Raw genomic sequence first — 43,494 nt, forward strand, 5'->3', positions numbered from 1 at the left:
TACATCAGTGACCCGTCGTGGGAAAACCACCGCGCGTTGTTCGAATCGGCCGGCTTCAAGGTCGAGAACTACCCGTACTACGATGCCACCACCCGTGGCGTGAACTTCGCCGGCATGAAGGCCGCGCTGCTGTCGTACGCGCCGGGCTCGGTCATCGTGCTGCACGCCTGCTGCCACAACCCCACCGGTGCCGATCTCTCCGACGCGCAATGGGCCGAAGTGGTCGAAGCCTGCCGCGAGCGTGGCCTGGTGCCGTTCCTCGACATGGCGTATCAGGGCTTTGCCGAAGGCATCGAAGCCGACGCCGTGGCCGTGCGCGCCTTCGCCGCATCGGGCCTGCAATTCTTCATCTCCAGCTCGTTCTCCAAGAGCTTCTCGCTGTACGGCGAGCGCGTTGGCGCGCTGACCATCATCACCAGCGGCAAGGAAGAATCGGGCCGCGTGCTGTCGCAACTGAAGCGCGTGATCCGCACCAACTATTCCAACCCGCCGATCCATGGCGGCGCCATCGTTGCGGCCGTGCTGTCGGATGCCGGCCTGCGCGCCCAGTGGGAAGACGAACTGGCCGGCATGCGCGATCGCATCCGCGCCATGCGTACCGGCCTGGTCGAAAAACTGAAGGCCCGCAATGTGGCTCAGGACTTCAGCTTTGTCGTAGGGCAGCGCGGTATGTTCTCCTACACCGGCCTCACCGCCGCCCAGGTTGAAAAGCTGAAGGACGAGTACGGCATCTACGCCGTGTCCACCGGCCGTATCTGCCTGGCCGCGCTGAACAACCAGAACATCGATTACGTTGCCGATGCCATCGCCAAGGTGGTCTGACCGATTGCCGGTTGTGCTCTGAAAACCCCGCTTCGGCGGGGTTTTTTGTTGCGCGCGGGGCCGGGCGCGCGGTCTGGATGGGGCGTGTGCTGGTGGTGATATCTGGTGGTTTGATGTCGGCAAAATTCGGTTTGCGCCTCTAAGCTCAAACAGACCCCAGCCGCCAAGGTCCGCCATGCCACCCGCCCTGCAAAACGTGCGCTACCCGCTGCATATCCATATCGCGTGGTTGTTCCTCGCGCTGATCGTCACTTTTTCGTCGATCAGCATCATTTATCACGACCGGCAGGCCAGCCGGATGATCCTGGCCGATTCCAGGGTGCTGTTCTCGCGCATCGGCGAGCAGACCGAGCAGCGCGTCAGCGCGCTGTACGGGGGTAGTGGTACGGTGGTCCGCCTGCTGGCGCGCCACGATTTCGCCCGTGCCACCACGCTGGAACAACGGCTGCAAAGCCTGCCCTATCTGACGCAGGCGCTGGCCAGCCAGCCCGCGCAATCGGCGATCTACGCCGGTAACGACCAGGGCGATTTCTTCCTGCTGCGCCGTTATGATCCGGCCACCATGGACGACCGCTTCAAGGCTCCGCCGCAAACGGGCTTCGTGGTGCAGAGCGTGGAGCGTGGCAGCGGTACGGTACGTGGGCGTTACCTGTTCTTCGACGCCGCGCTGCGCCGCTTGGGCGAGCGCGACGAGGCGCAATATCTTTTCGACCCCCGCCAGCGCCCCTGGTATGCCGCTGCGCTCAGGATGGACGACGTGGCCGCCACCGCGCCCTACGTGTTCTTCACCACGCGCGAAGTGGGCACCACGCTGGCGCGGCGCACGCCGGATGGGCGGGCGGTGGTGGCGGTGGACATCACGCTGGATGCGCTCTCCGACGCCCTGGCGCGCGACAAGGTGACGCCAGGGGCGGCGCTGGCGTTGATCGATGCGGAATCGCAGGTGGTCGCCTATGGCGACCCGACCAAGGTGGTACGCCGCAACCCCGACGGCGGCTTCTCGCTCAGCCAGGTCGGCGGCCTGGGCGTGCCGGTGCTGGCGCAGTTGGCCAGTGCCCGCCCCGGAACGCAACGCCTGACGGCGGCCGGCCGCTCCTGGCAGGGGTACGTCGGACTGCTGCCGGTATCCGGCGGCGCCAACTTGCGGCTGGTGCTGGCCGCGCCGGAGGATGAACTGCTGGCCGACGCCCGTCGGCTGCGACGCCAGACCATGCTGATCGCGGTGGCACTGGCGGCGGTGATGGTGCCGCTGGCAATCCTGCTGTCGCGGCTGGCATCGCGACCCATCGTCGCTCTGACCGACGAGGCGCGCGAAATCCAGGCATTGCGCTTTGCCTCACCGTTGAAGGTGCGCTCCTTCGTCTCCGAGATCGACGAACTGGCGCAGTCGATGGGCGGGATGAAATCGACCATCCACCAGTTTCTGCACATCGGTTCGGCCTTGGCGTCGGAACACAATTTCGAACGCCTGCTGGCGCGCATCCTGCGCGAGACGGTGGGGCTGGCCGGGGCCGAGGGTGGCGTGGTCTATCTGCGCGAACCGGATGGTCGCCTGACCCCGGCGCACGCGCGCTGGCACGATCGCACGCTGGAAACATCGTTGCCGGTGCTTGCGCCGGACGAAGACCACCCGGTGGCGCAGGCCGTGCGCGACGGCCACAGCGTGCATGTCACCCATGGGCTGGCCAACCTGGCGGAATGGTACGGCCCGCTGGCGGACTTCGAGGCGGCGATGACGCTGATCGCGATTCCACTGACCGATCGCCATGGCGTGGCGGTGGGGGTGCTGCTGTTACTGGAGGACGATCGCGACGGTCAGGGCATCAAGCGCAAGGTCGGGCGGGAACTGGTGGCGCTGGTGGAGGCGGTGTCCGGCTCCGCCGCCGCCGCGTTGCAGACGCAGCGCCTGCTGGCCGAACAGAAGGCGCTGCTGGAAGCGTTCATCCAGTTGGTGGCGGGCGCCATCGACGCCAAGAGCCCGTATACCGGCGGCCACTGCCAGCGCGTACCGGTGCTGACCAAGATGCTGGCCGAGGCGGGGGTCAGGGCGGACCACGGCCCGCTGCGCGATTTCACGCTGAACGAAGAACAGTGGGAAGCGCTGCACATCGCGGCGTGGCTGCACGATTGCGGCAAGGTCACCACGCCCGAATACGTGGTGGACAAGGCCACCAAGCTGGAAACGCTGTACGACCGCATCCACGAGGTACGGATGCGTTTCGAGCTGCTGAAGCGGGACGCCGAACTCAACTACTGGCGCGCGGTGGCGGGCGGCGCCGATGACGCCGCGTTGCGGCCGGCGCTGGATGCCGAACTGGCGGCACTGGACGACGACTTCGCCTTCGTCGCCGCCTGCAACGAAGGCGGCGAGGCGATGGCGCCGGAGAATGTGGATCGCCTGCGGGCCATTGCCGCGCGTACCTGGCGCCGCACGCTGTCGGACCGGATCGGCATCTCGCACGAAGAACGCCAGCGCAAGGCGGCCACGCCTGAACCGGCATTACCGGTCTACGAACCGCTGCTCGCCGACCGCCCGGAGCACCTGTTCGCACGCGGCCCGCGCGATCACCTGCCGGAAGGCCATGGCTTCGACATGGCGGTGCCGGAACACCTCTACAACCGTGGCGAACTGTACAACCTGAGCGTGCGACGCGGCACGCTCACCGCCGAGGAACGCTACAAGATCAACGAACACATCGTGCAGACCATCGTGATGCTGGAAAAGCTGCCGTTCCCGCGCCACCTGATGCAGGTGCCGGAACTGGCGGGCGGGCATCACGAGAAAATGGATGGCACCGGTTACCCACGTCGCCTGACGCGGGCGCAGATGAGCATCCCCGCGCGGATGATGGCGATTGCCGACATTTTCGAAGCACTGACGGCGATCGACCGCCCATACAAGGAAGGCAAGAAGTTATCCGAAGCGGTGGCGATCATGGCGCGGATGGCACGCGAAGCGCACGTCGATCCCGACCTGTTCCGCCTGTTCATCGAATCGGGCGTCTACCGCGATTACGCCGTGGCCTATCTGCAACCGGGGCAGATCGACGAGGTGGACGAAACGGCGGCGCTGGCGGGGGTGGGGGAAGGGTTGAACGGGGGCTAGGGCGTGTCGTCACCTGTTTCGCGGCAGCCCTGCGGGTTCGGTGAATTTCGGGCGCCGCGCGGCGTCGCCGGCCGCTTGCGGTATCCATACCGCCGCGCGTCCAGCGCCTGGCACGGCATTCCGAACTGCACCGAACGCTGTCGTGAAACAGGTGACGACACGCCCTAAACCCCCGGCCAAGGTTTGAAGCCCCGTCAGCTCACCCCACCGCCCTGCGGGAAAAATCCCTGGGGCGGAAGCCCAGCAGGGCCAGGGCACCGAAATAGGCGGCGATGCCGGCGGTGACCAGCAGCCCCAGCATCGCCAGCCGCAGCGGCATGCGGCCGCTGTCGAAGGCGGGCAGCAGCCACATGGTGAGCAGCAGCGCCCCGGCCATGGCCAGTACCGCGATCACGAGCTTGCCGAAGAACACCTTCCAGCCCGGCTGCGGGGTGAAGATGCCGTGGTGGCGCAACTGGCGGTAGAGCAGGCCGGCGTTCAGGCAGGCCGCCAGGCCGATCGACAGCGCCAGCCCCGCGTGATGCAACTGCCAGACGAAGGCCAGGTTCATCAGTTGGGTGGCGGTCAGCGTCACCAGCGCAATCTTCACCGGCGTCTTGATGTTCTGCCGTGCGTAGAAGCCGGGAGCCAGGATTTTTACCAGGATCAGCCCCACCAGCCCGACGGTATAGGCCACCAGCGCCTGTTGCGTCATCAGCGCATCGTGCGCGGTGAACGCCTTGTACTGGAACAGTGCCACGGTCAGCGGGCCCGAAATCACCGCCATCCCCACGGCGGAGGGCAACGCCAGCAGCAGCGACAGGCGCAGGCCCCAGTCGAGCAGGCGCGAGTATTCGGCGCTGTCGTTACTGGCGTGGCTCTTGGAAAGCGAGGGCAGCAGGATGGTCCCCAGCGCCACGCCGAGCACCCCGGTGGGAAACTCCATCAGCCGGTCGGCGTAATACATCCACGACACCGAACCGGACACCAGGAACGACGCGAAGATGGTGTTGATGATCAGCGACACCTGACTGACCGACACCCCCAGGATGGCCGGGCCCATCTGCCGCATCACGCGCCAGACGCCGGCATCCTTGAGGTCGAGGCGCGGCAGCACCAGCATGCCGATGCGCTTGAGCGTGGGAAACTGCCACACCAGTTGCAACACGCCGCCCACCACCACGCCCCAGGCCAGCGCCAGGATCGGCGGATTGAAATAAGGCGCGAACAGCAGCGCGAACGCGATCATCGACACATTGAGCAGCGTGGGCACGAACGCCGGCACCGAGAAGCGGTTCCAGGTGTTGAGTACCGCGCCAACGAGCGACGACAGCGAGATGAGCAGGATGTAGGGAAAGGTGATGCGCAGCATGTCCACGGTCAGCGCGAACTTCTGCGGCTCGTTGCTGAAGCCCGGCGCCGAAATCCACACCACCACCGGCGCGGCGATCATGCCGACCACGGTCACCAGCGCCAGCACCAGCGTCAGCGTGCCCGCCACGTGGGCGAAGAATGCCCGGCTGGCCTCTTCGCCACGCTGGTTCTTGTATTCGGCCAGGATCGGTACGAAAGCCTGGGAGAAGGCGCCTTCGGCGAAAATGCGGCGCAGCATGTTGGGCAGCTTCTGGGCCACGAAGAAGGCATCGGTGGCCAGGCCGGCGCCGAAGATCCGGGCGATCAGCACATCCCGGACAAAACCCAGCACGCGGGATATCATCGTCATCGAACTGACTGCGGCCAGCGACTTGAGCAGATTCATGTACGCCACTTCGTTTGCGCGAAAGCGGCATGTTAACCAGTTTCGCCGGTGCACGCAGAGCTTGCATCGGCCAGGCCGATTGCTGTACCATCCGCCGTTTCCGAATTGACTTGCCCGGCGCCTAAGGCTTCGGGTGTTCAGACCCCACAGCTTCAGGAGTTTTATAAATGGCTAACAGCGCACAAGCTCGCAAGCGTGCTCGTCAGGCAGAAGTAACCCGCCAGCACAATGCCAGCCAGCGTTCGGCTTTCCGTACCGCGGTCAAGAAGGTGCTGAAGGCAATTGAAGGTGGCGACAAGACCGCTGCCCAAACCGTATACCAGGAATCGGTCAGCATCATCGACCGCATCGCCGACAAGAAGATCTTCCACAAGAACAAGGCCGCTCGCCACAAGAGCCGCCTGTCCGCCGCCATCAAGTCGATGGCTGCCTAAGCAGTTCGGAAGCTTCAATGAAAAACCCCGGTTCGCCGGGGTTTTTTTGTTGCCTGTGGCAACCGTTTCATTCAACCCGTTTCATCCAGGACTGGGCGCTTGCGTCACTGCATGAACGATCGATCGGCGTGCCGCCGGATCGAAGGCCGGCCGCAGGTCCGCCGCCTGTCGTTCATACCCTGCGTCGTGTCGTCAGGCGGAACGACGACATGATGCGGCGATAGTCCTCTTCCTCCAGGCACCACCACATTTCGTCTTCCTCGCCTTCCTGCCAGTTGGCGGTGATGCGCGTATACCGACCCAGTTCGTTCCAGATGCCGGCCGCCAGGCGCTCCAGGCACCAGACCGGGCTTTCGCTGCGCATGGAGCGCTCTGCCTCGATGGCGGCCAGGCACATGCCTCCACCCAACGGTTGCCGGATCAGGCGGATCACACGTGTCCCCAGCGCCGATACCGCCTGGGCGGCCGCGCCTGCCTCGTGCTGCGACAATGGGGCGATGCTGAGATAGATCTGGGCTTGGCTCATGGGGTGGACCTGTGCTCAGGGAAACGGGCGCGGCGGGCAGGCGCGAAGCCTGGGCGAAGGGGAGGGCGCGATTTCACGATGTCCGCCTTGCTGCCTGCATTCCGGTTTTCATGTGCTGCACCGCCGGCTATGACTGAGTAGGCGATAGTGTATCCGCCTCTGCGTTGCCGTGGTATGGCCCGAATATCCGGTGGCCGGCCGGCCATTCCCGGCGTCGCCCTGAGCACGCGGCTGTGTTAGATTTGCCCAACCTCCGTAAGCAAAGGCCGCCTGACCATGCAAGTCGCCAACGAGCTAGCGCCACTGCCCCGCATCCTGGTCGTGGACGATTCCCGCATCGTCCGGGCCACGGTGAAGAAACACCTTGGCGATCAGTTCGACGTGGTGGAGGCGGCGGATGGCGAGGCCGGCTGGCAGAAGCTGCTGGCCGATGCCGACATCCAGCTGCTGCTGTCCGACCTGACCATGCCGGAACTGGATGGCCTGGGCCTGCTGGCGCGCGTGCGTGCGGCCGGAGAGCCGCGCCTGCGGCAACTGCCCATCATCATCATTTCCGGTGAAGAAGACGAAGCCACACGCCTGCACTGCGTCGAATGCGGTGCCAGCGATTTCGTCACCAAATCCACCGACCGTGCCGAGATGCTGGCGCGCGTACGCGCCAACATCGAGCGCGCCGCCAATCTCCAGGCGCTGGAGAGCAGCCGCACCGAGGCGGCCCGCTCCGCCACGCATCATCCGGCCACCGGCGCCGGCACGCAGCACCTGCTCACCCTCCAGACCGAACAGGCGCTGGCCTTCGCCCGTCGCCACCAGAGCGATGTAACGGTGGTGCTGATCGAGATCGATCATTTCCAGGCATTGTCCGACAAGCTGGGTGCACGCGTGGTCGAGCAGATGCTCGGCTTGCTCACCAAGCACCTGGCGGTCAAGTTGCGGCGCGAAGATACCCTGGCGCTGGTGGAAGGCGCTCGCTTCGCCGTGGTGTCGCCCGGCACCACGCTGACCGAGGCCCGGGTGCTGGCGGAACGGTTGCGCCAGACCATCGCCAACGCGCGGATCAACTTCCGGGGCGAGCAGTTGCAGGTGACGGCCAGCCTGGCCGTGGCCAATTCCCGCGAGGACGCCAACGAGGATGCCGCCGCGCTGATCACCAGCGCCAGTGATCGGCTCTACGCCACCCCGGGCGAGAATCGGGTGGTGGCCCCGGACGATATGCCGATCGCTCCCGCGCCCACCCTGGGCGAAGCCCTGCTGATGCTGCACAACGGGCAGATCGACGCCCTGCGTCCGCATCTGCCGGGGCTGATGGCCGTGCTGGCGCCCCTGATCACGCTGGCCAACGACGAACTGCAACTGGGCTGGTCGCTGGATAGCCTGCCTCGGCAGCATTGACGGGCTGTGTGTTTTGCGCCCACCGGGCGCTTTCCTCGAACTAATACCAGTGCCCCCGCTGCCGGGATGTCAGGCAGCGCGCCTCGGTTTGCCCTGAATAGAGTGCATCACCGCAATGGGATGCACATTTGTAAGCCGGCACGCATCGCCGCCACGGAACAGGTATTCCGGGCGGCGTTTTCATTTCGGGCATCGATCGGATTTTGCGCAAACTGGCATGCCCTGATGCGCGCGCCGCGCGCAAGGATGCGGCCTGCGGCACTTTTCGGCACAGCTTGTCGCAATGCGCCCAAGGGCTGGCGCCGGCATCAAATTACTGTGATTCTCATCACTTATTGTGCGATAACTCTTCATTGTTCAGTATGGATGGATAAAAATTGAACTTTGAGAATGTTTGTAATGTTTACGTATCCATTACAGATATTCATATTGCATACTTGCAGGGCCGTTACCTGAGCCAGGCGAAACGACGGGTTTTCGGGCCGTTGAAAGGTCATACCGCAATGGGCGCAAAGACGCCTTTCGTGAAGATAATGCTTTTAAAAACAAACGTTCCAGTCCGTATGTGCGGCATCAATTTGCCATGGTTGCGGGGGATAACGAAACGTTATAGCCTGACGCCCGTCAGGTAGAATTCATGTCATGGCTACACAATCCGAACGTTCATTCCTTACTCAGAATCGCCTGGTCAAGGCCACCATCGACATCCTGGTCGAGCAGGGGTATGCCGCTTTGGGCGAGCAACGCATCTGCATGCGCGCCGGCGTCAGCCGGGGTGCGTTGCGTCATCATTACCCGCAGGGTCGTTACGACCTGCTGCCCAACGTGGTGGAAAGCCTGCTGGACGACGAAGCCACCCGCATGGCTTCGCTGGGGCCGCTTAGTGCCAAGGAGCGGTTGTATCTCATGCTCTATGGCCTGATGGCCATGCCGCACCGGCAGGTTTCGGTGGCGATCCTGGAGATCTGGATGGCGGCGCGCGGCGATGCCAAGCTCGCCCGTTGCACCAAGTCGATCTTCGACGACGTGCTGACCCGGCTCTTCGGACACGCACCCGGCCAGCCGGCCGATGCCGAAGAACTGGCGCTGCGCTGCCTGTTGCATGGCGCGACACTGCATCGCTTCTCTTCGGACTACAACAGCGAAACCCTGCAACAGTCGGTGCGCTGGATGCTCGATCGACTCGATCCGCCGCCCAAGGTGGACGAGTTGCTCGCGGCGTGGCTTGAAAGCGCCGTCAAGGCTGAGCCCGCCCTGGCCTGAGGCACGGTGGACTGCCCGCATGAAAAACGGCGCCCTTTCGGCGCCGTTTTTTGTCCGCAGGGCGGGCAGGGAGATCAGGAAGCCCAGCGATTGGTGATCGGCATGCGCCAGTCGCGGCCGAATGCGCGGTGCGTCACCCGTGGCCCGACCGGCGCCTGCCGCCGCTTGTATTCGTTCACCTTCAGCAGCCACACCACGCGGTTCACGTCCGCCTCGCTATAGCCGCGCGCGACGATCTCGGCCCGGGAAACGTTTTCCTCCACGTAGGCGGCGAGGATGGCGTCGAGGATCTCGTACGGCGGCAGACTGTCCTGGTCCACCTGGTCCGGCCGCAGTTCGGCAGAGGGCGGGCGGGTGATGATACGTTCCGGGATGACCGCGCCACCGGGAAAGGCATGGCTGCGGTTGCGCCATTCGGAAAGCTGGTAGACCAGCGTCTTGGCCACGTCCTTCAGCACCGCGTAGCCGCCCGCCATGTCGCCGTAGAGTGTGGCGTAGCCGGTGGTCATCTCGCTCTTGTTGCCGGTGGTGAGCACCAGCCGCCCGCTCTTGTTCGACATCGCCATCAGCAGCGTGCCCCGAATGCGGCTTTGCAGGTTCTCCTCGCTGGTATCGGGCGCGGTGCCGGCGAAGGCGGGCGCCAGCCCGGCCATGAAGGCCTCGTAGATCGGCCAGATTTCGATCTCCGAGTACTGGCACCCCAGCAGCCCGATCATCTCGCGCGAATCGTCCACGCTGATGTCGGCGGTGTAGCGCGACGGCATCATCACCGCGTGCACCTTGTTGGCGCCAAGCGCATCGCAGGCGATGGCCAGCGTCAGGCCGCTGTCGATCCCGCCCGACAGCCCCAGCAGCACGCCGGGGAAGCCGTTCTTGCCGATATAGTCGCGCACGCCCAGCACCAGCGCGCGGTAGATGCTTTCCAGCTCATCGGGCGCGGGTGCCTGCTTGCCAGGCAGCAGGTCGCCGCCGGAGAACTCGACCAGCTCGAGCGCCGGCTCGAACGCGGGCAGTTCGGCCACCACGCGGCAATCGCGGTTCATGGCGAACGAATGCCCATCGAACACCAGTTCGTCCTGGCCGCCCACCATGTTCACGTAGATCGCCGGCACGCCGGTTTCCTCCACGCGCTGCGCCAGTACCTGGTGCCGCGTCGATTGCTTGGCCTTGTGATAGGGCGAAGCATTGAGCACCAGCAACAGCTCGGCGCCATCGTCGTGCGCGGCGGCGGCCGGGTCCACTTCCCAGATGTCCTCGCAGATCAGCACGCCCACGCGGCAGCCATCCTGCTCGAACACCAGCGGCGCGGCGCCCGGCGTGAAATAGCGCACCTCGTCGAACACCGCGTCGTTGGGCAGCAGCATCTTTTCGTAGCGGCCCAGCACATTGCCGTCCCGGATTACCGTGGCGGCATTGAAACGCTCGTCGCCCGCTGCGTAGGGATGGCCGACCACCAGCGTGATGTCGTCCACCTCGTCGATCAGGCGGCCGATCGCGGTGGCGCAGTCCTTGAGGAAGGCCGGCCGCAGCAACAGATCCTCGGGCGGGTAGCCGGTCAGTGCCAGCTCGGGTGTGACCAGGATATCCGCGCCGCGCGCGCGCGCATCGCGGGCGGCGGCGAGGATCAGGTCGAGATTGCCGGCGAGGTCGCCGACCAGGGGGTTGAACTGGGCGAGGGCGATGCGCATGGAAAGGGCCGATCTACGGAAAACCTCGATTTTAGCAGCGCGCACCCACGCGTAGCGCCACAAGGTGGGCCGGCCCCGGCGGGACGGAAACCGCAGCCGGGGCCGGGGGCGTCAACCGGCCAGGCACTTGTTCCGGGCCTGGTCGGGATCGAGGTTGCGGATGGTGATGTAGAACTGCTGGCAGACCTGGGGGCCGGTCGCCGGCCAGCGTAGCTGGCAGTTGTTCAGCGCGGCGTCCGGATCACCCAGCGGCTGCGCCGCCATGGCGACCTGCCAGCAGGCGGCGGTCAGATCCTGTCCCATCACGCGGATACCGGCGGCGTCCGCCTGCTTCTGGTCGCCGCCGTATTGCTTGGGATCGGCGGCGTACCAGATGTAACTGGGGTGGTTGGCGCCGATGGCCTGCACCGTACGGCCGGCAACGGGCGAGAACCGGGTCAGCCCCAGCACCTTGATCGCGGGTAGCTGGTACTGCTGCGCCAGCCATTGCCGCGCCGGGCCGCCGAACGCCACCAGCGGGCGCGCCACGCCGTCGGCGCCGGCGGTCCACTGCCCGAGCAGCGATACGGTGTAGTCGCTGAAGTCGTCGTACACCCCTTCGAGCGAGCCACCGGCGCTGGCGGGCGCGGCAATGGGCGCGATATCGACGATGGTCTGGTATGGGTCGGTTGCGCTGGACGACACCCCGTTGCTCACCAGCAGGCTGGCCCAGCGTCGGGTCGTGGCGGCCAGCAGATAGTCCTGCGTCTGCGTCATCACCGTATCGGGTGGGAAATGCAGAAGCTGCACGCTGGGGTTGTTGCGCATCGCGAAGCCCAGCGGCAGGAAGAAATGCCAGTCGGCGTGCCATTGACCGGCCTGCTGCAACCGTTGTGCGTCGGTGTAGCCGATCTGGCCGGCGGCGAGGAAATCCGTGATGGTCTGGCCGTAGTTGGCCGGCACGCCGCTCAGCCGCGCGACGATCTGCCCCTGTTCCTCCACCACGCTGACCTCGGCATTCGGGTAGCCGTCGCGCGCCACACTCAGCGCCAGCCAGTGCCGCACCGTGTCGGTCAGCGTCGGCGCAGGCGTGGGGCACTGGTTCAGACAGTTGGGATACGAGAACAATGCTGTCACTCGCGCGGTGTCGCCCAGCGGGACGGTGGCGGATGGACGATACGGGGTGGCGCAGGCGCCGAGCAACAACAGGGCAAGGATGGACAGACGCGACAGGCGGACGAGCATGCGGGTTCTCCTTCTTGGGGGCTGGAAGCGTGGGCGCGAGGCCCGGAGTACTGCAAAACCTGGGGCGAAGCAGCCTTCAGCACGGGGGCCTGGGGCCGGCTCTGGAGCCATGACGATGAACGAATCGCCTGCTTGCCTGGCCGACGACAGCACCCGCCGAGCGCGCTGCGCGCCTGGTGACACGTCCTAGGAACCGGCGGTGTCCCGTTCCTGGAAATAGCGATTCAGCGACGCGATGACTTCATCCAGCGCCACGCACAGGGTCTCGACTTCCTGTGCGCATCGGCCCCGGTAGGCGACGTTTTCCAGCGTGGCGGCGGCGTCGGCCAGCCGGTTCGCGCAGATGTGCCGTCCCACGGCCTTGAGCGAATGCGCGGTGCGGGCCAGATCGTCCAGCCGCTCTTCGTCCAGCGCGCCGCGCAGTTGGGCGGGTGTTGCGGCATGGTGGCCGGCCATGTTGCGCAGGACCGCCAGGTAGCGGTCGGTGGCCAGTCCTACCTGGATGCGTCCGGCTTCCAGGTCGATGCCCGGCAGCACCGGTAACGGGGCCGCGTCCGCCGAAACGGCGATGCGCGTCGGCGCGCGTTCGATCCAGCGGCCCAGCACCGTGTACAGGGTGTCGGCCTTGAAGGGCTTGGTGATGTGATCGTTCATGCCCGCTTCCAGGCTGCGGTCGCGATCGCCGTTCAGCGCGTGCGCGGTCATGGCAATGATGGGCAGGCTGGCCAGGCGGCTGGTGTGCCGGATTTCGCGGGTGGCGGCCAGGCCGTCGAGTTCGGGCATCTGGATATCCATCAGTACCGCGTTGTAGGGCCTGGCGTGCACTTTGGCGATGGCTTCCCGGCCGTTTTCCGCGGTTTCCACGGCAACGCCCACGGCGTCCAGCAGTTCCTCGGCGATCTGGCGATTGATCGGGTTGTCCTCGACCAGCAGCACCCGTGCGCCACGTAATTGCTGCTCGGTCTGCTGTGCCAGCGGCAGCAGGTCTGAGGGGCGCCGGCTGGGGCGATCGGCGTCGGGGTCCGTCAGGATGGTTTCCAGGCTGTCGAGCAGCACCGGTTCCAGCACCGGCTTGAGCAGCACCGCGCAGGGCTGGAGATGGGCGGGATATTGCTGGATGGCGTCGCAGCCGGCGGCATCCGTCATGAACAGCACCGGCAGGCTTTGCAGGGGGGGATGGTCGCGCAGCCGTTCCAGCAGGGCCTGGCCTTTCAGATCGGGCAGGGCATGGTCGGACAAGACCAGCGTGTAGGGGCGCTTTTCCTCGAGTGCGTCATACGCCGCCGTCACCGCCGCGTTGCCACTGGCCGCCTGGTCGACCAGCGCGCCCAGCCTTTCCAGCAGGCTGGCGACAGTGGCGCGCACCATCGCATTGTCGTCGGCCAGCAGCACGCGCTTGCCGTGCAGGGTATCGGGACGTGGCGGCGCGCTGTCCACCGGCACCACGTCGAAGGTCAGCATGAAGTCGAAGCAGCTGCCGCTGCCGGGCACGCTTTCCAGGCGGATGGTGCCGCCCATCGCCTCCACCAGTTGCCGGCAGATCGCCAGTCCCAGGCCCGTACCGCCGTAGCGGCGGGTGATCGATTCGTCGGCCTGGGCGAAGGCATCGAACAACGTTGCCTTGCGCTCGGGCGCCACGCCGATGCCCGAATCGGCCACCGCGAACAGCAGTCGCGCCTGCGTGGGCGTCTGTTCGGCGACGCTGATCAGCACCAGCACCTCGCCCTGCTCGGTGAACTTGACCGCGTTGTTGACCAGGTTAAGCAGCACCTGACCCAGGCGCAGCGGATCGCCGTACAGCAGCTTGGGGACATCCGGCGCCACGTCGAAGATCAGTTCCACCGGCTTGTCGCTGGTTTTGTAGAGCACCAGGCTGGCCAGGTTGCCCAGCACCTTGTCGAGCGAGAACACCACGTGCTCCAGCTGGAGCTTGGCGGCCTCCAGCTTGGAGAGATCGAGCACATCGTTGATCAGGCCCAGCAGGGTATCGGCGGAATAGCGGATCTTGTCCAGGTAGTCGCGTTGCTTGCGGGTCAGCGTGGTTTGCAGCGCCAGGTTGCTCATGCCGAGGATGGCATTCATCGGTGTGCGGATCTCATGGCTCATCCGCGCGAGGAAATCCGATTTGGCGCGGTCCGCCTGTTGCGCACGATGCGCGGCCTCGCGCAGCGAATGCATCCAGTAGTTGACGAAGCGATAGCCGATGAAGGCCATCGCGATGAACATGATCCCCAGCACCCAGTACACCGCCGAGGCGGAATCCTGCACCAGTGCCATCGCCTGCCGCAGCCCGTTGGGATCGGGCCCGGTGGCCAGGCCGGCGGCGGCGCGGCGGCTCAGCGCGAACGACAGTGACAGGAACAGGAACACCGCGATCACCAGGATGCAGGCGGCCGGCAGCATCCAGCGGTTGCTGCCGGTCGTGGCCGGCTTGACGCTGGCGGGGTGATAGCGCACCCGCCAGCGCACCAGCGCGGGGGCGACGGCAATCAGCAGCGGCGCGGTGATCAGCACGTTCTGAAGAAAATTGCCCAACCACCAGCCCTGCCAGATGGCGAAGGTCTGCAACGTGGTGGCGGTATTGGCGTGGGTCCAGATGAAGGCGCCGCTGGCACTGAACACCGCGCCGAAGAAGGCCAGCAGCACGAAGAACAGCCAGGCATCGAGCGAACGCAGGTCCACCCGCACCGGCAACGCGCGGTAGCACACGGCGAACACCGCCAGCCCCAGCGGGTTGGACAACGCGAACAGCGCGGCCCAGTCGGGCGACATGCCGGCGGCCAGTGACAGGCTCAGGGTAGCGAAATAGGCGGGGATCGCACCCCACCAGTAACCGAAGCAACAGGTCCAGATCACGCACAGTGTGAGCGGTGGGTAGATCGAAACGAAGGCTTCGCTACCGCCGAAGCGCAGCGGAAGGCCGGACCAGTCGGCCTGGATGGAGATCAGGCCCAGCGCGATGCACGCCACCAGCGTGAGCAGCCAGGCACCCAGCAGGAGGGTACCGCCAGGCACGGCGAAAGGATGGAGCAGATGCCGGAGGGAAAGTGGAAAGTGCGCTGCCTCGTTCTGGCCGACGGCGGAGGAGGGCGGGGCGTCTCGCATCATGAAGCGGGGGCGATGTCCTGTCTGGTCGATCGGGAACCCCGCCGCGCGGACGGGTGTGCGTACATGATTGTTCGAAGCGGGCGTTCCGGCCAGTGGATACGACGATCGGAGGGCTCAGGTGTGACGTGGACGTCAGCAATTGTGCAGTTCGGCCTGTCCAGCGCCGTGCCGATAGGCGCAAACGCGGTTGCGGCCACCCTTTTTGGCCTCGTACATCGCCGAGTCGGCGTCGTGGATCAATTGATCCAGATTCTGGGTGGCATTCAGGGTTGCCACGCCGAAACTGGCGGTGAAAGGGATGCCGGCACTGTCCGGCAATCGCAGCGGGCATGCTTCCAGCGCCGCGCGCAGGCGCTCGGCCTGGGCTGTTGCGTCGGCCAGGCTGCACGGCTGGCTCAGGATCAGGAACTCCTCGCCGCCGTGGCGGCCGATCAGATCGCTCTGGCGCACCTGTTCCTTGCAGAGCGCCGCCACCAGCGCCAGCACCTGATCGCCGACGGCGTGGCCGTACTGGTCGTTGATCTGCTTGAAATTGTCGATGTCGAACAGGATCAGGCTCAGGTCGCCAGTGCCCCGGCGCGCGGCGGCCAGCATCTGGCGTCCCACGCGCTGGGTCGCCTGGCGGTTGGCCAGGCCGGTGAGGAAATCGGTTTCCGCCTGCTGGCGCAGTTGGGAGATCAGGCGCTCGCGATCCTCCTGCAGGCTGAGCCGTTCCAGGTTGTTGGCGCGCAGCACCGCCAGCGCGTGCAGGGTTTCGCCGATCTCGTCGTGATGGTGGCGGTCGGGCAACGGCACGTTGAAATGCCCGCGCGCAAAGGCCTTGAGGGTTTCGTTGGTGTCCGCCAGGGCATTGAGCACCCGGTGGCGGAAGAAAAAGCCCACCAATAGCAGCAGCCCCAGCGTCGCCATGCTGGCGGCGACGGCGGTGTAGAACATGATCAGCGCCTGGTGCGATTGCCGCTGGATCTGCTGCCGGGCCAGTTGGAGCATGACGCTGCGCATGTTGCCCAGCGGGCCCAATCCCTGGTTGTAGACGCGCTGGAACCGTTCCTTGTCGACGATGGTGTCGCGATGCGAGATGAGCAGATCATCGACTTCGCTGAGCGCTTCGTTGAAATAACGCGTTTCGGCGCTCAGGTAGGCCTGTTCCAGCGCGGGCTGGTCGCGATACGGTCGCAGGCGCTGTACCAGCGCCTTGTGATGTTCCTCGATCTGTCCGCGCAGCCGCAGCAGTGCATCGGTCTCCGCATGCGTGATCGGACAGCCCGTGGTGAGCGCGGGGATCAACTGCATGCGTAGCTGGCGGGCGTAATGGCTGATCAGCGAAAGCTGGTTGGCGCCGGTGAGCAGTTCATAGACGCCGGGAGTGACCTGGGTGATCTGCGCCGCCTGGTCGATCATCGGCGGTTGCAGCGTGTCGATCACGGCGGTGAAGTACTGCAACGGGCCTTGCGTATCGCCGTCTTCGCAGTGTTCCTTGCCCATCGCCAGCGAATCGATGTCGGTTCTCGCCTCGTCCAGCGCGCGGCGCGTCGTGGCCAGCGACAACCTGTCGCTGCCACTCGCGTCCTGCACCGGGTCGAGCAGGATGGTCAATCGTCGCAAGGCACTATCGGTGGTTTGCCGTGCCCGGGAGAGTGCGTTGCGATGGGCGGGGGTGTCGTGGACCAGCACCATCCCGGTGGGTTCGTACTCGGCCATCACCTGGTCCGTCAAAGCGGTGGCGACCTCGTAGCGATCCAGGGCTTGCCCGGCGGTGGTGCAGGCGCGCCAGTCCTGCCACTGTGTCCTGAGGATGTAGGCCTGGGGCAGGCAGACCAGCAGCCCCATGGCGTACAGAAAACAGTTGGAAAAACTGGAAAGTTTCATGGATGCGCCGCGTGACCCCTGGGCTCAGCGCCTGGCCTGCTGCACCTGCGATTCGGCGGGGCGTTCCCGGTGGCTCAGCAGCACGGCTTCGGGCAACGATGCCGCGCTCAGCAGCAGCCGCTGACGCCATTTGTAGTAAAGGCCATCGGAGATGCCGATCATGCGCGCCGCGCGCGAAACGGTTTCGCCCAGCGCCACGGCATCCTCGATGCGTTGCAGCATGACCCGGATTTGTTCGTCGGTATATCGGCGGGGACGGCTCATGTTGATACTCCTGGAAGGGGCTGCGCCTTGGCGAGGATCGGGGTGCCGAGGGGGCGCAGCAGTTGCTTGAATTGGTCAACCGGCATGGGCCGGCCGTAGAAATAGCCTTGGGCCTCGATGCAGCCGTGGCTGGCGAGGAAATCACTCTGGACCTGCTCTTCCACGCCCTCGGCGATCACGCGCATGCGCAGGCTGGTGGCCATGGCGACGATGGCGCCGACGATGGCGCGGCCGTCCTCCGTATCGATGCGATTGACGAAAGAGCGGTCGATCTTCAGCTTGTGCACCGGGTAGCGGTACAGGTAGCTCAGGCTGGAATAGCCGGTGCCGAAGTCATCGATGGCCAGCTTGATACCCAGCGCTTTCAGGCTGTGCATCAGCGCGATGACCGATTCCGGTTGCTGGATGATCGAGCTTTCGGTCATTTCCATTTCCAGTTGACCGGCCGGGATGCGATAGCGATGCATGGTGGCGGCCACGGCGTCCAGCCATTGCGGCTCCTGGAACTGCGCGGCGGAAATATTGATGGCGATCGGCACGGGCGACTGCCCCTGGTCGCGCCAGCCGGCCCAGATCCGACAGGCTTCTTCCAGCACCCAATGCGTGATGCGGCCGATGAGGCCGTTCTTCTCGGCGATGGGAATGAAGCGGTCGGGCGGGACAAAGCCCAGTTGCGGATGCTGCCAGCGCAATAGCGCTTCGCAGCCGATCAGGCGCGGCTGTTCCTGCATCAGGACCTGCGGTTGCAGGAACAGGCTGAGTTCGCCGCGTTCGAGCGCGCCTTCGAGCGCCTGGCCGAGTGCCAGGATGTCCTGTGCTGCCTGGTCCATGCCGGCTTCGTACAGGCGGTAGGTGTTACCACCTTGTTCCTTGGCCACCCGCATCGCATTGTGGGCGCGCTGGAGCAGGATATCGGCGGTGTCGCCATGCTCGGGGTAGGTCACGATGCCCATGCTGGCGGTGACGCGTAGCGGTCGTCCATCGACCGCCAGCGGCTTGCAGATACTGTCCAGCAGTGCCCTGATCTTTGCCTCCTGGTTGCAATGGCCGTCGCAGGGCGCGATCAGGACGAATTCGTCGCCGCCGAAGCGGAACAACTGCGTGCTCGGGTCTTGCAGGCTTTCCTTCAGGCGGCTGCCCACCGCGTTGAGCAGGCTGTCGCCGCTGGCGAGGCCCATCGACTGATTGATCAGGTTGAAGCGATCCAGGCCGATCAGCGCCACATTCAGTGCCTGTGATTGATCCGAGCGCAGGGCCTTGCGCAGTGCGTCGTTCAGGCTGGCGCGGTTGGGCAGCGATGTGAGCGGGTCGTAGCGGGTCAGGTAGTCCAGCCTGGTATGGGTTTCCTTCAGGCTGCTGATATCGCTCAGGATGTGGATATAGGCGGCGATGTTCTGGTCGGTGTCCACCACGGTGGATACCGTATGCCACGTCGCGCGGATGCTGCCGTCGGCATGCCGCACGTAACGTTCGCCCTGCCAGCGGCGGTGCTCGGCGCAATGCGCCAGGATCGTGTCGTAATCGACGACGTTCAGGTTCTCGTAGGCCAGCAGGGGGCCCAGGGCATGGCCCAGCACCTGTTCCGGCCTGTGGCCGGTCAGCGCGTAGTAGGCGGCGTTGGCCTGGGTGGCGATACCGGCGAAATCGCAGGCGACGATGGCCTGGTCGGTTTCGCGATAGATATTGGCGGCAACACGCAGTTGATCCTCGGCCGAGCGGCGGGCGGTGATGTCGCGGATCAGTACGTGGACCAACGGTTGGTTTTGCAACCGTACTTCGGAAAAATTGGTTTCCGCGATGAAGCTGCTGCCGTCCTGGCGCTGGTGCAGCGCTTCGGCACAAGGCGAGGCTGCCAGCCAGTGCACGAAATCCGGGGTGTCGTTCTGTTGCTGGCATTCGGCCCGCCGTGGGCACTGCACCGCGCCGCGCGCGCTGTGTACGCTCTGGCCGGAACACAATTGGCGGAAGCGTAGCCCCAGCATGTCCTCCCGCGGGCGGCCATAGCCATGGCAGATCGCGTGGTTGACGTCGATCACCCGGCCATGGATATCGGCCAGCAGCATCATTTCCCGCGAGTTCTGGAAGATCTGCTCGAAGTTGCTGCGCAGCGTGTTCTCGCGCTGCAACGCCCGGTAGCGCTGCCCGCGCCACCAGTTGGCACCCCAGGCGGCGAGCAGGAGCAGCACCCCGACCGCGCCGATCACGCCATTGCGCACCTGGGTGTGCAGATCGGCGTAGACCTCCGAGGTGGGCAACGAGGTGGTGATGAACCAGTCGGTACTGCTGAAGCGCCGGCTGTAGCTCAGCACCTGCTCGCCGTTCAGACTGGTGCCTTCGATCAGGCGGTTGCTGCGCGATTCATCGTGGGTCAGGGCGGCCAGCCAGCGTTCGACATCCGGCGAGGTATGGGTCAGCCGGATGCGTTGGCCGCTGGGATTGACGCACTCGTATTGCGTGCCGATGCGCCGGATCAGCCAGGTGCTGCCTTTCCAGGTGGGCAGCGTATCGTGGTGCATCAACGGGAACGCGGAACGGGTGGGGTCCAGCTCGAAGCGCAGTTCGAGATCGGAGCCGCCCGAGTATTCGGTCCCCGGCAACAGGCGCCGGATCAGCCAGCGTACCGGCTCGGCACCGGATTTATGCGACATCAGCACCGGCGGGGCGGCGACCGACGTGCCGTTGCCCAGCTCGGGCAGGTTATCGGTATGGGAAAGATCGATGACTTCCATGTCGCCGTACGGCGAGCGCGGGCTATCCCTGCCCGAGACGGAAAGCAGTACCTGGTCCGTGGCGGCCGAAAGCACCAGGATGTCCTGGTAGCCATAGAACGCCTTGATGCGCTCCAGGTAGTTGCGCAACTGGCTGCGCTGGATATCGTTGGGACGGCCCTGTTGCAGCCAGTTACGCAGCGCCTGCACGAAATAGTCGTCGCCGGCCACCACGTCCAGATCGGCCTGCCGGTCCGCAAACCACGTTTCCATGCTGTGGCTGGTCAGCCCGTTGACCGCGTTCAACAGCGACTGCGCCTCATCGCGCACCGCACGCTGGGCATCGCGATACAGCACCGACGCCACCGCGCCACAGGCGATGAGGGCGGCGATGCCACTGAACAGCACCAGTGGCGTGGGGCGGCCCCAATGCGCCAGCCCCAGGCGCTCGCGGATATCCGCCCAGAGCCACCGTGGCCGACGCCTGGTCCATTGCACGGGCAGCGTCAGTGCCTGAGCAAGAACGGCGCCGCGCTGACGGAGAAAGCGATGGAGGAGCCGGCCAGGGGGCATCGATTACACCTTGTAGCGGTCGATGACCTGCTGCATTTCGCGCGCCAGGCTGTGAAGGTCGTTGCTGGCCTCGGAGGTGCGCAGCGCGGCGGCGCTGGTCTGCTCGGACATCTGCGCCACCTTCTCGATTTCCTGCGCCATCATGTTGCTGGCGCTGCTCTGCTCGCGCATCGCGGACGAAATCTGGCCCACCTCGGCCACCACGGACTCGGTGCTCTGGCGGATCTGCTGGATCGCCTGGCTGGCCTGACCCGCGTGCTCCACGCCTTCCTCCACTTCCTGCACCGCACGGCGCATCGCATCCACTGTCTGGTTGGCTTCGTGCTGGATGGCGCCGACGGTATCGGTGATCTCGGCGGTGGACGACGCGGTGCGCTCGGCCAGCTTGCGTACCTCATCGGCCACCACGGCAAAGCCACGGCCCATCTCACCGGCACGCGCGGCCTCGATGGCGGCGTTCAATGCCAGCAGGTTGGTCTGGTCGGCGATTTCCTTGATGGTGTTGACCACGCTGCTGATGTTGGCGGTACGGTCCACCAGCGAACTGATATAGGACGACGAATCCTGCACCCGGCCGGCAATGTGGTTGATGCGTTCGATGGTCTCGCCGATCACCGTGCCGCCATTGGTGGCGAACTGGCCGGCGGAGCGGGCGATCTCATCGGTGCTTTCGGCGCGATCGGCCACGTGGTTGACGCTGACGGTCACCTGTTCCACGCCGGCCGCCATGCTGGTGGTCGATTCGCTCACCATGTGCGAGGCGGAGGACAGCTCGGTGGAGGCATTGGCCACTTCGCCGGCATGGGCGCCCACCTTCTGGCCGATGCTGGACAGATCGCGCAGGCTGCTCTGCATGGTGTCGAGCAGCTGGTCGAAGGCGCGGCTGGTTTCCGCCACCTCATCGTGACCCACGTCGCCCAGGCGCTGGGTGAATTCATAGTTGCGCGCCACGTTGGCCACGAAATCGCGCAGACGGAACAATGGCGTCACCACCGAACGGGTGATGAACTCGCTGGTCAGCAGCAGCAACAGCGCGGCGGCGACGCACACCCCCAGCAGCACCGACAGCAGCGTGTTGAAACCGCTATTGATGGCGGTGTTGCAGCGCGCGGTGAGCTGGGCGTAATAGTTGGACATCACGGTCAACTGATCGAACACCTTGGTGGCCTGCGGGGCCGTCAGGCGCTTGACCATATCGGCCGCCTCGTCCTTGCGATGCTCGGCGGAGGCCTTGAGCACTTCGTCCGCAATTGCGTAGTAGGCGGTCATCTCCTTACGCGCGGCCTGCGCATACTTGCCGTCCTGCTCGTCGTAGAGCAGCTTGTCGTACTGATCCATGCCCTGGAACAACTGGTTGCGGCTGGCTTCGAACCCATCCTTGAGGGTCTTCATGCCGGCATCGTCCTTTTCCAGGATGTGCAGCAGCAGGTCGCGGCGGGTGGCGGCGAACGTGGTATTGAGATTACTCAGGATGGCCAGCGTGGGAACGATATTGGCGGTCAGATCCTGAACGGGCGTCTTGGCCCTTTCGATGTAAAACCAGGCAATGGTCGTTGTCAGCATCACCACCAACAATCCCGCTACGCCAAGCAGGCGCACCCGCATTCCTATTTTCATTTTGTTTGCCTCAAATATAAAAAGCACTGAATGAAAAACCACGTCCGTTCGTTCCGCAATTGACGCGGATTACATGCCAAAATGGGCACGAAACGCCGGAAAGGATTAATACCGGTTCGTTTCGCGTCTTTTTAGAAGGGGCACTACAGGAGCGGGTATTCGTGTCAACACGCAGTTGGATCATTCGTCGCATCTACCGAAACCTGGCTTTCAACCGGGGTGTGGCATTGCCTGCAACCGCTGGATGAACGAGGACCGTTGCATCGGCAAGGTTAAACAGGGCGAGTACCGTTAATCCCGGCAAGCGTTGTTTTCGATTTATTCCGGCTACACCAGAATATTCCTATGAGCGGCTTCCAATAAGCGAATTGACTCAATTCGGAGCATATGGAAGACGCATGAGGCGGTCAAACATTAGAAGAAGGTAATATGTAATACCACCCGTTCGGGTGGGGTCGCCCTGAAATTGCCTATTGGGTGAGGGCGATTTGCCTTAATTCGGATTAATCCGATAAAAATTTCGGCACTTAATCCAATTTAATTTGATACACATCAATTCCTTCCGATTTTTGTCGATGTTTATTTTATGTTTGGTAAGTTTTTAGTTAGGATTTGACAGCGTTTCAGTTGAGTGTGTGCTCGATAGAGCACTTTTTCTCTGGGGTAGCCCTTCCTTTTTGAAGATTACTTACGGAATTTTCTGAAAGATGAAGATGGGGTTTTCGAAAATTCGGTAGAAGGGCCATCCAAAAGTACAAGGGCTCCCATCCTGCGAAAACCAGACCCATCCCGGGAACTCGTCGCATGCCGACAACGGCGAGGGGCGCTTGCGGGGGCCGGCAGCCAGGGCACCACCGATGTCGTACCCCGGCCTGGGGCAGAGCCGGCCTTCCCCCCGCGGGTGCAGGTCGATCCGGCCCCGGGGTAGCGATGTCGCCTACACCTGATAGCGGTCGATCACCTGCTGCATCTTGCGCGCCAGGCCGTGCAGGTCGTTGCTGGCCTCGGAGGTGCGTAGCGCGGCGGCGCTGGTCTGCTCGGACATCTGCGCCACCTTCTCGATCTCCTGCGCCATCATGTTGCTGGCGGTGCTCTGCTCGCGCATCGCGGACGAAATCTGCCCCACCTCGTCGACCACCGACGCGGTGCTGTCGCGGATATGCTGGATTGCCTCGCTGGCCTGGCTGGCGTGGTTCACACCTTGCTCTACCTCGGTCACGGCCAGTTGCATGGCATCGACGGTCTGGTCGGCCTCATGCTGGATCGCATCAACCGTCTGGGTGATTTCGGCGGTGGATGACGCGGTACGTTCCGCCAGCTTGCGCACCTCGTCCGCCACCACGGCAAAGCCGCGCCCGGCTTCGCCGGCTCGCGCGGCCTCGATGGCGGCGTTCAATGCCAGCAGGTTGGTCTGGTCGGCGATTTCCCGGATGGTGTTGACCACGCTGCCGATGGTGGCGGTGCGATCGGCCAGCGACCGGATATAGCTGGACGAATCCTGCACCCGGCCGGCGATATGATTGATGCGCTCGATGGTCTCGCCGATCACCGTGCCGCCATTGGCCGCGAACTGGCCGGCGGTACGCGCGATTTCGTCGGTACTCTGGGCGCGGTCGGCCACATGGTTGACGCTGACGGTCACCTGCTGCACGCCGGCGGCCATGCTGGTGGTCGATTCGCTCACCAGGTGCGAGGCGGAGGACAGCTCGGTGGAGGCATTGGCCACTTCCCCGGCATGGGCGCCCACCTTCTGGCCGATGCTGGACAGATCGCGCAGGCTGCTCTGCATGGTATCGAGCAGCGAATCGAAGGCGCGGCTGGTTTCCGCCACTTCGTCGTGGCCGGAATCGTTCAGGCGCTGGGTGAACTGGTAGTCGCCGGCCACGTTGACCACGAAATCGCGCAGTTGGCCCAACGGCTTCACCACCGAACGGGTGATCAGCTCGCCGATCAGCAGCAACAGCAGCATCGCCGATACACAGGCAATGGTCTGGATGGTGAGCAGCGTGCCGAATTGCTCATCGATCGTGTCACCGGATTGCTGGGTGAGCTTGCCGTAGTACTGCACGATGGCGGTGCGGCGCTCGAACACCTTGTTGGCTTGCGGCGCCGTGATCGTGCGCACTTCGCGGATCGCCTCTTCCTTCTGGTGAGCGGCCGACGCGGCGATCACCTTGTGCGCCAGGTTGAAATAGGTGTCCAGCTCCTGGCGGGCCGCTTCATAGTTGGCGCGGTCGGTGTCATCGCGCACCACCTTGCCGTAGGCATCCAGCAGCTGGTAGAGCTGGGTACGCGCTTTTTCGAAGTTTTGCTGGATCTGCTTCATGCCCGCGTCGTCCGGTTCCAGGATGTGCAGCAGCAGCTCGCGACGGGAATCGGCGAAGTTCATGTCCAGTTCGCTCAGCTTGCCCAGGGTGGGGACGATGTGGTCCGACAGGGTCTGCACGGGTTCGTTGGCGCGTTCCACATATACCCAGGTCAGCAACGACGTCAGCAGGACAACCAGCAGGCCGGTGGCGCCCAGCAGGCGCACTCGCATTCCGATTTTCATCTCATACCTCGCAATCATTTTCGATTCATTTGCCCAATTTCTTTCCATTTACTGTTTTTAGCGCGCCGGGTTTGGGGGTTCGATAGGAATCATCGGGTTCGGCAATCCGGCGGCACCGAACGGACGGGCGTGGCAGCGGTGGCGTGCGCAGGTGGGGGAGGGCGCGTGGCACGCTGCCGGCCGCGGCGGTGCGGGCGATAGCCAAAGTATGGCGATCAATAATGGATGGGCATGTGCAAGATGGCCGTCCCCCCAATTGGAGGGGCGGTATGTGGATTGCACCAATGTGGGGCGCTGGGGGCTGTGCGCCAAGTGGGTTGGCACCTGACGCCGCTGCGAAGCAAACCGCTGGCGCGGACCCGGCGAACCGGGATACCCGGGAAGGCGACGGATGGTGTGGCAGGGGCGCGAGTGGCCGGGTGTCATCTTCGCGCGCGCCGGGGAACACGGGATCGCACCGACAGCGGCGGCGCGCTTCCCGTTTATCGTCGATCCCGCGTTCGTTCTAGACGCGATAGCGGTCGATCACCTGCTGCATCTCGCGCGCCAGGTTGTGAAGGTCGTTGCTGGCCTCGGAAGTGCGCAGCGCGGCGGCACTGGTCTGTTCGGACATCTGGGCCACTTTTTCGATCTCCTGCGCCATCGCCGTGCTGGCGGTGCTCTGTTCGCGCATCGCGGATGAAATCTGCCCGACTTCATCGACCACCGACTCGGTGTTCTGGCGAATCTGCTGGATGGCGCTATTGGCCTGGCCGGCATGACCCACGCCTTCCTCCACTTCCCGCACCGCGCGCTGCATGGCATCGACAGTCTGGTTGGCTTCGTGCTGGATCGCGCTTACCGTACTGGTGATTTCGGCGGTGGACGAGGCGGTGCGTTCGGCCAGCTTGCGTACCTCATCGGCCACCACGGCAAAGCCACGGCCCATCTCGCCGGCGCGTGCGGCCTCGATGGCGGCGTTCAGCGCCAGCAGGTTGGTCTGGTCGGCGATTTCCTTGATGGTATTGACCACGCTGCCGATGTTGGCGGTGCGTTCCACCAGCGAGCTGATATAGGTGGACGAATCCTGCACCCGGCCCGCGATCTGGTTGATGCGTTCGATGGTTTCGCCGATCACCGCGCCGCCGTCGCTGGCGGAGCGGCCGGCGGAGCGGGCGATCTCGTCGGTGTTCTCGGCGCGATCGGCCACATGGTTGATGCTGACCGTGACCTCTTCGATGGCGGCGGCCATGCTGGTGGTCGATTCGCTCACCCGCTGCGACGCCGTCGACAGCTCCGTGGAGGCCGTCGCCACCTCGCCGGCATTCGCGCCCACCTTGCCACCGATGCTGGACAGATCGCGCAGGCTGCTCTGCATGGTATCGAGCAACTGGTCGAAAGCGCGGCTGGTTTCGCCGACCTCGTCGTGCGCGGCCACGCCCAGGCGCCGCGTGAATTCGTACTGGTGCGCCACATGCGTGACGAAATCGCGCAGTCGCAGCAGCGGCCCGACCACCGAACGCGTGATCAACTCACTGGTGAGCAGCAGCCCGATGGCCGCCACCAGGAACACCCCCGCCAGCGTGGCGAGCAGGGTGCTGAAACTGCTGTTGATGGTCTGCTGCGAGCGATTGGTCAGCACGGTGTAGTAATCGCCCATGGCGTCCAGGCTCTCGAACACCTTGTTGGCCTGTGCGGCCCCCGGTCCCAGCGCCTGCTGCATCGCCGCCTCCTTCTGCTGGCCGCTGGAGGCCTGGATCACCTGGTGTGCGAGCACGAAATACTGGTCCAGCTCCCGGCGGAAGTTATCCGAGTTGCGCTGGTCCGTATCGTCGGAAAGGCTCTTGTTGTAAAGCGCCAAGTGCTCGTGCAGCACCTTTTCGGATTGATTGAAGCTTTGCTCGACCCGCTGCATCGCGGCGGCATCCTGGCTGAGCACGTGGACCAGCAGTTCTCGCCGCGTATTGGCGAATTCGACATTCAGTTGGGTCACCAGCTCCAGCGTGGGGATGACGTTATCGGTGAGGTTGGCCACCGGCACCCTGGCTCTTTCGATGAACAGCCATGCCGTTGCGGCGGTGATCGCCACGGCAAGCAAACCTGCGACGCCCAATGAACGTACTCGTGTGCCGATCTTCATGCTGCTCACCTTCGAGAAAGGGGCTACCGCGCCGGGATGGCGGATCGATGGCCGATTGCGGGCTGGATGCTCAACCACCGACGACGGCCATGGTCTGCGGCGCGCGATCATCCAGGTTGCGCGCGCCGGACCCATCGGTTTCCGGCGGGTGGGGCCATCGAGCCATCGTGTGTGCGAGGGCTACGTGTTCGTTGTATAGCGAGGCGTTCGAAAAAAAGCGATGCGGGACGAAGTGTTCTTGGTCGGCGGGGCACGGGCTTGCGGGATACGGCTCCCCCGCCATGAAGGGCGTGAGCGCCTGGAGCCCGAGATTCGTACCCGTACGGTGCATCGGGTGATCTGCTCCGGCGCTTCATCGCACGGCGGCTGAAGCGCCGGAGCAGGGTGGAAAAAACCGGAGCGCCAGCGTGGCGCAAACGTCGCAGAAGGGGGAGTCACGACGTGGTCCGGCGAAAGGGAGCCTGAACCGGGCGTAGCCGGGCGGCGGATGCTGTGACAGGAGGAGACGATCGCGCGTCGGGCGCGCGATCGCCCCACCGATCAGACCTTGTAGCGCTCGATCACCTGCTGCATGTCACGCGCCAGCGCATGGAGATCGTTGCTGGCCTCGGAGGTGCGCAGCGCGGCGGCACTGGTTTCCTCGGACATCTGGGCCACCTTCTCGATTTCCTGCGCCATCGCCGTGCTGGCGGTGCTTTGCTCGCGCATCGCGGACGAAATCTGCCCCACCTCGCTGACCACCGACTGCGTGCTCTGGCGAATCTGCTGGATCGCCTCGCCGGCCTGTCCGGCGTGCGCGACGCCTTCCTCCACCTCCTGCACCGCGCGTTGCATGGCATCGACGGTCTGGTTGGCTTCGTGCTGGATGGCGCTGACGGTATCAGTGATCTCGGCGGTGGACGATGCGGTGCGCTCGGCCAGCTTGCGTACTTCATCGGCCACCACGGCAAACCCACGGCCCATCTCGCCGGCACGCGCGGCCTCGATGGCGGCGTTCAATGCCAGCAGGTTGGTCTGGTCGGCGATTTCCTTGATGGTGTTGACCACGCTGCTGATGTTGGCGGTACGGTCCACCAGCGAACTGATATAGGACGACGAATCCTGCACCCGGCCGGCAATGTGGTTGATGCGCTCGATGGTTTCGCCGATCACGGTACCGCCCTCGGCAGCGGATTGCCCCGCCGAGCGGGCGATCTCATCGGTGCTTTCGGCGCGATCGGCCACGTGGTTGACGCTGACGGTCACCTGTTCCACCCCGGCCGCCATGCTGGTGGTCGATTCACTCACTTTTTGCGAAGCGGTGGACAGCTCGTTGGAGGCCGTTGCCACCTCGCCGGCATGGGCGCCCACCTTCTCGCCAATGCTCGACAGCTCGCGCAGACTGCCCTGCAAGGTATCGAGCAGCTTGTCGAAGGCACGGCTGGTCTCGGCCACTTCGTCGTGGCCGATATCGGACATCCGCCCGGTGAATTCATAGTTGCTGGCCACGTTGCCGACAAAGTTGCGCAGCCGGAACAGCGGGCCCACCACGGAGCGCGTCACCAGTTCGCCGGTGATGATCAGGATCAGCGCGGCGGCGATACAGACGCCGATCAGCGAGTACATCAACGTGGCGAAACCGCTGGTGACGTCGGCCTTGGATTGCTCGGTCAGCGTATCGTAGTGGCTGCCCATCGTATCCAGCGCCTCGAACACCTTGTTCGCCTGCGGCGTCAGTGTATTCACGGCTTGGACGGCCTCGTCCTGCCGCAGCTCGTTGGAGAGCTGGAGGATGGCGGGAATCCTGGCAAAGTAACTGTCCAGCTCCAGGCGGAGGTGATCGGAATTCTTCCGGTCCGTTTCATCGGAAAGCGTCTTGTTGTATTCGGCGATGCGCTGGATGATGGTATCGCGCAGCTTGTTCAGATTCTGCTCGTAGTTCGTCATTGCCTGCGGATCGCGGGACAGCACATGCAGCAGGATGTCCCGGCGCGCTTCGGCGTAATCCTTGTTCATGTCTCCCAGCAGATTCAAGGTGGGAATGACGTTGTCGCTCATGTTCTGCACCGGCACCCTGGCTTTTTCGATAAAGCTCCAGGTCAGGAGCAGCGCCAGCAACACCACGATCAGGCCCACCGCGCTCAGCAAGCGCACTCGTGTTCCGATTTTCATCCTGTATTTCCCCTGAAATAAATTCAAGCAATGGCTTGCAATGGTTGATCTTGCGAATATATTCGTAATTCGCTGTTTGAATGAAAAGTGCGGGAATTGAATTAAAAAGGTGCGTGGCATGGGCTGTCGCAGCCAATGCGTAGGGTATGCAAAATGAGATGGTGCCGTTAAACCACGGCCGGCCTCAAAGGCGACGCGGCTATCCGGCCCGGCGCCAGGGAATGCGCAATGGCGATCCGGCCCGGAGAGCGAATAGGCGAGGCCGGGACAACGCATCCAGGCCGCTTGCGGATACAGCCTGACTCGTCATCTGTTGGGGCGTCATCGGTTTGCAATGCATGATGCCCTCCTTGAAATCAGCCCTCTGTCAGGGCCAAAGCATCCTTATCCATTGGTGCCAAGATAATCACGTTCCCAATTTAGGGTCAATTGGCGCGCATTGCCGTTGTCGAGCGTTGCCAATGCGTTTTTTCTTCATTTGCCCAATTGGGTTGATGTGGAATAAACACTTACGCCAACGGTAGAAAGCAAATGGTTTTCAGTGGCTCGGCATGGCTCGGCGATCGACTGGATCGTGCCGCCACCGGAACCCGCGTTCCAAACAACGGATTCAACGCTTTGGGCATGAGCGGCCGAGTGTGGAAAGCCCGCCACGCCTTGTGTAACTGGCATTTCGCGTGACCTGCCCCGCGCCGTACCGGATGGTGTCGGCCACCGGTGTTCGCTATGTGCCTGCCGGCGGCATCCCCCTCATGCGGTGCCACATGAAAACCACATGATTTCACGTGTATTGAAACGAACTCATTTCTCACCCGGCGGACGGCCCGCTGCCTGGTAGGCATGACGCCCCTGGTGATCCCGACGCACGGTATCCGGCATGTCTCTGCCAGAGTCATTTTTGCTCCGTGGCTGGCCCGCGCAGTGGTGGGCCGGCCGGATGGCGCTGCGCCGCATTGTCAAATTTTGTCCGCACTTCCCCCGGCGCCACGCCGCTGGACAAGAATCCGCTCGCACTCCAATGGCATGAGCCCGGACACCGGTCAGAAAGGGCTCTATCGGGGCAAGACCGTTCGTCGCGGTTAAATGGCTAGTAAGAAAATCGTTTGCCCGGCGTCAAGTTTTGCTTGCTTTGTGCAACGCAATATTCGTGCAAATGCATTTGTGCATACCTCCGTATTTCGAGTAAATCCAATGAAACCGATCACGGCATTCGGGCTGTTCCGGCCCAGGGCGAAGGGCGCGGCTTGCCGCGGGATTCTGGCGCGGGCGGGCCTGTTGCTGGCGGGGCTGCTGCTGTCGGGGCAGGGCTGGGCCCTGTCCAACGTCCAGGTCACCTCATTCAGCGATGCGCCCGATCCGGTCAGCGCGACCGCCGAACTGACCTACACGATCACCGTGGAAAACGGTGGTGACATGCTGGCCAGCGATGTGGTGGTGACCACCGACGTCCCGACCGGCACGTCGTTCCTGTCCGTATCCGACGCGCGCTGCGCGCAGCAGGGCGCCCAGGTGAAGTGCCTGTTCGGCGCGCTGGTCGATACCGGCGGTGGTGGTGGCAGCTCGATCAGCTACTCGATCCGCCTGCGCGTCACCGCCAGCGGCGGCAGCGTGCTGAACAGCACCACCACCATCACCAGCGCCTCGCCGGACGCCAACCCTGGCAACAACAGCGCGCTTCAGGTCACCACCGTCACCAGCGGCACCGACCTCGCGATCTCCGGCGGCGGCAGCGCCACCGCGGTCGGCGGTGGCCCGGTGCAATACACGGTGAACGTGGTCAACAACGGTCCGGATGCCGCCAGCGGCGTGAGGGTGCGCTACACCCTGCCGGCCGGGGTCAGCTACGCCAGCGCCAGTGGTGGCGGCTGGAGTTGCAGCGCCGCCGGCCAGTTGATCACCTGCACCCGCGGCGGCACCGCCGCGCCGGGCGCACTGCCGCAGATCACCCTCAACGGTACCGTCACCGGCTCCACCAGCGGCACCGTCACCGCCTCGATGACCGTGGATGCCACCACACCCGATGGCCTGCCCGACAACAACACCGACACCTTCGATACCGCCATCAGCAGCGGCACCGATCTGGCGATCACCAAGAGCGCCACCAGCCCGCAGATCGGCGGCGAAGCGGTGACCTTCACCCTGCGGCCGCGCAACAACGGCCCCATTGCCGCCAGCACCGTGACGGTGACCGACAGCGTGCCTGTTGGCTATGCCATCCAGTCGGCCAGCGGGACAGGGTGGACCTGCGGCATCGCCAGCCAGGTGGTCACCTGCACCCGCGCCAGCTACGCCGTGGGCGCGACCAACGATATTGCGATCGTTGCCACCGCGCCGGCCAGCGGCAGCTACACCAATACCGCCACCATCGGTAGTGCCACCACCGACCCGGTGCCGGCCAACAACAGCGGCTCGGTCAGCGCCGCCATCGCCCAGCAGCAGTCCGACCTGGGCCTGACCAAGACCAAGACCCCCAACCCGGTGGCGGTCGGCAGCAACATGATCTCCACCATCGTGGTCAGCAATGCCGGCCCGGCGGCACGCATGGCGCCCATTGTCGTCACCGATGTGCTGGGTGCCAGCGAAACCTACGTCAGTGGCAGTGGTAGCAACTGGTCGTGTGTGCTCACGGTGGCCGTGGCGCCGCAGACGGTGACGTGTACCTACAGCCAGAACATCGCAAACGGCGGATCGGCCCCGGCGCTGACCGTCGTTACCCGCGCCAATGCGGCGGGCAGCCTGACCAACAACGCCACGGTGCTGCCGTCCGGCCTGTGCGCCACCGACGCCAGCCAGTGCGACCTGAACCTGGTGAACGACAGCGGCGCGGTCAGCGTGACCGGCACCGCGCAGATCGCCGATCTGGTGCTGGCAAAAACGATTCCGGACCCCGCCGACAACCCGCTGGTCGCGACCGACAACACCCTGACCTATCGCCTGACCGTCACCAACGAAGGCCCCGACGACAGTACCGGCATTGCGTTGCGCGACACGCTGTCGGCCTACCACGGCAGCGGTACCGGCGTGGTCGTGAGCGCCAACACCATTCCCGGCATGACCTGCGGCATTGCCGGCGCGCTGGTGTCCTGCAACAACGGCGCGTTGGCCAAGGATGCCAGCGGCTATGTCGACATCACGCTGACGCGCCCGCTGAAGGATGGCGCCATCGAGAACGTCGCCACGGTGAACTCCACCGATATCGGCGACCCCAACCGCCTGAACAACCGCGCCACGGTTTCCTCCGATATCGAACCGGTGGCGGATATCGAAGTGGTGTCCAAGACCGTCAACCCGGCCACGGTGAAGGCGGGCGTCGAGGCCACCTACGTCATCACGGTACGCAACAACGGCCCGTCTGCCGCAGCCGGCGTGGCCGCCAGCGACACCTTCAGCGTGCCCGGTGGCGATAGCGGCTTCACCTTCGTTTCCGCCGTCGCCTCCAACGGCGGCAGTTGCAGCGGCCTCACCGCCGGCGGCAGCTATGTCGGCAACCCCGCGCTGAACTGCACCTGGTCGGGCAGCGTGGCGTCCGGCGCCACCCGCACCGTCACCGTGGTGGTGCGCCCCAACTGGATGGCCGGCAGCGCGCAGCGTCAGCTTGGCAATCAGGCTGTCGCCAGCACCACCACCCACGACGCGCAGCCCGCCAACGACAGCAAGAGCGCCACGCTGCTGATCGATCCGGCCCAGGTGGACATGCTGGTGAACGTCACCGACGCGACCGCGGTCGGTGCCGGGCCGGACCCGCTCGGCTACAACCCGGTCGATCTCGGCGAGAACGTGATCGTCTATCGCGTCACCGCCACCAACAACGGCCCGTCCTACGCCAGCGGCATCACGCTGACCAATGTATTCACCCCGCCGGCCGGCAAGCGCTACACCTTCCTGTGCGACCACGACACCGCCGCCGGTGCGCGCCAGTGCTCCCCGGCGCCGGCGCAGTGCGACAACGTCGGTGGCAGCTACAACGGTGTCGCCGCCACCATCACCTGCAATGCGCCCGACGGCTTGAGCAGCGGCGAAGGCCACGTACGCTTTCTGGCGTTCCGCATCGAAACCCCACCCGGTGTCGGCGGCGATGTATATCGCCTGCAAAGCACCGTCGGCCGTAACGAAACCGATAGCAACGCCGGCAACGACAGCGCCGACGAAACCACCACCGTGCGCATTCGCGCCGACCTGGCGCTGACCAAGGTGGCATCCGCCGCGCGCGTCAGCCTGTTCGAGCCGTTTACCTGGACCATGACGGTGCACAACAAGGGCCCGGGCGACAGCCTGGCCACCACGCTGACCGACACCCTGCCGGCCGGCATGGAGTTCACCGGCGCCAACCCGGTGACGCCGTCGCAAGGCAGTTGCACCGTGACCGGCACCCAGTTCAGTTGCGACCTGGGTACTGTCGCCAACGGCGACGATGCCACCGCGACGGCGCGGGTGCGCCATACCATCTGGCCGTCCGGCGGCACCGTCACCAACACCGCACGGGTGACCACCAGCGAAGTGGACCCGACCGCGCTCGACAACACCGCCACCGGCACCGTCACCCTGATGCGTTCCTCGCTGGCCGGGCTGGTGTACTTCGACCGTGCTGGCAATGGCGTGCCCGACACCGGCACTGATCCCGGCATTGCTGGCGTGACGCTGCAACTGAGCGGTGCCGATGCCTGGGGCAACCCGGTGACGCGCAGCGCCACCACCGACGTGGACGGCAACTACCGCTTCACCGATCTGCCACCGGCCGGTGCTTCTGGCTACACCGTGACGCAGACCCAGCCGGTGGGTTACCACAGCGTGCGCAACGCAGCCGGCAGCGCGGGCGGCACCGTGGCTGGCGACACCATCACCGGCATCGTGCTGGCGGCCGAAACCGACGCCGCCGACTACCTGTTCGGCGAAACCCAGGCCACCGGCCTGTCCGGCGCGGTGTACGTCGATGGCAACGCCAACGGCCAGCGCGATCCCGGCGAGGGGGGCATTCCCGGCGTGACCATCACGCTGTCGGGCACCAGCAACAGCGGTACTCCCGTACAGTGCGCCACCGTTACCGACAGCGCCGGCAACTACGTCTTTCCCGCCGCTGGGGCCACCGGCGTGTGCGCCGCAATCCCGCCCGGCACCTACGCGGTGATCGAAACCCAGCCTGCCGGCTTCAACGACGGCGGTGCCATCGCTGGCGACGCGGGGGGCGACACCAGCGTGCCCAACGTGATCGGCAACGTAGTGCTGGCGGCCAACACCGCGGCCAGTGGCTACCTGTTCGGCGAAGTGGGCACCGGTCTGTCCGGCCAGGTGTATGTCGATCTCAACGACAACGGCCAGCGCGATGCGGGCGAGCCGCCCATCGCCGACGTGACCATCGTGCTGGAAGGCACCGACGTGCTTGGCGAGCCGGTGCGGCGCACCGCCATCACCGATGCCGCCGGCCAGTATGCCTTCCTCAACGTGCCGGGCGCCGACGCGGCCGGCTACACCCTGCGCGAAACCCAGCCCGCTGCCTGGGGCAACGGCAAGACCCGTGCCGGCAACATCGGCGGCACGGTGAATGGCGACGTCGTCAGCGCGATCCCGCTCGGCGCATCGCAATACGCCAGCGGCTACGACTTCGGCGAAGTGGGCGGCTCGCTGTCCGGCACGGTCTACCTGGATCGCAACGACAACGGCGTGCGCGACAACGGCGAAGCGCCGCTGCCCGGCGTGGTGGTCACACTGTCCGGCACCGGCGCGGACGGCAGCACCGTCAACATCACCGCCATCACGGATGCCGACGGCCGTTATGTCTTCGTCAACCTGCCCAAGGCCGGCGCGGGCGGCTACACGCTCAGCGAAACCCAGCCGGTGAACTACGGCGATGGCAAGGCCAGCGCCGGCTCGGCGGGCGGCTCGGCCAGCGTCAACAGCACGGTGGGCATTGCGCTGGCGGCCGGCGCTCACGGCACCGGCTACGACTTCGGCGACACCGTCGCGGCCACAGCCACCCTGGCCGGCAAGGTATGGATCGACTACGACCATAGCCGCGACCAGGACGGCGCGCGCACCGGCAGCGGCCAGCCCGGCTGGATGGTGGAGCTGCTGCGCGGCGACAGCGTGGTCGCCGTGACGCAGACCGACGCGCAGGGCAACTACCTGTTCGGCGATGTACTGCCCAGCGTCCACGTGCAGGACCACTATCGCCTGCGCTTCACCAGCCCCAAAGGCTATGTCTACGGTGCGCCGGTTTCGCCGCCGCCGCCGGGGCAGAGTGCATTCACGCAGTTCTCCGCGCCGCGCGAGCAGCGCGAACAGCAGGACGGCATCGTCGGCCTCTACCTGGGCGCAGGCGCCAACGTCACGCTGCAAAGCCTGCCGCTCGACCCCTCCGGCGTGGTGTACGACAGCGTGCGCCGCGTGCCGGTGGCCGGCGCCACCGTACGCCTGGACGGCCCGACCGGCTTCGATCCGGCCACGCATCTGGTCGGCGGCATCACCGCGCAGCACCAGAGCACCGACGCCAGCGGCATCTATCAGTTCCTGCTGCGGCCGGGCGCGCCAGCCGGCATCTACACACTGGCGGTCACCTCGCCCGCCGGCTACGCGCCGGGCGCCTCCACCATGATCCCCGCCTGCGCCAGCACGCTGACAGTGCTGTCCACGCCCAACCCGGCGCTGGTGCAGGACAGCATGGCGCCGCCGCAGAGCGCCGCGCCGCTGCATGCCGCCAATGCCTGCCCGGCCACGTCGCCAGGGCTGGCAAGCGGCCGTGGCGGCACGCAGTACTTCCTCTCCTTCGTGCTCACGCCAGGGCAATCGGCCAACCTGGTGAACAACCATATCCCGGTGGACCCGATCCTCAGCGGCGCACTGCTGGTGCGCAAGAGCACCCCGCTGACCAATGTGCAGATCGGCGACCTGGTGCCGTACACCATCGTGGCGCAGAACACGCTGGCGGCACGCCTGACCGACGTGGACCTGCGCGACCAGTTGCCGCCTGGTTTCAAGTACCGCGCCAACAGCGCCAGCGTGGATGGCGTACGGCATGAGCCCACGGCGGCCGGCCGCGCGTTGACGTGGTCCGGCCTGGACTTCGACGCCGGGCAGACACGTACCGTCAAGCTGCTGCTGGTGGTCGGCACCGGCGTGAACGAAGGCCAGTATGTCAACCAGGCCTGGGCGATCAACCCCCTGGTGGGCACGCAGATCTCCAACGTCGGCAGCGCCACCGTGCGCGTGGTGCCCGATCCGCTGTTCGATTGCCCCGACGTGATCGGCAAAGTGTTCGACGACCGCAACGCCAACGGCTACCAGGACGACGGCGAGCCCGGCATCCCCGCCGTGCGCGTGGCCACGCCGCGCGGCCTGCTGGTGACCACCGACGCGCAAGGCCGCTTCCACGTGCCGTGCCCGGACATCCCGAACCGCGATATCGGCAGCAACTTTGTGATGAAGCTGGACGAACGCACTCTGCCGTCGGGCTACCGGCTCACCACCGAGAACCCGCGCGACGTGCGGCTCACGCGCGGCAAGCTGGTCAAGCTGAACTTCGGCGCCACCATCCACCGCGTGGTGCGGGTGGAACTGACCGACGACGCCTTCGCCGCTGGCGACATCGCGCTGGCCCCGGCCTGGCAGGGCCAGTGGCAGGCGCTGGTGTCGCAACTTCAACCGCATCCATCGATCCTGCGTCTGGCCTATCGCCACGGCGGCGCCTCGCCCGAACTGGTCCGCCAGCGGCTGGACGCGCTGCGCCGCGACATCGTGGCCCGCTGGCACGCGCTGGGGGACGCCTACCCGCTGCGGATCGAGGAAGAACAACTGGAGGTGGTGCAATGAGCATCGCCCGCGCCATGAGCCAACCCACCCGTATTGCCACGCTGATCGGCCTGCTGTTCAGCACCGCGCCCGCCTGGGCGCTGGAGATCAACCCCACACCCGCCTGCGGCGTGGACGAACGTCCCTGCATCCGTGGCAACACCTTGCAGGATGCGTCCGTCGTCGGCCGTAACGGCGACAACCCGCCCAACAGCGAACGCGACGAGCCCGTACCCGGCATGGCCGCCAGCACGGTACGGCGGATGCTGGCGCAACCCGCGCCGGCCAGCGCCCCGGTGCTGGAGCGCGAAGTGCGCGAAGAAACGCGCAGCGACACCTCGCGCTCGCGTTTCGATTCCGGCATGGCCGAATTGCTGGATGACGACCGGGCACAACTCGATGCCCTGATCGCCGACGTGCGTGCGCAGCACAACCTGCGCTTCCTGGTGATCGGCCACACCGACAGCCAGCGCCTGTCGCCACGAGCCCGGGCGCGCTACCGCGACAACCAGGGCCTGTCCGAAGCCCGTGCACTGATGGTGGCGGATTACCTGCAACGGCAGCTCGACCTGCCGGTCGAGCGCTTCAGCGTCGAAGGCCGTGCCGAACGCGAGCCAGTGGCCAGCAACGCCACGCCCGAAGGCATGGCCCGGAACCGCCGCGTCGAAATCCGCGTGTGGTACGACGTCCAGCCTGTCGTTCCCAGCCAGCCGGCCCCGGCGGCCGCAGCCGACGCGTGCCCGGCGGTGGGCGACAGCGCTGCCCCGTTCCGCGTCACCATCGACGGCATGCCGCAGCAGGCCGGCGAGCCGGTGAACGAAGCCGACGCCCGCCGTTGCACCGACGTCGCATTGGCCAGCGCCGACCTCCAGGTCAAATACGATGACCTGGCCGCCACTCCGTCGCTCAACGGCTGGACCGACCGCCAGCGGATACCTGCTGGCGAAATGGTGCGCTTCCACAGCTACAGCAACTACGTGCGCTACCTGGACCGCGCCGAAATCCGCGTCTACCCGCGCCAGCGCGGCACCCAGGGCCAACCGCTGTGGACCCTGCCGATCCCGGTCGGTGGCGACATCGAATGGACCCCACCGGCCGACGCCCCGGCCGAACTGCTGTACGTCCTGCGGGTGTACGACACGCGTGGCCGCTACGACGAAACGGTGGCCAAACCGCTGCTGCTGGCCGGCCTGCCGATGGCCCCGGCCGCCGACGCCGACGACCCCGCGCGCGAAGCGCTGACCGGCTGGGGCGAAAACGCCCGCCAGCTCGCCGGCATCCCGGTGAACGGCGGCACGATCAGCGTCAGCGGCACCCGCCTCAGCCCCGGCCAGACCGTCACCGTCCTGGGCGCGCCGGTTCCGGTGGATCGCAACGGCCGCTTCGCCGTCCGCCAGATCGTCCCGGTTGGCGCGCAGACGGTGGACCTCACCGTCCGCGACCCCGACGGCACCGGCATCCACTACCGCCGCAACCTCACCATCCCCGACCGTGACTGGTTCCTGGTGGCGATGGGCGACCTCACCGTCGGCCAACAGCGCGTCAGCGGCCCATCGCTGCTGGCCGTCGAAGACAACCGCCGCAACGACGACGGCGCCACCTACGTCGACGGCCGGGGCGCCTTCTACCTCAAAGGCCGCCTCCACGACGACTACCTCATCACCGCCTCGCTCGACACCGGCGAACAACCGCTGGAAGACATGTTCAGCAACTTCGCCAGCAAAGACCCGCGCTACCTACTGCGCCGGCTCGACCCGGACCGCTACTACCCCACCTATGGCGACGACAGCACCCTCGTGGACGACGCCCCCACCCAGGGCAAGTTCTACGTCAAGGTCGAACAGGGCGACTCCAGCGTCATGTGGGGCGATTTCCGCACCGCCTGGACCGGCACCGAACTGACCCAATACAGCCGGGGCCTGTACGGCGCCAACCTGCAATGGTACGGCGACGACCAGTCGCCCACCGGCGGACGCACCAGCGCCGTCAACGCCTTCGCCGCGCAACCGGGCACCATGAACTCCCGCGAAGCGTTCCAGGGCACCGGCGGCTCACTGTACTACCTGCGCCACTTCGACATCACCAATGGCTCCGAACGGGTGTGGCTGGAAGTCCGCGACCGCGATAGCGGCATGGTGCTGGATCGCAAACAACTGATTGCCGGACAGGACTACGACGTCAACTACCTGCAAGGGCGCCTCACCCTGGCGCGCCCGCTGGCCTCGCACACCGACGCCGGCAGCCTGGTGCGCGCCGGCTCCCAGGCCGGCAACCCCGCCTGGCTGATCGTCAACTACGAATACACCCCCGGCCTGGATGCACTGGACGGCGACACCTACGGCCTGCGCGCCAGCCAATGGCTGGGCGAACACATCCGCCTCGGCGTCACCGGCTACCGCCAGGGCGACCCCGGCGCAGAACAACGCCTCAAAGGCGCCGACCTGTTGTTGCGCCACAGCGACGGCACCTACCTCCAGGGCGAACTGGCCGAATCCAACGGCAGCGGCAGCGGCACCCTGACCTCCATCGACGGCGGCTTCAGCTTCGGCACCCTGCGCGGCGATGGCCGCAAAGCCCAGGCCCAACGCCTGGAGGGTGCGCTCGACCTCGCCGACGTGATCGACGGCGGCGAAGGCCGCCTCAGCGCCTACTACCAGCATCGCGACCAAGGCTACTCCGGCCCCGGGCTGGACACCCTGGACGGCCAAGCCGTCACCGAACAGGGCCTCAGCGCCAGCGTACCGCTGGGCAGCGCCACCACCGTCGAGGTCAAGGCCGACCAGCGCAACGCCGACACCCAGGACTACCGCGCCGCCGAAGTGGACGTCCACCAGCAGCTCAACGCCGAATGGCGCGTCTCGGCCGGCGCCAGGCATGACCGGCGCGACGTCACCACCGCCAACGCCAGCGCCACGCTATCCGCGCCGGGCCAGCGCACCGACGCCATCGTCCGCGCCGACTACACCCCCACGGACGAAGGCCCCGATGGCGAAACGGTACCCGCCGACTGGAGCGTCTACGGCTACGGCCAGGGCACGCTGGAACGCGACGACGGCCGCGAAGCCAACAACCGCATTGGCGTCGGCGGCAGCTACCAGCTCACCGAACGCCTGCGCGCCGACGGCGAAGTCTCCGAAGGCAACGGCGGCGCCGGCGGCAAACTGGGCCTGGACTACCGCATCGCCGACCGCAGCAACGCCTACCTCCAGTTCGTCCAGGACACCGAACGCCCCGACCTCGGCTATCGCGGCCGCAGCAACAGCCTGGTCACCGGCGGCCGCTACCAGGCCTCCGAACAGATCAACGTCTATGCCGAAAACCGCGCCTCCCGCAACAGCGGCCAGGACAGCGTCACCCAGGCCTTCGGCATCGACCTCGCGCCCAACGACCGCTGGACCATCGGCGGCCAGCTCGAAGTGGGCACCGTCAGCGACGAACTCGCGGGCGACCTCGAACGCCACGCCATCAGCGGCACCGTCGCCTACAAAAAAGACCGCGAAAAATTCGCCAGCACCCTCGAATACCGCACCGAGCGCGGCGACCAGGCGGGCAAGCGCGAAACCTGGCTGACCCAGAACAGCTACGGCAACCAGCTCACCGCCGCCTGGCGGGTGATGGGCAAAGTCAATGCCTCCTACAGCCAGGCCAGCCAGGGCGCGTACTTCGACGGCAACTACGTCGAAACCGAACTGGCGGCCGCCTACCGCCCGGTGGACAACGACCGCTGGAACACCCTGCTGCGCTACCAGTTCCTGTACAGCCTGCCCTCACCGGGCCAGGTGACCGACCACGGCGGCATCGCCGACTACGCCCAGCGCAGCCACGTCGTCAGCGTGGACACCCTGTACGACCTGTGGCCGTGGCTCACGGTCGGCGGCAAATACGCCATGCGCCTGGGCGAACTCAAAGAAACGCGGGTGGATGGCGAATGGTTCAGCAGCAGCGCCAACCTGATGGTGGCGCGGGCCGACTGGCACTTCGTGCACCAGTGGGATGCCCTGCTGGAATGGCGCCGGCTGGCGGCGCGCGAAGCGGACGATGTGCGGCAAGGCGCGCTGGTGGCGGTGTACCGGCACCTGGGCAACAACGTGAAGGCGGGGGTGGGTTACAACTTCACCGACTTCTCGGATGACCTGACCGATCTGTCGTACCGCAGCCGGGGCTGGTTCATCAACGTGCTGGCGGTGTATTGAGTGTTCGACCGGCTTGCCGGCAAGCCGGTCGAACGATGTGGTGTGGTTTGCCGTACCAGCCGGCGGCCTGCCGTCGCCGCCGATCACTCGGCACTGGCCGGATCAGGGCGGGAAATTAGCGTGATGGGAAGGCAAACCGACAACCACAACAGGGAGCCGACAGATTGATTCTTCATTCTCGAAAGGACTTCACATGAAACGCTTCCTGTGCGCAATCACCCTCGGGTGCACCCCGTTCCTGGCCCACGCCACCGTGCTCGACTTGCAGGGAATGCTGCGGATCGAGCTGGATGGCAATCTGGGCATCGATGTTTCGCAGGCCAATGTGGTCCGGGATCACTACTCGTTCCTGGAAACCACGATCACGCTTCATCCGTCGGAGAACTGGACCGAGATCCTTCCCCAGGGCGACGCCGGCTTTTTCGAGATGTTGGCGTACAACGTCAACGGGTATGCCATCAGCGGCATCCATGCCACGGCCACGGGGTACAGCCTCAGCACCTATCACTATGTCCCCGCCGAACTGCATGGCTTGATCACGCACGACCGCAACGGCAGCAGGCTGCTGGAGGATTGGGGACACCTGGAATCGGAGTGGTCTCCCGATCCCTACGAGCACATCGCGTTCGGCGGCATCGCCCCCTATGACTTCACCGAACTGATCGGGTCGGCGGCGCCAGCGTCTCACCAGTTTGGCCTGACGTATTCCTATGAAGAACAGGGGTGGGCGCCACCGAATGGATGGGGCTATGCAAACGTAGCGCCTCCCACCTTGACCTTTACCTTGTATGACCCGCGCAGCCTGGTGCTTTCGCCAGTGCCCGAGCCGACCAGTTATGCACTGTTCGGCGTTGGCCTGCTGGCGCTGTGGGGCCGCCGCGCGCGTCGGAAAAAATGAGCGGCCACGTTCAGCGCCGGATGCCTCCGCACCCTGGCGCCAGGGCCGCGCGGTGAAGGCGTGGGGAGCCGCTTTGCCCGTGGGTCGGCGATCTGAGCGGCTTGTCGCACCGCAACCGGGCGGGTTCGGCCCCCCCGGCGATGATCGAAGGCACGAAATCAAAGCCCGCGATTAGCGGGCTTTTTTCAATTCGCCACATTCCCGGCAAATATCATCGAACCCTGATTTTCTTGAATTGCCGTTTCGGGTGTTTGTAAAGAAGTGTCAGCGCCATTGAATGGCGCGGTGCGCTAATTCAATTTCCGTCTGGGCGCCTATCGAGGGATGGCCACCCAAAAGTAATGGGTCTCCGAAGGTGAGGGCGACTCGCTTATACTGGCGGCCGTCGCGCCAGCCCAACCCAGGCTGGCGGCGTGTCGGCGGGCCGGACCCCACCTCGCCAGGTCGCCAGCCCCGTAACCCGGGGGCCAGATGTCGTCGCGATCCATCACCCACAAGGAATTGCATCCGTGCGTATTGCCGTACTTGATGACGATCCCGTTCATCTCGATCTCATCGCCAGCCTGGTCACCAGCCTGAAGTTCGATTGCGTGCGCTTTTCGCGTGGCGAGGAATTGAAACGCCAATTGCGCCGCGAAAGCTTCGATTTGCTGCTGCTCGATTGGGAATTGCCGGATATGAGCGGGCTGGAACTGCTGCAATGGCTTCGTCAAAACGAAGACACCGTGCCGGTGATCCTGCTGACCTGCCGCAACCAGGAACGGGATGTGGTGGCGGCACTGAACCATGGCGCCGACGATTTCATGTCCAAGCCGATCCGGCTGGCCGAACTGAAAGCCCGCCTGCAGGCCACGTTGCGCCGCATCTACCCGGAACAGGGCAAGCGCGTCCTGCACTGCGGCGGCTACGTGCTGGACCTGGACGCGCGCAGCGTGCGCTACCAGGACGAGTGGCTGGCGCTGACGCAAAAGGAATTCGACCTCGCGCATTGCCTGTTCGCCAATACCGGCCGGTTGCTGTCGCGCGGTTATCTGATCGAAGCGGTGTGGGGCACGCCCACCGACCTGCCGAGCCGCACGCTCGACACCCATGTCTCGTCGCTGCGCAACAAGCTGCGGCTACGGCCCGAACGTGGTTTCCGGCTCAGTGCCACCTACGGCCAGGGCTACCGTCTGGAAGCGCTGGTGCCGGAGCAGGCACCATGATGCCGCGCCACTGGCTGGCCGTCGCGCTGGCGGCCACACTGCTGTCAGGCACCTTGCGCGCGGCGGGCGGCGATGTCGTCCGCTATCGCGTCGTGCCCGGCGACAACCTCTATACCCTGGCCGAACGCTATCTCCAGCACCCGGCGCAATGGCGCGAACTGGCCACGCTGAACCGGGTGGCCGACCCGCTGCGCATCGCGCCCGGCACCACCCTGCGCCTGCCGGCCGCGCTGCTGCGCGGCACGCCGCAGCGCGCCACGGTG

General features: G+C 65.4%; 23 protein-coding genes (1 of these 23 running past the window's edge). 11 read left to right on the plus strand and 12 right to left on the minus strand.

The window, feature by feature from the left end; all coding sequences use genetic code 11:
• Together FAZ21_RS07690 and FAZ21_RS07695 are read left to right on the plus strand one after the other, a co-directional pair.
• Window positions 1-822: the 3' portion of an amino acid aminotransferase gene (locus FAZ21_RS07690; protein WP_136772685.1), read on the plus strand. The gene continues 381 nt to the left of window position 1, outside the view; 822 of the gene's 1,203 nt are visible here — the last part of the coding sequence; its start codon lies off the left edge, out of view; its stop codon occupies window positions 820-822.
• 175 nt (window positions 823-997) lie between these two features.
• Complete coding sequence (locus FAZ21_RS07695) at window positions 998-3,928, plus strand: HD domain-containing phosphohydrolase (protein ID WP_136772686.1); 2,931 nt, start codon at window positions 998-1,000, stop codon at window positions 3,926-3,928.
• A 199-nt stretch (window positions 3,929-4,127) separates the two neighbouring features.
• Here FAZ21_RS07695 and murJ read toward each other — a convergent pair whose 3' ends face one another.
• Window positions 4,128-5,666 (minus strand): murein biosynthesis integral membrane protein MurJ, encoded by a 1,539-nt coding sequence (murJ, locus tag FAZ21_RS07700; RefSeq protein WP_136772687.1) that lies wholly within the window; start codon window positions 5,664-5,666, stop codon window positions 4,128-4,130.
• Window positions 5,667-5,833: 167 nt separating this feature from the next.
• Between murJ and rpsT the strand changes: the two genes are divergently transcribed.
• Window positions 5,834-6,100, plus strand: coding sequence for a 30S ribosomal protein S20 (rpsT, locus tag FAZ21_RS07705; protein WP_018749280.1), 267 nt, complete (start codon window positions 5,834-5,836; stop codon window positions 6,098-6,100).
• A gap of 172 nt (window positions 6,101-6,272) precedes the next feature.
• On the opposite strand, the gene FAZ21_RS07710 is transcribed toward rpsT, so the two are convergent.
• The gene (locus FAZ21_RS07710) at window positions 6,273-6,626 is read right to left on the minus strand and encodes a hypothetical protein (RefSeq protein ID WP_136772688.1); all 354 of its coding nucleotides are present in this window, start codon (window positions 6,624-6,626) and stop codon (window positions 6,273-6,275) included.
• Window positions 6,627-6,902: 276 nt separating this feature from the next.
• Between FAZ21_RS07710 and FAZ21_RS07715 the strand changes: the two genes are divergently transcribed.
• Both FAZ21_RS07715 and FAZ21_RS07720 read left to right on the plus strand, forming a co-directional pair.
• Window positions 6,903-8,018 (plus strand): diguanylate cyclase domain-containing protein, encoded by a 1,116-nt coding sequence (locus FAZ21_RS07715; protein WP_136772689.1) that lies wholly within the window; start codon window positions 6,903-6,905, stop codon window positions 8,016-8,018.
• Window positions 8,019-8,660: 642 nt separating this feature from the next.
• On the plus strand, window positions 8,661-9,281 hold the full coding sequence (locus tag FAZ21_RS07720; protein ID WP_169307300.1) for a TetR/AcrR family transcriptional regulator: 621 nt from the start codon (window positions 8,661-8,663) through the stop codon (window positions 9,279-9,281).
• A gap of 74 nt (window positions 9,282-9,355) precedes the next feature.
• On the opposite strand, the gene FAZ21_RS07725 is transcribed toward FAZ21_RS07720, so the two are convergent.
• From FAZ21_RS07725 to FAZ21_RS07765, 9 genes are all read right to left on the minus strand, one after another.
• Entirely contained in the window at window positions 9,356-10,969 is a 1,614-nt protein-coding gene (locus tag FAZ21_RS07725) for an NAD+ synthase (protein WP_136772690.1), read from the minus strand.
• A 111-nt stretch (window positions 10,970-11,080) separates the two neighbouring features.
• Complete coding sequence (locus FAZ21_RS07730; RefSeq protein ID WP_136772691.1) at window positions 11,081-12,193, minus strand: hypothetical protein; 1,113 nt, start codon at window positions 12,191-12,193, stop codon at window positions 11,081-11,083.
• Between the two features lie 186 nt (window positions 12,194-12,379).
• Window positions 12,380-15,301, minus strand: a complete 2,922-nt coding sequence (locus FAZ21_RS07735; protein ID WP_136772692.1) for a response regulator — start codon at window positions 15,299-15,301, stop codon at window positions 12,380-12,382.
• 132 nt (window positions 15,302-15,433) lie between these two features.
• Window positions 15,434-17,170 (minus strand): GGDEF domain-containing protein, encoded by a 1,737-nt coding sequence (locus FAZ21_RS07740; protein ID WP_136772693.1) that lies wholly within the window; start codon window positions 17,168-17,170, stop codon window positions 15,434-15,436.
• Window positions 17,171-17,194: 24 nt separating this feature from the next.
• Complete coding sequence (locus FAZ21_RS07745) at window positions 17,195-17,434, minus strand: transposase (RefSeq protein WP_136772694.1); 240 nt, start codon at window positions 17,432-17,434, stop codon at window positions 17,195-17,197.
• Window positions 17,431-20,640, minus strand: a complete 3,210-nt coding sequence (locus FAZ21_RS07750; protein WP_169307301.1) for a sensor domain-containing protein — start codon at window positions 20,638-20,640, stop codon at window positions 17,431-17,433. Before FAZ21_RS07750 ends, FAZ21_RS07745 begins: the two co-directional genes overlap by 4 nt.
• A gap of 78 nt (window positions 20,641-20,718) precedes the next feature.
• Window positions 20,719-22,332, minus strand: coding sequence for a methyl-accepting chemotaxis protein (locus FAZ21_RS07755; protein ID WP_246038536.1), 1,614 nt, complete (start codon window positions 22,330-22,332; stop codon window positions 20,719-20,721).
• A gap of 937 nt (window positions 22,333-23,269) precedes the next feature.
• Entirely contained in the window at window positions 23,270-24,883 is a 1,614-nt protein-coding gene (locus FAZ21_RS07760) for a methyl-accepting chemotaxis protein (RefSeq protein ID WP_246038539.1), read from the minus strand.
• 505 nt (window positions 24,884-25,388) lie between these two features.
• Window positions 25,389-26,951: a methyl-accepting chemotaxis protein gene (locus FAZ21_RS07765; protein ID WP_246038540.1), complete on the minus strand. Its 1,563-nt coding sequence runs from the start codon at window positions 26,949-26,951 to the stop codon at window positions 25,389-25,391.
• Here FAZ21_RS07765 and FAZ21_RS20250 point away from each other — a divergent pair.
• Window positions 26,917-27,201, plus strand: coding sequence for a hypothetical protein (locus tag FAZ21_RS20250; RefSeq protein ID WP_169307292.1), 285 nt, complete (start codon window positions 26,917-26,919; stop codon window positions 27,199-27,201). The two genes, FAZ21_RS07765 and FAZ21_RS20250, sit on opposite strands and share 35 nt — an antisense overlap.
• A 341-nt stretch (window positions 27,202-27,542) precedes the next feature.
• Here FAZ21_RS20250 and FAZ21_RS07770 read toward each other — a convergent pair whose 3' ends face one another.
• Window positions 27,543-29,153 (minus strand): methyl-accepting chemotaxis protein, encoded by a 1,611-nt coding sequence (locus tag FAZ21_RS07770; RefSeq protein ID WP_136772697.1) that lies wholly within the window; start codon window positions 29,151-29,153, stop codon window positions 27,543-27,545.
• Window positions 29,154-30,344: 1,191 nt separating this feature from the next.
• Between FAZ21_RS07770 and FAZ21_RS07775 the strand changes: the two genes are divergently transcribed.
• From FAZ21_RS07775 to FAZ21_RS07795, 5 genes are all read left to right on the plus strand, one after another.
• On the plus strand, window positions 30,345-36,956 hold the full coding sequence (locus tag FAZ21_RS07775; RefSeq protein ID WP_169307302.1) for an SdrD B-like domain-containing protein: 6,612 nt from the start codon (window positions 30,345-30,347) through the stop codon (window positions 36,954-36,956).
• Window positions 36,953-41,128, plus strand: a complete 4,176-nt coding sequence (locus FAZ21_RS21050) for an OmpA family protein (RefSeq protein ID WP_136772699.1) — start codon at window positions 36,953-36,955, stop codon at window positions 41,126-41,128. The genes FAZ21_RS07775 and FAZ21_RS21050 overlap by 4 nt, the downstream gene beginning before the upstream one ends.
• Before the next feature lie 193 nt (window positions 41,129-41,321).
• Window positions 41,322-42,026, plus strand: coding sequence for a PEP-CTERM sorting domain-containing protein (locus FAZ21_RS07785; RefSeq protein ID WP_136772700.1), 705 nt, complete (start codon window positions 41,322-41,324; stop codon window positions 42,024-42,026).
• Between the two features lie 509 nt (window positions 42,027-42,535).
• A complete protein-coding gene (locus tag FAZ21_RS07790) occupies window positions 42,536-43,231 on the plus strand; it encodes a response regulator transcription factor (RefSeq protein WP_136772701.1) in 696 nt (231 codons plus the stop codon).
• Window positions 43,228-43,494 (plus strand): LysM peptidoglycan-binding domain-containing protein (locus FAZ21_RS07795; RefSeq protein ID WP_136772702.1); only part of this gene is annotated, 267 nt, incomplete at its 3' end. The genes FAZ21_RS07790 and FAZ21_RS07795, both read left to right, overlap by 4 nt.

This window comes from Chitiniphilus eburneus (assembly GCF_005048205.1).
Lineage (GTDB): Bacteria > Pseudomonadota > Gammaproteobacteria > Burkholderiales > Chitinibacteraceae > Chitiniphilus > Chitiniphilus eburneus.

What these genes read in the sequence shown, in the direction of transcription:
- FAZ21_RS07735 (WP_136772692.1), bottom strand. Translation starts at nt 15,301, where the DNA reads ATGATGCGAGACGCCCCGCCCTCCTCCGCCGTCGGCCAGAACGAGGCA.
- FAZ21_RS07745 (WP_136772694.1), bottom strand. Translation starts at nt 17,434, where the DNA reads ATGAGCCGTCCCCGCCGATATACCGACGAACAAATCCGGGTCATGCTG.
- FAZ21_RS07710 (WP_136772688.1), bottom strand. Translation starts at nt 6,626, where the DNA reads ATGAGCCAAGCCCAGATCTATCTCAGCATCGCCCCATTGTCGCAGCAC.
- FAZ21_RS07725 (WP_136772690.1), bottom strand. Translation starts at nt 10,969, where the DNA reads ATGCGCATCGCCCTCGCCCAGTTCAACCCCCTGGTCGGCGACCTCGCC.
- FAZ21_RS07720 (WP_169307300.1), top strand. Translation starts at nt 8,661, where the DNA reads ATGGCTACACAATCCGAACGTTCATTCCTTACTCAGAATCGCCTGGTC.
- FAZ21_RS07730 (WP_136772691.1), bottom strand. Translation starts at nt 12,193, where the DNA reads ATGCTCGTCCGCCTGTCGCGTCTGTCCATCCTTGCCCTGTTGTTGCTC.
- FAZ21_RS20250 (WP_169307292.1), top strand. Translation starts at nt 26,917, where the DNA reads ATGAACAGCCATGCCGTTGCGGCGGTGATCGCCACGGCAAGCAAACCT.
- FAZ21_RS07740 (WP_136772693.1), bottom strand. Translation starts at nt 17,170, where the DNA reads ATGAAACTTTCCAGTTTTTCCAACTGTTTTCTGTACGCCATGGGGCTG.
- FAZ21_RS07715 (WP_136772689.1), top strand. Translation starts at nt 6,903, where the DNA reads ATGCAAGTCGCCAACGAGCTAGCGCCACTGCCCCGCATCCTGGTCGTG.
- rpsT (WP_018749280.1), top strand. Translation starts at nt 5,834, where the DNA reads ATGGCTAACAGCGCACAAGCTCGCAAGCGTGCTCGTCAGGCAGAAGTA.
- FAZ21_RS07770 (WP_136772697.1), bottom strand. Translation starts at nt 29,153, where the DNA reads ATGAAAATCGGAACACGAGTGCGCTTGCTGAGCGCGGTGGGCCTGATC.
- murJ (WP_136772687.1), bottom strand. Translation starts at nt 5,666, where the DNA reads ATGAATCTGCTCAAGTCGCTGGCCGCAGTCAGTTCGATGACGATGATA.
- FAZ21_RS07760 (WP_246038539.1), bottom strand. Translation starts at nt 24,883, where the DNA reads ATGAAAATCGGAATGCGAGTGCGCCTGCTGGGCGCCACCGGCCTGCTG.
- FAZ21_RS07775 (WP_169307302.1), top strand. Translation starts at nt 30,345, where the DNA reads ATGAAACCGATCACGGCATTCGGGCTGTTCCGGCCCAGGGCGAAGGGC.
- FAZ21_RS21050 (WP_136772699.1), top strand. Translation starts at nt 36,953, where the DNA reads ATGAGCATCGCCCGCGCCATGAGCCAACCCACCCGTATTGCCACGCTG.
- FAZ21_RS07755 (WP_246038536.1), bottom strand. Translation starts at nt 22,332, where the DNA reads ATGAAAATAGGAATGCGGGTGCGCCTGCTTGGCGTAGCGGGATTGTTG.
- FAZ21_RS07785 (WP_136772700.1), top strand. Translation starts at nt 41,322, where the DNA reads ATGAAACGCTTCCTGTGCGCAATCACCCTCGGGTGCACCCCGTTCCTG.
- FAZ21_RS07695 (WP_136772686.1), top strand. Translation starts at nt 998, where the DNA reads ATGCCACCCGCCCTGCAAAACGTGCGCTACCCGCTGCATATCCATATC.